This is a genomic window from Flavobacterium sp. CF136 (assembly GCF_000282055.1).
Lineage (GTDB): Bacteria > Bacteroidota > Bacteroidia > Flavobacteriales > Flavobacteriaceae > Flavobacterium.
In genome coordinates this window covers 1-57,671 of the sequence record NZ_AKJZ01000006.1, presented here as the reverse complement: position 1 = coordinate 57,671, position 57,671 = coordinate 1, and the positions used below count along the sequence as shown (strand labels likewise).

55 protein-coding genes (1 of these 55 running past the window's edge) are annotated in these 57,671 nt (G+C 33.5%); 17 read left to right on the top strand and 38 right to left on the bottom strand.

Annotation, left to right across the window (positions count from 1 at the left end; translation table 11 throughout):
- A protein-coding gene (locus tag PMI10_RS00925; RefSeq protein ID WP_007803453.1) for a metallophosphoesterase crosses the window boundary here: on the top strand, positions 1-1,943 show its 3' portion. The gene continues 1,792 nt to the left of window position 1, outside the view; 1,943 of the gene's 3,735 nt are visible here — the last part of the coding sequence; its start codon lies beyond the left edge, outside the window; its stop codon occupies positions 1,941-1,943.
- A gap of 26 nt (positions 1,944-1,969) precedes the next feature.
- Here the strand turns inward: PMI10_RS00925 and PMI10_RS00920 are convergent, their stop codons facing one another.
- Both PMI10_RS00920 and PMI10_RS00915 read right to left on the bottom strand, forming a co-directional pair.
- On the bottom strand, positions 1,970-2,830 hold the full coding sequence (locus PMI10_RS00920) for a hypothetical protein (protein ID WP_007803451.1): 861 nt from the start codon (positions 2,828-2,830) through the stop codon (positions 1,970-1,972).
- 120 nt (positions 2,831-2,950) lie between these two features.
- On the bottom strand, positions 2,951-4,003 hold the full coding sequence (locus tag PMI10_RS00915) for a hypothetical protein (RefSeq protein ID WP_007803449.1): 1,053 nt from the start codon (positions 4,001-4,003) through the stop codon (positions 2,951-2,953).
- Positions 4,004-4,099: 96 nt separating this feature from the next.
- Here PMI10_RS00915 and PMI10_RS00910 point away from each other — a divergent pair, with 96 nt between their 5' ends.
- The 3 genes from PMI10_RS00910 to PMI10_RS00900 all read left to right on the top strand — a co-directional run bounded on the left by PMI10_RS00910 (position 4,100) and on the right by PMI10_RS00900 (position 10,563).
- Positions 4,100-5,008, top strand: coding sequence for an ABC transporter ATP-binding protein (locus PMI10_RS00910; RefSeq protein ID WP_007803447.1), 909 nt, complete (start codon positions 4,100-4,102; stop codon positions 5,006-5,008).
- A 3-nt stretch (positions 5,009-5,011) separates the two neighbouring features.
- Positions 5,012-5,836: an ABC transporter permease gene (locus PMI10_RS00905; protein ID WP_007803444.1), complete on the top strand. Its 825-nt coding sequence runs from the start codon at positions 5,012-5,014 to the stop codon at positions 5,834-5,836.
- 203 nt (positions 5,837-6,039) lie between these two features.
- On the top strand, positions 6,040-10,563 hold the full coding sequence (locus PMI10_RS00900; protein ID WP_007803443.1) for a T9SS type B sorting domain-containing protein: 4,524 nt from the start codon (positions 6,040-6,042) through the stop codon (positions 10,561-10,563).
- A 124-nt stretch (positions 10,564-10,687) separates the two neighbouring features.
- Here the strand turns inward: PMI10_RS00900 and typA are convergent, their stop codons facing one another.
- Positions 10,688-12,484, bottom strand: a complete 1,797-nt coding sequence (typA, locus tag PMI10_RS00895) for a translational GTPase TypA (protein ID WP_007803441.1) — start codon at positions 12,482-12,484, stop codon at positions 10,688-10,690.
- 382 nt (positions 12,485-12,866) lie between these two features.
- On the opposite strand from typA, the gene PMI10_RS00890 reads away from it, so the two are divergent.
- Both PMI10_RS00890 and PMI10_RS00885 read left to right on the top strand, forming a co-directional pair.
- Complete coding sequence (locus PMI10_RS00890; RefSeq protein ID WP_238539436.1) at positions 12,867-14,360, top strand: PAS domain-containing sensor histidine kinase; 1,494 nt, start codon at positions 12,867-12,869, stop codon at positions 14,358-14,360.
- Between the two features lies 1 nt (position 14,361).
- Positions 14,362-14,769, top strand: a complete 408-nt coding sequence (locus PMI10_RS00885) for a response regulator (protein ID WP_007803437.1) — start codon at positions 14,362-14,364, stop codon at positions 14,767-14,769.
- A 69-nt stretch (positions 14,770-14,838) separates the two neighbouring features.
- Here PMI10_RS00885 and PMI10_RS00880 read toward each other — a convergent pair whose 3' ends face one another.
- From PMI10_RS00880 to PMI10_RS00840, 9 genes are all read right to left on the bottom strand, one after another.
- Entirely contained in the window at positions 14,839-15,897 is a 1,059-nt protein-coding gene (locus tag PMI10_RS00880; protein ID WP_007803436.1) for a nucleoid-associated protein, read from the bottom strand.
- Positions 15,898-15,941: 44 nt separating this feature from the next.
- Positions 15,942-16,301, bottom strand: coding sequence for a four helix bundle protein (locus tag PMI10_RS00875; protein ID WP_007803434.1), 360 nt, complete (start codon positions 16,299-16,301; stop codon positions 15,942-15,944).
- Positions 16,302-16,401: 100 nt separating this feature from the next.
- Entirely contained in the window at positions 16,402-16,941 is a 540-nt protein-coding gene (locus PMI10_RS00870; RefSeq protein ID WP_007803433.1) for an IS1096 element passenger TnpR family protein, read from the bottom strand.
- Positions 16,942-17,111: 170 nt separating this feature from the next.
- Entirely contained in the window at positions 17,112-17,711 is a 600-nt protein-coding gene (locus PMI10_RS00865; RefSeq protein ID WP_007803431.1) for an HPP family protein, read from the bottom strand.
- Between the two features lie 4 nt (positions 17,712-17,715).
- A complete protein-coding gene (locus tag PMI10_RS00860; protein WP_157489674.1) occupies positions 17,716-18,996 on the bottom strand; it encodes a chloride channel protein in 1,281 nt (426 codons plus the stop codon).
- Between the two features lie 227 nt (positions 18,997-19,223).
- Positions 19,224-19,613, bottom strand: a complete 390-nt coding sequence (locus tag PMI10_RS00855; protein WP_007803427.1) for an SMU1112c/YaeR family gloxylase I-like metalloprotein — start codon at positions 19,611-19,613, stop codon at positions 19,224-19,226.
- Positions 19,613-20,188: a sugar O-acetyltransferase gene (locus tag PMI10_RS00850; RefSeq protein ID WP_007803425.1), complete on the bottom strand. Its 576-nt coding sequence runs from the start codon at positions 20,186-20,188 to the stop codon at positions 19,613-19,615. Before PMI10_RS00850 ends, PMI10_RS00855 begins: the two co-directional genes overlap by 1 nt.
- 8 nt (positions 20,189-20,196) lie before the next feature.
- Positions 20,197-20,655 (bottom strand): YciI family protein, encoded by a 459-nt coding sequence (locus PMI10_RS00845; RefSeq protein ID WP_007803423.1) that lies wholly within the window; start codon positions 20,653-20,655, stop codon positions 20,197-20,199.
- Positions 20,656-20,674: 19 nt separating this feature from the next.
- A complete protein-coding gene (locus tag PMI10_RS00840; RefSeq protein WP_007803421.1) occupies positions 20,675-21,133 on the bottom strand; it encodes a DinB family protein in 459 nt (152 codons plus the stop codon).
- 139 nt (positions 21,134-21,272) lie between these two features.
- On the opposite strand from PMI10_RS00840, the gene PMI10_RS00835 reads away from it, so the two are divergent.
- The 9 genes from PMI10_RS00835 (at position 21,273) to PMI10_RS00795 (ending at position 28,244) form a co-directional block, all read left to right on the top strand.
- Positions 21,273-23,438, top strand: a complete 2,166-nt coding sequence (locus PMI10_RS00835) for a TonB-dependent receptor (RefSeq protein WP_035631188.1) — start codon at positions 21,273-21,275, stop codon at positions 23,436-23,438.
- 360 nt (positions 23,439-23,798) lie between these two features.
- Positions 23,799-24,422 carry a hypothetical protein gene (locus PMI10_RS00830; protein WP_007803417.1) on the top strand — a complete coding sequence of 208 codons (624 nt, stop codon included), beginning with the start codon at positions 23,799-23,801 and terminating at the stop codon, positions 24,420-24,422.
- A 22-nt stretch (positions 24,423-24,444) separates the two neighbouring features.
- Complete coding sequence (locus PMI10_RS00825) at positions 24,445-25,803, top strand: 2TM domain-containing protein (RefSeq protein WP_007803415.1); 1,359 nt, start codon at positions 24,445-24,447, stop codon at positions 25,801-25,803.
- Between the two features lie 2 nt (positions 25,804-25,805).
- Entirely contained in the window at positions 25,806-26,108 is a 303-nt protein-coding gene (locus PMI10_RS00820; RefSeq protein WP_007803413.1) for a 2TM domain-containing protein, read from the top strand.
- A gap of 2 nt (positions 26,109-26,110) precedes the next feature.
- Positions 26,111-26,413, top strand: coding sequence for a 2TM domain-containing protein (locus PMI10_RS00815; protein ID WP_007803411.1), 303 nt, complete (start codon positions 26,111-26,113; stop codon positions 26,411-26,413).
- A 2-nt stretch (positions 26,414-26,415) separates the two neighbouring features.
- Positions 26,416-26,745 (top strand): 2TM domain-containing protein, encoded by a 330-nt coding sequence (locus PMI10_RS00810; RefSeq protein WP_007803409.1) that lies wholly within the window; start codon positions 26,416-26,418, stop codon positions 26,743-26,745.
- Complete coding sequence (locus PMI10_RS00805) at positions 26,736-27,053, top strand: 2TM domain-containing protein (RefSeq protein WP_007803407.1); 318 nt, start codon at positions 26,736-26,738, stop codon at positions 27,051-27,053. Before PMI10_RS00810 ends, PMI10_RS00805 begins: the two co-directional genes overlap by 10 nt.
- Positions 27,054-27,072: 19 nt before the next feature.
- Entirely contained in the window at positions 27,073-27,441 is a 369-nt protein-coding gene (locus PMI10_RS00800) for a 2TM domain-containing protein (protein WP_007803404.1), read from the top strand.
- 35 nt (positions 27,442-27,476) lie between these two features.
- A complete protein-coding gene (locus PMI10_RS00795) occupies positions 27,477-28,244 on the top strand; it encodes a LytR/AlgR family response regulator transcription factor (RefSeq protein WP_007803402.1) in 768 nt (255 codons plus the stop codon).
- A gap of 2 nt (positions 28,245-28,246) precedes the next feature.
- Here the strand turns inward: PMI10_RS00795 and PMI10_RS00790 are convergent, their stop codons facing one another.
- The 3 genes from PMI10_RS00790 to PMI10_RS00780 form a co-directional block, all read right to left on the bottom strand.
- Positions 28,247-28,768: a hypothetical protein gene (locus PMI10_RS00790; protein WP_007803399.1), complete on the bottom strand. Its 522-nt coding sequence runs from the start codon at positions 28,766-28,768 to the stop codon at positions 28,247-28,249.
- Between the two features lie 113 nt (positions 28,769-28,881).
- Positions 28,882-29,907, bottom strand: coding sequence for a COX15/CtaA family protein (locus PMI10_RS00785; protein WP_007803397.1), 1,026 nt, complete (start codon positions 29,905-29,907; stop codon positions 28,882-28,884).
- An 83-nt stretch (positions 29,908-29,990) separates the two neighbouring features.
- Positions 29,991-31,439 carry a CCA tRNA nucleotidyltransferase gene (locus PMI10_RS00780; protein WP_007803396.1) on the bottom strand — a complete coding sequence of 483 codons (1,449 nt, stop codon included), beginning with the start codon at positions 31,437-31,439 and terminating at the stop codon, positions 29,991-29,993.
- Positions 31,440-31,767: 328 nt separating this feature from the next.
- Between PMI10_RS00780 and yaaA the strand changes: the two genes are divergently transcribed.
- Positions 31,768-32,526, top strand: a complete 759-nt coding sequence (gene yaaA, locus PMI10_RS00775) for a peroxide stress protein YaaA (RefSeq protein ID WP_007803394.1) — start codon at positions 31,768-31,770, stop codon at positions 32,524-32,526.
- A 181-nt stretch (positions 32,527-32,707) separates the two neighbouring features.
- Here the strand turns inward: yaaA and PMI10_RS00770 are convergent, their stop codons facing one another.
- The 23 genes from PMI10_RS00770 to PMI10_RS00660 all read right to left on the bottom strand — a co-directional run bounded on the left by PMI10_RS00770 (position 32,708) and on the right by PMI10_RS00660 (position 56,748).
- Positions 32,708-34,294: an MDR family MFS transporter gene (locus tag PMI10_RS00770; protein WP_007803392.1), complete on the bottom strand. Its 1,587-nt coding sequence runs from the start codon at positions 34,292-34,294 to the stop codon at positions 32,708-32,710.
- 1 nt (position 34,295) lies between these two features.
- Positions 34,296-35,375 (bottom strand): HlyD family secretion protein, encoded by a 1,080-nt coding sequence (locus tag PMI10_RS00765; RefSeq protein ID WP_007803390.1) that lies wholly within the window; start codon positions 35,373-35,375, stop codon positions 34,296-34,298.
- 12 nt (positions 35,376-35,387) lie between these two features.
- On the bottom strand, positions 35,388-36,713 hold the full coding sequence (locus tag PMI10_RS00760) for a TolC family protein (protein WP_007803388.1): 1,326 nt from the start codon (positions 36,711-36,713) through the stop codon (positions 35,388-35,390).
- Complete coding sequence (locus PMI10_RS00755) at positions 36,703-37,335, bottom strand: TetR/AcrR family transcriptional regulator (RefSeq protein ID WP_007803386.1); 633 nt, start codon at positions 37,333-37,335, stop codon at positions 36,703-36,705. The genes PMI10_RS00760 and PMI10_RS00755 overlap by 11 nt, the downstream gene beginning before the upstream one ends.
- A 267-nt stretch (positions 37,336-37,602) precedes the next feature.
- Positions 37,603-41,097, bottom strand: a complete 3,495-nt coding sequence (locus PMI10_RS00750) for an alpha-L-rhamnosidase (protein ID WP_007803384.1) — start codon at positions 41,095-41,097, stop codon at positions 37,603-37,605.
- Positions 41,098-41,308: 211 nt separating this feature from the next.
- Positions 41,309-42,070 carry a tryptophan synthase subunit alpha gene (gene trpA, locus PMI10_RS00745; RefSeq protein WP_007803382.1) on the bottom strand — a complete coding sequence of 254 codons (762 nt, stop codon included), beginning with the start codon at positions 42,068-42,070 and terminating at the stop codon, positions 41,309-41,311.
- Between the two features lie 68 nt (positions 42,071-42,138).
- Positions 42,139-42,876 carry a carbon-nitrogen hydrolase family protein gene (locus PMI10_RS00740; RefSeq protein ID WP_007803381.1) on the bottom strand — a complete coding sequence of 246 codons (738 nt, stop codon included), beginning with the start codon at positions 42,874-42,876 and terminating at the stop codon, positions 42,139-42,141.
- A 12-nt stretch (positions 42,877-42,888) separates the two neighbouring features.
- Entirely contained in the window at positions 42,889-43,524 is a 636-nt protein-coding gene (locus tag PMI10_RS00735; RefSeq protein ID WP_007803379.1) for a LysE family translocator, read from the bottom strand.
- 63 nt (positions 43,525-43,587) lie between these two features.
- The gene (locus PMI10_RS00730) at positions 43,588-43,905 is read right to left on the bottom strand and encodes a gamma-glutamylcyclotransferase family protein (RefSeq protein WP_007803378.1); all 318 of its coding nucleotides are present in this window, start codon (positions 43,903-43,905) and stop codon (positions 43,588-43,590) included.
- A 149-nt stretch (positions 43,906-44,054) separates the two neighbouring features.
- Entirely contained in the window at positions 44,055-45,236 is a 1,182-nt protein-coding gene (gene trpB / locus PMI10_RS00725) for a tryptophan synthase subunit beta (protein ID WP_007803377.1), read from the bottom strand.
- Positions 45,237-45,239: 3 nt separating this feature from the next.
- Entirely contained in the window at positions 45,240-45,866 is a 627-nt protein-coding gene (locus tag PMI10_RS00720; protein WP_007803376.1) for a phosphoribosylanthranilate isomerase, read from the bottom strand.
- 96 nt (positions 45,867-45,962) lie between these two features.
- The gene (trpC, locus tag PMI10_RS00715; protein ID WP_007803375.1) at positions 45,963-46,748 is read right to left on the bottom strand and encodes an indole-3-glycerol phosphate synthase TrpC; all 786 of its coding nucleotides are present in this window, start codon (positions 46,746-46,748) and stop codon (positions 45,963-45,965) included.
- A 73-nt stretch (positions 46,749-46,821) separates the two neighbouring features.
- Positions 46,822-47,814 (bottom strand): anthranilate phosphoribosyltransferase, encoded by a 993-nt coding sequence (trpD, locus tag PMI10_RS00710; protein ID WP_007803374.1) that lies wholly within the window; start codon positions 47,812-47,814, stop codon positions 46,822-46,824.
- A gap of 77 nt (positions 47,815-47,891) precedes the next feature.
- A complete protein-coding gene (locus tag PMI10_RS00705) occupies positions 47,892-48,299 on the bottom strand; it encodes a GNAT family N-acetyltransferase (RefSeq protein ID WP_007803372.1) in 408 nt (135 codons plus the stop codon).
- 74 nt (positions 48,300-48,373) lie between these two features.
- Positions 48,374-48,940 carry an anthranilate synthase component II gene (locus PMI10_RS00700; protein WP_007803370.1) on the bottom strand — a complete coding sequence of 189 codons (567 nt, stop codon included), beginning with the start codon at positions 48,938-48,940 and terminating at the stop codon, positions 48,374-48,376.
- 68 nt (positions 48,941-49,008) lie between these two features.
- Positions 49,009-50,409 carry an anthranilate synthase component I family protein gene (locus tag PMI10_RS00695; protein ID WP_007803368.1) on the bottom strand — a complete coding sequence of 467 codons (1,401 nt, stop codon included), beginning with the start codon at positions 50,407-50,409 and terminating at the stop codon, positions 49,009-49,011.
- Between the two features lie 299 nt (positions 50,410-50,708).
- Positions 50,709-51,986, bottom strand: a complete 1,278-nt coding sequence (locus tag PMI10_RS00690; protein ID WP_007803366.1) for a hypothetical protein — start codon at positions 51,984-51,986, stop codon at positions 50,709-50,711.
- A gap of 232 nt (positions 51,987-52,218) precedes the next feature.
- Entirely contained in the window at positions 52,219-52,788 is a 570-nt protein-coding gene (locus PMI10_RS00685; protein ID WP_007803364.1) for a YceI family protein, read from the bottom strand.
- Between the two features lie 29 nt (positions 52,789-52,817).
- Positions 52,818-53,450 carry an NAD(P)H-dependent oxidoreductase gene (locus PMI10_RS00680; protein ID WP_007803362.1) on the bottom strand — a complete coding sequence of 211 codons (633 nt, stop codon included), beginning with the start codon at positions 53,448-53,450 and terminating at the stop codon, positions 52,818-52,820.
- A gap of 4 nt (positions 53,451-53,454) precedes the next feature.
- Positions 53,455-53,916: a MarR family winged helix-turn-helix transcriptional regulator gene (locus PMI10_RS00675; RefSeq protein WP_007803360.1), complete on the bottom strand. Its 462-nt coding sequence runs from the start codon at positions 53,914-53,916 to the stop codon at positions 53,455-53,457.
- A gap of 262 nt (positions 53,917-54,178) precedes the next feature.
- Positions 54,179-54,658, bottom strand: a complete 480-nt coding sequence (locus PMI10_RS00670) for a DUF6691 family protein (RefSeq protein WP_007803358.1) — start codon at positions 54,656-54,658, stop codon at positions 54,179-54,181.
- A 10-nt stretch (positions 54,659-54,668) separates the two neighbouring features.
- On the bottom strand, positions 54,669-55,238 hold the full coding sequence (locus PMI10_RS00665) for a YeeE/YedE family protein (protein WP_007803356.1): 570 nt from the start codon (positions 55,236-55,238) through the stop codon (positions 54,669-54,671).
- 94 nt (positions 55,239-55,332) lie between these two features.
- Positions 55,333-56,748, bottom strand: a complete 1,416-nt coding sequence (locus PMI10_RS00660; RefSeq protein WP_007803353.1) for an MBL fold metallo-hydrolase — start codon at positions 56,746-56,748, stop codon at positions 55,333-55,335.
- A 199-nt stretch (positions 56,749-56,947) separates the two neighbouring features.
- Here PMI10_RS00660 and PMI10_RS00655 point away from each other — a divergent pair, with 199 nt between their 5' ends.
- Positions 56,948-57,541, top strand: coding sequence for an HD domain-containing protein (locus PMI10_RS00655; protein WP_007803352.1), 594 nt, complete (start codon positions 56,948-56,950; stop codon positions 57,539-57,541).
- The last annotated feature ends 130 nt before the right edge of the window (positions 57,542-57,671 follow it).

Below are 57,671 nucleotides of genomic sequence, written 5' to 3'. Positions count from 1 at the left end.
AAGATGAAAAGTATGTTGTAGATGAAAAAGAATATATGAAAGCGCGTTTATTTGATATGCTTATAGGCGATTGGGACCGACATGCTGATCAATGGCGCTGGGGAGAATATAATGAGGGGGATAAAATCGTTTACAAACCGATTCCACGTGATCGTGATCAGGCTTTTGCAAAGTATGACGGAACTTTACTTTCTTTATTAATGAATATTCCGGCATTGCGACATATGCGTACTTTTAAAAAAGAAATTGATAATGTAAAATGGTTGAATCGTGAACCTTATCCATTAGATTTGGCTTTTGTTCGAATTTCAGATAAAAATGATTGGATTACGCAAGCTAAATACATTCAGGAGCATCTTTCGGATAATGATATTGATCAGGCTTTTAAAAATCTGCCCAAAGAAGTTCAGGACGAAACTATTGAAGATATTAAACAAAAACTGAAGAGTCGAAAAAAGGAACTTCAAAAATATGCGGCTATTTATTCTGATGTATTGGCTCATACAGTTATAATAGCAGGCACGGACAAAAAGGACAAATTTGTTCTGAACCATAATTCTAAAAATAGCCTGGAATTAAAAGTGTATCGAATCAAAAAAGAAGGTGAAGAGTTGCTTTATACCAAAGTTTACAACGATAAAATAACAAAAAACCTTTGGATTTATGGTTTGGATGATGACGATATTTATGAAGTGAACGGAAAATATAAATCGAACATTTTAATTCGGTTAATTGGAGGACAGAACAATGATTTATACACGATTGACAATGGCAGAAAAGTTAAGATATATGATTTTAAATCAAAAATAAACACTTATAATCTTGATAAAAAAGCGCAAACTGTTCTTACTGATGATTATGATGTGAATTTATATAATTTTGAAAAACCAAAATATAATGTGATTTCAGGTTTGCCAACTGCAGGTTATAATCCGGATGATGGTGTAAAATTAGGAATTAATCTTAATTATACGGTGAATAATTTCAAGCAAAACCCGTATACTCAAAAACATGTTTTAAATGGGTTTTATTATTTTGCAACAAGTGGCTTTGAGCTAGATTATACAGCACATTTTCCGGGATTATTAGGGAATTGGGTAATTGATGCAGAAGCAAAATTCACCACGCCAAATTTTGCAATAAATTATTTTGGTTACGGAAATAAAACCACAAATAACGATCAGGATCTGGGAATGGATTATAATCGTGTTCGAATCCAAAAATTAAGGGTTGCGCCTGCTGTAAGACATGTTGGCCGTTATGGAAGTGAGCTAAGTTTTCAGGCTGTTTTTGAGCAAATGAAAGTTGAAGATACAAATGGCCGCTTTATTGATGTTCCCGGAATTGTAAATCCGGAAATTTTTGAAAATCAGCAATATGGCGGCGCAACAATAAAATATAGTTTCAAAAATGTCGACTTCGTTTCAAAACCTACTTTAGGAATGGGATTTATGATATCAGGAAGCTGGCTCACAAATTTGAATGATACCAAGCAAAATTTTCCAACGATAGAAAGTAATTTAAGTTTCGTGCATAAGATTGATTCGCAGGGCAAATTCATTTTTGCGACTATGTTTAAAACAAAAGCGATTCTGAATGATAATTATGAATTTTATCAAGGTGTAACTTTAGGAGGTGATAAAGATCTGCGTGGGTATAGAAATGAACGATTTTTAGGAAATACGTCCTTCTCACAAAGTACTGATTTGCGTTATAGTATTGGAAGGATACGTAAATCAATAATTCCTTTGACCTATGGAATTTTAGCCGGTTTTGATTACGGCCGTATATGGTTAAATGCTGAGGATTCAAAAAAATGGCATAACGATTTTGGTGGCGGAATATGGATAAACGGAATAAATGTAATTACTGCAAGAGTTTCTTACTTTAAATCACCTGATGAAATCGGAAGGGTTGTTATAGGTGCAGCTTACAGTTTTTAATTTATTGATTTACGGAAAAATGAATGTTACTTCAACTTAAATTCATAGACTTTTCCGCCTATTTTATTTGTTTTTTCGTCAGCAATTAATAAAGTAGTATTGTCTTTAAAAACGATAGCTTCTTTTTGGGAAAAGTGATTTAGACTAATTTCAGTCTGAGTTCCTTTATTAAATAAATCACCCGGATAATTCTTAAATAAAACTATTTTATCATGGCTTAACAAAACTACTTTTTTTCCGTCAGGGCTAATTGTAGCACTTGTTAAAACACAGTGATTATAGTTGTCGCAAGTTTTAAATTCACCTATTTTGGTTGCTTTTTGAGTTCCCGGTGCGTTTAGGATTTTGTAAATAAAAGCTGTTCCGTCAAAATTTTTACTTCTGTTTTTAGTGAAAAGGTAAAAGTAATTTTGGTATTCAAAAAAGCCTTCAACATCATAAAATAACTCTTTTTTCTTTGGAGGAAATTCTGTTTGTTCCGGGTAAGAAAATGAAACTTTATATTCGGCAACCGCATTTTCTTTATTTAATTCATTTTTGGCTACTTTATAAATACATAAATCCTGACGCTCATTGTCGTTATTGCCAAAATCACCAATATAAATATTTCCGTTTTTGTCTTTTGTGATATCTTCCCAATCTACATTTGCTGCATTTGTAACTGTAATGGTTTTATTTGTCTTTCCATCAGAATTTAAAGCGTAGATTTTGTTTGCATTTCCACTGTCTTCCAAAGTATAAATCAAATTCGTTTCCGGAAAATAAGTAATTCCCGAAACTTCTTTCAGTTTTTTTGGAAGTGAAAATATCGTTTTTAAATCACTATTTGATTGTTGTTGACAAGCCAGTAAAACTATTGATATTGCTAAAAAAAAAGGTTTTTTCATAATATTATTTTTTGCATAGATTAAATGGATTTATAAAAAGTAAGAAACAAACTTTGTGAATCTTCTGTTTACTTAAGAATTTTAATAAAACCTTTGTGTAGTTCTGTGGTAAATATATTTCTAAATTAAATTCGTGTTTTTAAAATTACGTGTGATAAACTCAAAAGCTGCAAACATAATATGGCCCATAGATTTTGCATTTTTAAACTTCGCATCATTTGTATAACGGTATAATTCCATTTTTAGTTGATTCAGATGTTCTTCTGTCGAAATGGTATCATGGCACATGATATTCAATAACTTTTTGATTCTGTTTTCAGCTGAGTGAATCCGTTTTGCGAGAATGGCCCTTTCTTCATCTTTATATTGAAAAATAGAACGTTCTTCCAGTTTTTCCTTGATCAGTTTTATCATCGGATAATTTTCTTTGAAAAATTGCGGGCGATATACTTTGAAATTACCTTCATAACATTGCTGGTCAAAATCTATAGGACGGATTTTATAGACTACCTGGTCAAAATCATGAATTGGTACAATTACATAATTATAAGCGCGCATGTCGCCTAAAAGTCTGATCATACAGCGTTCATTGAACTTAACGAACTCTTTTGCTATCTGGGATTTTTCGGTTTCCGTGCAATTATTCAGCAAAGTATCCATAAAAACATCTCCGGGAATACCAATGATGTGTTCTTCGATCAGGGTGTCTTTATAAACTAAAAAGTTGATTTTGTCAGGAGATAAGATATCTTCTAATTCCAATCCGTAAATTCTGGAAGCATCTGCCTTTTTAATATAAAAGTGGACATAATTATCGTTAAGGATATTTCGAACCTTAATTCGGAATGGCTTTGAATTTCCAAAAGTACAGTAATCAATGGCATCAATATTAAGAAACTGAATAATCTCACTATTTCCATCAGAATGTAAAAGCGAGTAGACTTTTTTTAGGTTTAGGTCGATTTCATTTCTCTCAAATTCACTGTAATAGACACGGATCCATAATGTATCATCCTCATTTTTATCATATACATTTACAGAGCCGGAAAAACGCAATAGGTCGTCATAAAACACAGACACTTTTGAGATGCGTTCGTAGCGTTCTAAATAATTTAACAGGGACTGTGTTAAAGGGTAAGAAGGTTTTTTTAATAGCATTAATGGCTCGCTCATTTTCAATATCTTTAATGCAAATTTACATTAAATTACATTTAGGAGTAACAAAAAGAAAGTTGAAACGTCTTACTAAAAACTAAAACCGAAATTAATTTGGAAACCATACTTACTATTCAGAATCTTCATAAAAGATACGGGCGTATTCAAGCCTTGAAAAATGTATCTTTTGATATACAAAAAGGCCGCGTTTATGGAATTTTAGGACCAAACGGAAGCGGAAAATCAACTACTTTAGGAATTGTTTTGAATGTTGTAAACCGAACTTCGGGTAATTACAGCTGGTTTGGAGGAAAAGTGGAAACACATGAAGCCTTGAAAAAAGTTGGTGCTATTATAGAACGCCCTAACTTTTATCCGTACATGACTGCCGAAGAAAACCTGAAATTAGTTTGCAAAATAAAAAGCATCAATTATTCTAAAATCAATGAAAAACTGGATTTAGTAGGTTTAACTGAAAGAAAAGATAGTAAGTTCAGTACTTTTTCGTTAGGGATGAAACAGCGTTTAGCTATTGCTTCGGCACTTTTAAATGATCCTGAAATTTTAATTTTAGATGAGCCTACGAATGGTTTAGATCCACAGGGAATTCATCAAATTAGAGATATTATCAGAAAAATAGCATCACAGGGAACTACTATTTTATTGGCTTCACATTTATTGGATGAGGTTGAAAAAGTTTGTTCACATGTGATTGTTTTGCGAAAAGGAGAAATTTTATATTCAGGTTCAGTTGATGGAATGTCTGCCAACGAAGGTTTTTTTGAAGTTCAGTCTGACGATAATGAAACTTTGAAAATGGTTTTAAAAGAGCACTCTGCAATCGATCATGTAAAAGAAGAAGAAGGAAAGGTTTTAGTTTATTTAAAATCAGAATTATCCGCTTCAGAATTAAACCAATTTCTGTTTTCTAAAAATATTACGTTATGTCATTTAGTAAAACGTAAAAATAGTTTAGAAGCCCAATTTTTAGAATTAACCAAAAACGCCACACCAAATAACTAAGCCATGAACAGACTTGTATCTATAGAATTGCAAAAAATCTGGAAAAACAAAGCCAGTAAAATATTGACCCTTACTTACTTCATTTTACTTTCGTTTATTGCTTTAACTGTTTCAATTAAATATGATATAGGTCCTATTCATGTTGATCCTGCTGAAATGGGAATTTTTAATTTTCCTTTTATTTGGCATTTCACTACGTATTTTGCAATTTGGTTTCAATTTTTTCTTGGTGTTGTGATAGTTTCTATGATGGCAAATGAATATAGCTACGGAACTTTAAAACAAAATCTAATAGATGGTTTAAGTAAAGAAGAATTTATCTTATCTAAATTCTTAACTGTTGTCCTTTTTGCATTTTGTTCTACAATTTTTATTTTTGTAATGAGCTTAATATTAGGATTATTTTATTCATCTTATAACGAATTTGATATCATTTTTAGTGATTTAGAATATCTATTAGCTTATTTTATTGAACTGACCGGATTTTTCTCTTTTTGCTTATTTGTAGGAATTTTGATAAAACGTTCTGCATTCGCCTTAGGATTTGTACTTGTCTGGCGTATTTTAGAATGGATAATAATATTTCATATTCTGCCAAATAATACTATAGGTAATTACATTTCGAAAGTTTTACCATTAGAATCAATGTCTAATTTAATTATTGAGCCTGTTACAAGATTGTCGCTAATAAAAACAATAGGAAATCAAATAGGAGTTGCAGGAGCGAAAGATTATAGTGTGCATTGGTTTTCAATTTTAATTGTTTCAATATGGACATTTTTATTCGTTTATTTCTCTTATAAAATATTAAAAAACAGGGATTTGTAGTAGTTTTTTGATTTTATAGTTTGTTTTAGAATTGTCTGAATAGTAGTTTTTTAAACCTAAAAACAGATAAGCAAAATATTTTAGATAGATAATGCCAAGCAGAACTGTAACTTAGGCAATATGTCCTGACAAATAGTTCTTGATCAGGGATGTAAAAATTATTTTAGTTTAAAAGGTAATATAAAAATTATTACTTTTAAAATATGCTAAAATATATACATTTATATCTTTCTCTGCTATTATTGCCGCTTTTGAGTTTTTCTCAATTTAGTAAAACTCATTATATTCCACCTGTAGTGGCTTCAAGCGGTGTGCCTGTAGGGGAACAATATATTTATATTTCTGCTCCAAGTTTAACTCCGGTAACCTTTAGCATAAATGAAATTGGAGGGGCAATTACTACCGGAACAGTTTCCAGGGATATTCCTTATATTTTTGACATTAATGCGCATAATGCAAATCAATTGGTTCTTGATCAATCTGAAGCAAGCAGTATCAAATCTAATCGAGGCTATATTATTGAAGCAGCTGATATTGTGTATGCTACAGTCAGAGTTATTGACAGATCAGGGAATCAATCAAGTGAGATAGTTTCTAAAGGTTTAGCTGCATTGGGTACTCAGTTTAGAATTAGCGGTCTTACAAATAAATTAAATACGGGTTATTCAGATAGGCATTTGACATTTGCATCAGTTTTAGCGACTGAAAACAACACAGTAATCAATTTTAAAGATATCAAAACAGGAGCAGTTTTGATAAATAATACCCTTACAGGAAATTCGATACCGAGTATTATCCTGAATAGTGGTGAGAGTTATACTATTGCAGTACAAGGTCCAACGCCAGCTAATAATGATGCACTTATTGGGGCATTAATTTCGTCAAACAAACCCATAGCTGTAAATTGTGGTTCCTTTGCAGGTTCCAATGGAGAAGTAAGAAATAATGTAGATTTAGGATTCGACCAAATTGTTTCGGCAGAAAGAACAGGGACTGATTATATTTTTATTAAAAGTACAGGTTCCCAAAATGTAGAAAAAGTCATTTTAATTGCCCATGAAGATAATACCGAAATATTTTTAAATGGTGCTGTAACTCCAAATTACACCATTAATGCAGGTGAATATGTTTCGCTTTTAGGGTCTGATTATAATTCTCAGGGAAATTTGTATGTGCGCTCAGGTAAAAATATATTTGCTTATCAGAGTGTGGGTGATAATGCAAGGGGTGATGAAGCCAATCAGGAAATGTTTTTTGTACCGCCTTTAAGTTGTCAAACGCCAAAATCAATAGACAATATTCCTTCTATTGAGTCAGTAGGGAATCGTGTTTTCACCAGCAGGGTTACGCTTACGACAAAAACCGGTTCAGGTTTAAATTTTATAATTAATAAGGTTCCTTATACTTTGGCGACACTGCCTCCGAATGTAAATGTTTTTGGACCGACTACTGTCACAGGAAATACAGAATATGAATGCTATGTTCTAACCGGACTAACCGGAAATGTATCTGTTTTTTCTACCTCTCAATTGTATTTAGCTGCATATGGCAGCGATGGCGCAGCAACATTTGGAGGGTATTATTCAGGTTTTACTTTTAAACCGGAAGTGAATTTCCAACAATTAAATGTAACCCAGTCTAGCTGTATTCCTAATGTTAGACTTAATGTGAGCTCCCTCACAGGATTTGATTTGTTTCAGTGGTATTTTAATAATGTCGAAATTTCCGGTGCTAATTCTAATACATATTCACCAACGCAATCAGGATATTATAAAGTAAAAGCAACATTGTCAGCCTGTGGTATAGAATTATTTTCTGATGAAATTCCTGTTAGTGATTGTCCAACAGATATGGATAATGACAAAGCCAATGACAATGTAGATTTGGATAATGATGGGGATGGAATAACGAATTGCACTGAATCATTTGGAAATCAGAATATAGATATTTCTAATTTAAGTTCGAAAACTATTTCCATAGGGACTTATACAAATTCATTTACTCAAACGATTACTACTTCGACAACAGCAAGCAGTGTTCCTTTTTTAGGAAATACTGACGGAAGTTTTGTTAGTGAAGTGCCTGCAGGTAAAACAAATTGGATGAAATGTACGATGACTTTTGCTCAACCCACTTCAATTGGGTTGGATTATATTTTAACAGCAAATACAACTGATTTACTGAATTCTACTGCTGAATATATTGTGAATTCAGAAACAAACAAAACTATAACCGTATTAAATCCAAATAATCAATTATTGATTGATACAAATTATGATGGGTTTTATGAAAGTGGTGTAACTGAATTTTCATCATTTGAAATTCGTTTCAGGTTAAATGGTGCAATTCCATTAGCAGCAGGAACAGGAACTTTTAAGTTTTTAACGAATCAGGCTAAAATGATTAGTTTTAAGCATCAAAATCTTTCCGACACAGTATTAAATAAAACATCCTTAAAATTTTATTTGGTTTGCGTTCCCAAAGATTATGATAATGATGGGGTTTTAGATCAGTTAGATCTCGATAGTGATAATGATGGTGTTCCGGATGCTGTTGAAGCACAAGGCGTAAACTTTAAAATTGCATCTAATATTGATGCTAATCACGATGGGGTTGATGATACTTATGGTAATGGACTAACACCTGCAGATTTCGACAATGACAATGTTCCTGATTATTTAGATTTGGATAGTGATAATGACGGAATTTACGATCTGATAGAATCAGGGAGCAATGCTGCAGATACGAATTTAAATGGTATAATTGATGGAAATGATTTTGGAGTAAACGGATTGACAAATTCAGTAGAAACTATTCCGGAAAGTGCAAAACTGAATTATAGCATCCTTGATACCGATTCAGATGGTATTCATAATTATATAGAACTTGACAGTGATAATGATTTGTGTTCTGATGTAACAGAAGCAGGATTTATCGATCCTAATAGTGATAATTTTTTGGGAGCTGTTTCACCTCCAACAGTAAATACAAACGGTATTGTTACAAGCGGAATAGGTTATACAAATCCAAACTTAAATTATACGATTGCAGCACCAATTATTATTGACAATCAGCCAGAAAACAAATCTGTTTGTGAATTACAAAATACAACTTTTACAATTGTTGCTGCTTTAATTTCGGGTTATCAATGGCAGGTTTCTGTCAACAATGGTAATACCTGGATTGATTTGGTTAATAATGTAACGTATTCGGGAGTAAATACATCATTGTTAGCAGTTTCAAACGTTTCCCAATCGATGAATACATATCAATATAGAGTGTTTTTGAGCCGAACAGGAAATTCATGCGGATTATATTCTAATGCTGTAGCATTGGCAATATTAGCATTGCCAACAATCAATTCTCCTGTGACTTTAGTGCAATGTGATGATGATACAGATGGGGTTTCTATATTCAATTTAACACAGAAGAATAATAACATTTCTGCCAATTCAGCTATAGAAAAGTTTAGTTACTACACTACTATTGCCGGGGCAGAATCACAAGATACCTCATCATTAATTGCAAATCCTCAAGCTTATACTGCTTCAGATAAAACAATTTATGTGCGTATTGAAAATGCAAATGGTTGTTTTAGTATCTCACAGTTAAATCTTGTTGTTTCCGTAACTCAAATACCTAGTAGTTTTCAAATTACAGATTATCAGGTATGTGATGATTTTTTAGACGAGTCCAATACTGACAAAGATGGTATTTCGAGTTTTGATTTCAGTAATGCAACACAGGAAATCAAAAACACACTTCCGGCTCCGGCTACAAATTATGTGATAAGCTATTATAAAAACGAAACTGATTTTCTGGCTGAAACAGATGCTTCCGGAAATTCATTAGCCATTACAAATATTTCAAATTATCGAAATATTGGATATCCAAATAATCAAAAAATATGGGCAAGAGTTGAAAATTCCTTATCTAATGATTGTTTTGGATTTACTACTTTTAATTTAATTGTAAATCCACTTCCAAATATAAATCTAAACACTGACGGGAGCGAAAATGAAATTGTCTGCAGTAATCTGCCGGAATTTTTGGTTACACTTGAAGCAGGTATTAATGATGGTACACCAATAAATGATTATACTTATCAATGGTATTTGAATGGGGATGTGATTTTAGGAGCAACCACTTTTTCTATAGAGGTTAATACACAAGGAACATATAGTGTTGATGTAAGAAACGGAAATAATTGTTTTAGAACCCGAACTGTAAAAGTCGTTGCATCAAATATTGCTGAAATTACAGCTATTGAAATTAATGATTTAAACGATAACAATTCAGTTTTAATTAATGTAACGGGTTCCGGACATTATGTTTATAGTATTACGGATTCAAATGGCCCTTATCAGGATTCCAATTTATTCGAAAATATTGCTCCAGGTTTTCATACGGTTTATGTCAAAGATTTGAATGGATGTGGAATTGCTGAAAAAACAATTGCAGTTCTGGGAGTTCCAAAATTTTTCACTCCAAATGGAGACGGTTATAATGACACTTGGAATGTAGAAGGTGTAAATGCAGATTTTTATTCCAAATCAATCATTTATATTTTTGACAGGTTTGGAAAACTTATCAAACAGATTTCTCCTTCAGGTTCAGGTTGGGATGGTACATTTTTAGGTGTTCCGCTGCCGGCAGACGATTATTGGTATACTGCAAAATTTGAGGATGGCAGGGAAGCAAAAGGACATTTTAGTTTGAAAAGATAAAGGTTTAAAAAATTCCAAACTATAAATTCCAAATTCCAAGCTTCAAACTCCAACTTCAAAAAAGAAAAAATCCCAAATTCCAGTAATTGGAATTTGGGATTTTAAAATATTGGAATTTGATATATTAGAATTTAAATCTTTTTCTATCAGTTTCTGTCAAATATATTTTTCTCAAACGAATAGATTTTGGAGTAACCTCTACATATTCATCTTTTTGAATGTATTCTAAAGCTTCCTCTAATGAGAAAATAATTGGAGGAATGATTCTTGCTTTTTCATCATTTCCAGAAGAACGAACGTTAGATTGTTTTTTCTCCTTAGTTACGTTTACACACATATCATCACCACGAGAGTTTTCTCCAATTACCTGACCTTCGTAAATTTCGGCATTTGGTTCAACAAAAAACTTACCACGATCTTGTAATTTATCGATAGAATAAGGAATAGCTTTTCCTTTTTCCATAGAGATCAATGAACCTTTGTTACGTCCGGCAATTTCTCCTTTGTAAGGTTCGTATCCTATAAAACGGTGTGCCATAATAGCCTCACCAGCAGTAGCAGTAAGCAATTGATTACGCAATCCAATAATTCCACGTGATGGAATATTAAATTTTACAATCATACGGTCACCTTTAGTTTCCATACTCAGCATTTCACCTTTACGCATTGTAACGAACTCAACCGCTCTGCCTGAAAGAGTTTCTGGTAAATCGATTGTTAATTCCTCAATTGGCTCACATTTTTTACCATCAATTTCTTTGATGATAACTTGTGGCTGACCAATTTGTAATTCGTAACCTTCTCTTCTCATTGTTTCAATAAGAACAGATAAGTGAAGTACTCCACGACCAAAAACCATAAACTTATCAGCAGAATCGGTTTCACCTAACTTCATAGCTAAGTTTTTCTCTAATTCTTTTGTCAAACGTTCTCTAATATGACGAGAAGTTACAAATTTACCCTCTTTACCGAAGAAAGGAGAGTCATTAATTGTAAACAACATACTCATAGTAGGCTCGTCGATATCAATCGTTTTTAGACCTTCCGGATTTTCAAAATCAGCAATAGTATCACCAATTTCAAAACCTTCAACTCCAATGATTGCACAAATATCTCCAGCAATAACCTGTTGTACTTTTTTACGGCCAAGTCCTTCAAAGGTATGAAGTTCTTTGATACGGGATTTAGATATAGTACCATCTCTTTTTACTAATGAGATTGGCATACCTTCGTTAAGAATTCCTCTTTCCAAACGACCAATAGCAATACGACCTGTAAAGGCTGAGAAATCTAAAGAAGTAATCAACATTTGTGGTGTTCCTTCAGAAACTTTAGGAGCAGGTACATTTTCAACAACCATATCCAATAATGCTTCAACATTATCAGTTACGTTTTCCCAATGATCAGACATCCAGTTATTTTTAGCAGAACCATAAACTGTTGGAAAATCCAACTGCCATTCTTCTGCACCTAATTCAAACATTAAGTCAAAAACTTTTTCGTGAACTTCTTCAGGAGTACAGTTTTCTTTATCAACTTTATTGATAACTACACAAGGTTTTAAACCTAAATCTATAGCTTTTTGTAATACAAAACGAGTTTGTGGCATTGGTCCTTCAAAAGCATCAACAAGCAAACATACACCATCGGCCATGTTTAATACACGTTCTACTTCACCTCCAAAATCCGCGTGGCCAGGAGTGTCAATAATATTGATTTTTGTTCCTTTATATTGAACAGATACGTTTTTTGAAGTAATAGTAATACCTCTTTCACGCTCTAAATCGTTATTATCAAGAATTAAATCACCTGTATTTTCGTTGTCACGAAATAATTGACAGTGATACATAATTTTATCAACCAAAGTGGTTTTACCGTGATCGACGTGGGCAATAATTGCAATGTTTCTAATAGATTCCATCTGTGATTTTTAATGGGTGCAAAGGTACACTTTATTTTGATATAAAAAACGTTTTGAAGATAGATTACGTAATGTCAATGAATTAGTTTAACGAAATAGTAATAATTCTATAGATTTAAAGTGTTTTCATTTGTTAAAATTTGGTATATTTACCTATATTTGAGTAATGAAAAGTAAACCAAAACAAATCACGCTGATATACATTATCATTTCGTTATTTATGGCTATCCTATGTCATAAATTTCTCGTTAACTGTGCTTTAGGTGTAGCGTTTTATCATTTTAGTTTTATAAAAGATATTTTTTTTATTCTTTTTACCGGTGCAATCTTTAATTATATTTTGTCAAAAAATGAAAGTAGGGACATCTCTATCTTAAAAAAGATGGAGCTTAATAATGAAGAAATTAAAGAATCTAATGAAAAATATGATATAGTTGCAAAAGCTACAAGTGATACGATATGGGACTGGAAAATACAGGAAGATTATCTTACATGGAATAAAGGTATCGAAAATGTTTTTGGCTATAAACATGATGAAGTAGGCATAACTTCAAAATGGTGGTTTGATAAAATTCATCCGGAAGATTCTATAAAAATGTCTGTCAAGTTATATTCTTTTATTGAGCTTAAAACAGAAAAATGGCAGGATCAGTATAGGTTCAGATGTGCTGACGGAACTTATAAGTATGTTTTGGACAGAGGCTTTCTCTTAAAAGACGAAAATGGTAAAAGTGTCAGAATGATCGGTGCCATTCAGGATATTACAAAACAAAAAGAAGAGGAACAAAGACTTAAACTTTTAGAAACAGTTATTACCCAATCAAAAGATTCTATTCTGATTACCGAAGCAAATTCTACAGATGGCAAAATTCCGCGTATAGTTTATGTAAATCCTGCATTCTCTAAAATGTCGGGTTATGAATCTGATGAAATCCTTGGGAAATCACCAAATGTTTTTAAAGGACCAAACTCCGATCCTGTAACATTGAAAAAAATATTAAAAGCAATTAAGGATGAAAAGGAATGTTTAATTGAAACGATAACATACAGTAAAACTAAAAGAGAATATTGGGTGCGTTTTTCAATGATTCCAATTTTTAATGCAGAAGGTGTAATATCACATTGGATCTCTATTCAGCAGGATATTACAGAAGAAAGGAAATTAGAAACTGAAAAAGAACATCTAATACGTGAGTTGACTCAGAATAATAAAGACTTAAAACAGTTTTCCTATATTACTTCGCATAATCTGAGAGCTCCATTATCTAATTTAATTGGTTTGTTAAACTTAATCGAAGACATACCTATTGAAAACTCTGAATTAGAAGAAATATTAAATGGCTTTAATAAGTCTACGCATCTCTTAAATGAAACGATTAATGATTTAGTAAAGGTAATCATTATAAAAGACAACCCTTCAATGCAAAAAGAAATGGTTTCCTTAAGTGAGGTTTTTGAGAATGTATTTAGCCAGTTATCCTTTCAGATAGAAGCACATAAGCCTATAATAAAGCTTAAATTGGATAAAGTTCCATTACTGAATACAAATAAAGCATATATCGAAAGCATATTATTAAATTTGTTGACGAATTCTATAAAATACAAATCTGAGAATAGAAAATTAAAAATCTCTATTACTGCAGAACAGATTGATCAAAAAGTTTTTTTAACTTTCAGCGATAACGGAATCGGAATTGATTTAGAAAGAAATCGGGATAAAGTGTTTGGATTATATCAAAGATTTCACAATTATCCGGACAGTAAAGGTCTGGGTTTATATCTTGTAAAATCCCAGGTTGAAACTATGGGTGGGACTATTAGTGTAGAAAGCGAGGTGAATAAAGGAACCTCATTTATCATAACATTTAAAAACTAATATGATGGAACAAATTTTATGTATAGATGACGATCCTATTACATTAATGCTGTCTAGAAAAGTAATTGAGAAGTCTTCTTTTTCAGATGAAATCATTACCGCTCAAAATGGTGAAGAAGCTTTATTATACTTTAATACATTGAAATATAGTAAAGCTAAAATAGTTAAAAAACCACAGCTTATTTTTCTCGATTTAAATATGCCGGTTATGGGAGGCTGGGAATTTTTGGATTATTTTACATCCCCCGCTTATGATGAATTTAATTCGGTAAATGTTATTGTTTTGTCTTCTACGATTAATCCTGAAGACTTACTCAAAGCCAAGAAATATCCAATAATTAAAGATTTTCTTTCCAAGCCCATAACAAAGGCAATGTTGGAATACCTTAAAAACAAAATGGATTTATAAATAAAAAAACCTCAATTACAATTAGTATTTGAGGTTTTTGCTTAGTAAGTAATAGAAAAAAGAATGCTTCTAGCTTTTTTCTTCTTTATTGAAATATACAAGGTAGTAATACATTTGTTTTTCTTCATCCCAGCCTTTTTCAACAAATTTTTCAGCACTTTCAGGGTTGATGAAATCCATTTTAATCTGAATGTGTGTATCCAGATTAATAACGTTCTTTATTGATTTTCTGGCGTCAGAAACTGCTGCGTTGGCAATAGGAAATGAGGTTATATCTTCAATACTGTATTTTTCTCCTTTATCAACTTTATAGTTTTTAAATTCCGGAATTAAATCCGGGTTGTCTAATACTTCGTTTAAGAAATTTTGCTCTTCAAACTGATCATTTTTTGCAAAATAATTTACAGACCTGTTCATGAACATCACTTCTTCTTTTTTATCTTCAGCCGGCAAGACAACATCTTTTGCAAAGTTTTGGCAGAATTTCAAGTATTTTTTTGTGATGAAGTTTTCGTCTTCAAAAGCATCAACAGATAAAAAGTGCTCTAACCAATAACGTGCATCATAACGATTGCTGTCTACTGTTAGAATTTTGTATCCTTCTTCTTTTTTATAATTAAAAATCAAGCAGCCTTTATCTAATTTGCTCAGGTTGATTCCCTGTTGTAAAATCATCTCCAGATTGCTGTCTTTTTCTTCAAACTGCAAAAAGTCTGATTGCAGCTCGCTTTTGAAAATTCCGATAGCATCAACAACATTATTATCAATACTTAAATTAGTTAAGTACGTCACATAAACCTCTCCGTTTTTAATGTGCGGATGATTTGACTGCTCGAATAAATGTGTTGTGATTTTTTTAGAAATCTCTTGTAAATTACCGGGATTATCAAAAATTTCGGTAGCATATTTAAACATGTCGTTATAATCCAAATCGACTTCATGTGCAAACTGATAATAGTTTTCTTCTTTTTCTCTAAAAGGCTTAAAAAAGTATTCTTTTATCAAAGGAACAATTTCGTCATTTAAGTTAAATGGCTGTTCCGATAAAAAAATGGCTTCGTTTCTGCTTTTGTTTCCTACGCGGTGTATCGCAAGCGTCTCGATGTGGGTGTTGAATAAGTTGATCATATTTAAAGTTGCTGAGGTTCTGAGTTGCTAAGTTTCTAAAGGTTTTAGTTTCTGTCTTTTATTTTTTTAATGAAAGCGACTAACATTCTTTCTACTTCACGATTGTCCTCATATAAATTATTAAATTCTTCTTGGTTAAGATAGGTTATATTTTTGGCAATTTCTAATTGAGTTTGCATTTCAAATAAAGAACCTGTTGAAATATTTAAAAAGCGTAAAAAATCTTTATCACTTTCTCTTCCGGATCCTTCAGTAATATTGCTGGGAATTGAAATAGAGCTTCGTCTGATTTGTGAAGTTAATCCGAAGATTTCTTCTTTTGGAAAATTGTTAGTTGAAAAATAAATTTTGGTAATCAAAGCCATTGATTTCTGCCAGATTAAAAGTTTTCTAAAATCACTCATTTTATATTTTTAATTTAATTAAAATTAAAAATAAGAAAAAGCTTTCAAAATAAAAAACTTAGAACCTTACCAACTTAGTATCTTAGAACCTCAAAAAAAATTAATTCCAATTCTCCTCAAAACCGAAATCTTCAAAGCTGTCATCTCCTTCAAACATATCAAGATCGTCTTCATCCAGATCATCTTCAAACTCGCCGTAGATATCGTCATGCATATCGGCTTCGAAGTTTTTCTCTCCTGAATCTTCTGGCATTTCTCCGTGAGAGAATAAAGTTTCAGGGTAAGTCGCTCCTGCGATTTGATCTTCAATAGCAGCCAATTCTACAAGAAAAGTCCACATATTGATAAAATCATATACATAAATAATTTTGGTATTTTCTTTGTTTAAGATATCAGATAATGGATAATCACTCATGATTCGTTGTTCGCCGGGAATATCTCCTGTATCAAAAAGTGGAATTTCATCTTCCTGATTCCAAGTTTCATCGCAGGTATAAAACGAAGCCACTTCCATTCCGTCAAAACCAAAAGCGTTGAAGATTGCATTGTGTAAATCCTCCAGTGTATCGTCTTCAAGAATTGCAATGTCTCTAAAAATGTCTTCTTCGGCGTCTAGAATTACTCTAAATTTATAAACCATAATCTTTGTATTTTTTGAAAAGTCAAAGGTAAAATATAAATTATGATTTACGAATTAGGAATTACGATTTGTTGAAAAGATTTTTCTTGTCAGGCTGAGCGGAGTCGAAGCCCTCATCAGTTGCCAAGCCTTCGACTTCGCTCAGGGTGACATCGTGTTAAAGAAAACTATTATTTTCCAGTCAATCTTTTTCTGATTTTGTGATAGTGTTTGTGATAAGTACTGTGGCTTGGGTAAGTTCTGCCGGAAGTCATATTATTAAAAACTAATGCAGTTAGAAACAAAATTATTACGCCAATGAGTACCGGAGAAATTACATACATATACCCTAAATCCTTTATTTTGTCGGAGCCAATGATAGCAATAAGAGCTGTGGCGCCACCGGGAGGATGTAATGTTTTAGTGATCTGCATTAAAATTATAGCCAGCGATACAGCAAGAGGAGCTGCAATCCAGATAATATCCGGAGCCAGTTTGTGTACAGTAACACCTATAAATGCTGAAACAAGATGACCGCCAATTAAGTTTCGCGGCTGCGAAAACGGACTTTGAATAATACCATAAACCAATACACTTGAAGCCCCAAATGAACCGATTAAATAAACGGCATCATTTCCTGAAAAATGTATTGACTGAATGTAAGCCAGAATTCCGATACCTACAAATGATCCTAAAAACGACCAAAATTGTTCTTTATAATCAATTAAAGTTTCCTTATAAAGAATGTAACGTGTTTTACGGTAACTTCTTTTTATTTTTTGAACAGGCATGTCTTTATTTTAATAAACTTGGAGAATACGTGTAAACTGTGTAAGGATAAATGATTTTTGCCGTGTATTTTGAAATCAGGCAAACTACCAAAATAGGAAAGAATAAAGTATAATCATTTGTTAATCCGCAAACTAAAAATATGGCAGTAAAAGGCGCATGAATACTTGCGCTTAGTACAGCTGCCATTCCAATAATCATAAAATTCACCGGAATTACCTGTGTATTGAAAAAAGTATTTAAAATTGAAGCAAGCAATAATCCTAAAAAGGCACCGATGAAAAGACTCGGGGCAAAAACACCTCCATCACCTCCGGAAGCCAGGGTTATTGAAGTTACTATTGGTTTTAAAAGTAAAATTCCAACAAATGTAAAGGCTAAAGTTATAGTTAACGGAAGTTGACCTGAATCACCGAAAATCATTTTTATAGAATGATAGCCTTCTCCGTATAACTGCGGAAATACAAATAAAGAAATGCTCAAAACAAGTGACCCTATTATGATTTTGTAATAGTGTGTCTGAATTCTGCTAAATTGAGATTTAAAAAACAAAACGCAGCGTGTAAGATAAACCGAATTTATTCCTGCCAAAATTCCTAAAAGAATAAAATACGGAATGGCTTTTAAGTGCCAGGTTGTTATTGATACGGTAAATAAAGGTTCTTCTTTTAAAATGGTAATCAAACCAAAAGCAATTGAGACAGCAATTATATTTGTGATGATAAAAGCACGGGTTACTTTTCGTGAAATAACTTCGACAGCAAATAGAATCCCGGCAATCGGACTACTGAATAAAGCCGTAATTCCGGCTGCAACACCTGCACAAATTAATTCGGTTTTGTATTGACGGAAAACATTTTCTTTTTGCTGTGCTACCGAACCTATTGTTGCTGCAGCCACAACAGTAGAAACTTCGATTCCCGTTGAGCCCCCAAAAATAACTGTTAATAATCCGTTTATAAAGTGAGATGGTATTTTGTAAGTTGGTAAATTTTTGGATTTTGATTGTGTACTTTCAAAAACCTCTTTGATTCCTTTGTTTTCTTTCTTTTTAAAAAGATATTGTCTTAGAAAATAAATTACAGATAATCCAAAAACCGGAAAAACGACATAAAATATTGGGTTTACTGAAACTTGATGAAAGAAAATTTCCTCGTAATACTCAGTAATTTTTTTTAGTGAAATCCCTAAAAAAGCAGAAAGAAAGCCAATTAACAGAGAAACAACAACTAATTTTTGAAGGACAATAAATTGATGATTTTTTTTGATTTGCGCCGTTTTGTTCATCAGAAATAAATTTGCAGACCACATTATTTTTATGCGGTTCACAAAATTAGAGAATCAAATTGGGTTTTTAGCAAAAAATACTCAGTATATTATGTTAAAACTGCGAATACAAGAAAATTCTTTCAATATGTTTTTGTTAACATGGCGATGAAATATCTTATAATAATTTGTCGCTAAAATTTATTTGATTTCAATCTTTTTATGAAATTGGAGGAATTCATAAAATACTATCTCTCATAAAATTCAATGGGCAATTCATCAGGGTCAGCAATAAAAGTAAATCTCTTTTCGGTAGTTTCATCGATTCGGATGGGTTCTGAATCGATATTTTTTGTATTCAAAAAAGCAATAGTTTCATCCAGATTGATTACTTCAAAAGCCAAATGTCTCAAACCGGCAGCTTCCGGTCTTGAGGGTCGTTTTGGAGGATCAGGGAACGAAAATAATTCGACAATATAAGTTCCGTTTAAAGCCAGATCAAGTTTGTATGACCTGCGTTCTTCGCGATAGATTTCCCTGATTATAGTCAGCCCTAAAATTTCGGTGTAAAAAGTTTTAGACTTCTCATAATCTGAACATAAAATGGCAATATGGTGAACTTTATTTAAGGTAAGCATTATGGTTTTGATTTAGGTTCCTGATTTAATTTTCGGATAACTTTCGCAGGATTTCCAACTGCCAGTGAATTATCAGGAATGTTTTTTGTAACAACAGAGCCAGCACCGATAACACAGCCTTTTCCAATCGTTACACCAGGACATATTACAGTATTACCGCCAATCCAGCAATCGTCTCCAATCGAAATTGGCAATGCATTTTCGAGTGTTTTTCGTAATTCAGCGTCAAGCGGATGTGATGCAGTATAAATTTGAACATTAGGCGCAATAAAAACATTCGACCCAATATTTACCGGTGCACAGTCTAAAACCACACAATTCACATTAAAATAAACGTTTTCGCCACAAATAATATTATAACCGTAATCGCAATGAAATGGGGGTTCAATATAAAATCCCGTTCCTGTATTGGGAACTAATTCAGCTAAAATTTCTTTTGCTTTTTTTGTTACACGATATTCTGTAACATTCAAACGATGCAATAGATTTTTAGCTTTCCGGCGTTCTTTTATTAAAATAGAATCAAAGGAATCATAGTAATCTCCGGAAATCATTTTCTCCTTTTCAGTTTTCATAAAGGTGCTTATATTTTTTTCTTAGAAATTTTTTCGTGAATTTTCAAAGTTTCCTGTAAAGCTGCGGTTGCATACCAAGGTGTTAATTCGGCTTCGAGTAATTTCGCCTGAATTGCCGGATCCGTGGCAACAAGTGTTTTTGCTTCTTCGATTGTTTCAACATTAAAAACATAAATGCCCCTGTAATTTCTGTCATTTTTCATGAAAGGTCCGGCAACAACCAGTTTACCTTCTTTTGCCAATTTATTGATGTTGGACATATGACCTTCAAATAATTTTTGGGTCTCTTCTTTTGAAGCTGTTGTATTGGTTCCCGTTTTTAAAAGACAGAAGACATATTTTTTCATTCCGCGTTCATCGGCATTCAGGGATTTTGCCAGATTTTCATCATATTTAGATTCGGTTTCCTGTGAAATTCCAATTGCAGTAATGCATAAAAATACCGCCGAAAGAATAATTTTTTTCATGAAAATGTTTTTTAAAATTTTAAAGTAATTTTTTTAGAATAACAATTTGTCCTAAATGATAAACATCGTGCTGAATGATTCCGTGTATGTGTTCGTAATAGGTATGATTATTATTCACATATATTTTTTCAAAATCCGCATCATCAAAATCTTCAAAAAAAGCATTCCATGATTCTTGTGATTTTGCCAGATTTTGAAGTGATTGCTCCCAGGCAGCTTCAGATGGATCTAAAACTGGTACAAAATAATTATGGTCAGGAGTTGTAACTGTTTCTCCCTGAACACGTCTTAAAATATTCCTTCTCCATTGTATAAGATGATTGACAATTTCCCAAATCGTATTTAAATTAGGATTTATTTTTCTGTAAGCCTGCTCTGCACTTACATCTTTTAAAGTATTTGCCAAAGTGACCTCGAGCCACGGATTTCCGTTATAAATGGATTGATATAAATTTGAAATTCTTTTACTTTCTGACATAATCATTGGTTTTAATACTTAAAAGCTAAGATACAAATAAGTATTTTACAACTCATCCCCGAAATTCTACAATTCGGTTATTAAATGTTTTTTAACTAAAACTGTTAAAATACATTTGTATCATCAAAACCAAAATGATATGAAAACCAAATTACTTTTTACAATTGCATTTTTATTTACAACGGCTTTTATTTTTGCTCAGAATACTATTTCAGGAAAAGTGGTTGACCAAAAAGGGAAACCGGTTCCGGGAGCCAATATTTACATTGACGGAACTTATGACGGGGCAACAAGCTCAGAAACAGGTGAATTTTCTTTTGAAACCACAGCAACAGGAAATCAGTTTTTAATAGTGAGTTTTTTAATTTATGAAACGTACAAACAAGAAATTGATGTTACTAATTTTAAAGGTCAAACCGTTAAATTAAGAGAAAATGTAAATGCTCTTGATGCAGTCGTAATTACCGCCGGAACATTAGAATCCGGAGATAAAGCCAGGGTTTCAGTTTTAAAACCGTTAGATATTGTAACCACTGCTGGTTCTGCCGGAAATATTATTGCAGCGTTGCAAACTTTGCCGGGAACACAGACTGTTGGCGAAGACGGACGTTTATTTGTTCGTGGAGGAGAAGCCAGCGAAACGCAGACTTTTGTTGACGGAATTCGAGTGGCACAGCCTTATGGAGCAACAACCAATAATTTGCCGACAAGAGGCCGATTTTCTCCTTTTTTGTTTAGCGGAATCGCTTTTTCTACAGGAGGATATTCTGCAGAATATGGAGAAGCTTTATCAAGCGTTTTATTGCTGAACACACAAGATGAACCTGATCAAAATAAAACTGATATTGCTTTGATGACCGTTGGTTTAGGTTTGGGAAATACTCAAAAATGGAAAAAAAGTTCGTTGAGCGTGAATACGGCTTATATCAATCTGGCGCCATATCAGGCTGTAATTCCTCAAAATGTAGATTGGAATCACCCATATCAGTCTTTATCCGGAGAAACGGTTTATCGATATCATTTCACTAATGGAATTTTTAAATTATATGCTGCTTTTGATTCTTCTAAATTTGATTTGAATCAGAAAAACATCAATTTCGAAGATAAAGTCAGAACGGATTTAAACAATAATAATTTTTATCTGAATGCCTCTTACAAAGGAACTTTTGGAACGGGTTGGCAATTAACATCAGGAATGAGTTATGGCTACAGTAAAAATAAAATCAAATTTGACATTAACAATATTGATAATGATGAAAATGCAGCTCAATTGAAATTAAAGTTGAGAAAAAATGTCTCTGATTATTTTAAATTGTCTTTTGGAGCTGATTATTTCATTACGAAATTCAATGAAAATTTTGATGATAATATCTCCGCTAAAGTTTCAAATGGTTATGATTCAAATATTGCAGCATTTTACACCGAAGGGGATATTTTGTTTTCTAAAAATTTTGCAGCAAAAGTAGGTTTGCGTCTTTCGAATAATAGTTTATTAAATGAAACCAATATTGCACCAAGGGCTTCACTTGCGTACAAAATTTCTAAAAGCAGTCAGTTTTCTTTTGCTTACGGAGATTTTTCTCAGACTCCTGTTGTTGATTACATCAAATATTCAAAATACCATCAGTTTGAGAGCGAAAAAGCAAGACATTATATTTTGAATTATCAATTTACAAAACCGGGCCAGACTTTTAGAGCTGAGGCTTATTATAAGGATTACAGCAATTTGGTTCAATATGACACAAGAGATATTCAGTATAATTCGGTTTTCAATAATAATGGTTCAGGCTATGCAAAAGGACTGGATTTATTTTGGAGAGACAGCAATTTGCATAAAAATTTAGAATACTGGATTTCTTATTCTTATATCGATTCGGAAAGACAATATAAAAACTTCCCAACAATGGCAACACCAAGTTTTATTGCCAATCATAGTTTGTCAATTGTGACTAAATATTTCATAACCGACTGGAAATCACAAATTGGTTTCACAAATAGTTATAGTTCAGGAAGACCTTATAATGATCCAAATCAGACACAATTCATGAGTGGGAAAACAAAATCGTATAATAGTTTAAGTTTTAACTGGGCGTATTTATTAACCACACAAAAAATTCTTTATTTCTCAGTTTCAAATATCTTGGGAAGCCAGAATGTTTTCGGGTACGATTATGCAAAAACACCGGATGCAAACGGAGTTTATAACAGACAAGCCGTTGTGCCAACTGCAGATAGATTCTTTTTTGTTGGTTTCTTCTGGACAATCAGTCAGAATAAAAACGAGAATCAGTTGAAGAATTTGTAGAGGAAGGTGCAAAGGTTCAAAGTGATAAAGGTTTTGACCTCTTGAGATTCTAAGAATCAAAAAGAAAACTTTGAACCTTTGCCTCTCAGAACCTCTGTCCCTCATAAAAAAAACAATTCAGTAGCAAAATTCGACAACTCAGTATTATTTAATTTTAAAACATTAAAATCCAACATACTTTTGAAGTATAAATTCAAAGGAACAAAGAAGCAAAGTGACAAAGGTTCAAAGTTTTATAAATATTAATAATAAGAAAATCAAACCTTTGTTCCTATGTTGCTTTGAACCTTAAAAAAAAGAGTTTTAATCATCAATAAAAACTTAGAACCTTAGTAACTCAAAATCTTAAAAAAAGAAATCATGACAAAAATTATTACAGCTATCACATTATTTATCTGCAGTTTATTATCTGCTCAGACACAATTTGAACAAGGAATGGGAAAAGCCTTCGGACTTTGGAAAGAAGGAAAAAATACAGAAGCTTCTGCAATGTTCGAAAGAATTGCTTCGGCTGATAAAACAAGTTATTTACCAAATTATTATGTTGCCTTAGTTAACACAACAAGTGCTTTTGCAGAAAAAGATAAATCTAAAGTTGATTTGTTATTGACAAAAGCGCAGGATGTACTTGATGTTGAATTCATAAAAGATCAAAATAACTCAGAGTTATATGTTTTGCAGGCTTTACTTTATACCGCTTGGGTTGTACAGGATCCGATGACAAATGCTCAAAAATATTCCGGTAAAATAATGGAGAATTATGCTAAGGCTAAAACATTAAATCCAAATAACCCGAGAGCAGTTTTTGGAGAAGCTGATTACCAATTAGGAGGTGCAAAATGGACTGGTGTTGATACAAAACCATTATGTGCTCAGGTTGATAAAGCTGTTGAACTTTTTGCTACTTTTAAACCGGAAACTCCTTTTTCGCCAAAATGGGGATTGGAAAGAGCTTTGGAAGCACAAAAAAATTGCAAAAAATAAAAACTAATTTAAGCTGATTATAATGAAAGATCATAGAAACACATACGCAAATTTAAAAAGTGGGACAATTGTTTCGTTTAAGATTTCTATGATCTTTACAGTAATCTTTTCAGCTTGTTTGGGAGATGATTTAAATGTTCGAAACGTTCTTATAACATTTTTTATAAGCTGTCTTTATTCTTTTGGAGTAGGTTTTGGAAACGGATATATTAATGTCCTTTTAGATAGAAAATGGGATTGGCTTCAGCAAACAAACCTGAGAGTTTACTACGGAATAATGGTTACTGTTATGTACACAGTCCCGGTAGTTTTAGGAATAAATTACTACATCTATGTTGTTTTGCAAAATATGTCTTTAGAGAAATTCTTTAGCGAAAGAATGATTTGGGTACATCTTTTTTATATTATTTTATCATTAGGAGTTTCGACTTTTATGCAGGCCAGAAGCTTTATGGTGAAATGGAAACAGGCATCAAAATTTGAAATTACACAACAAAAGATAATTGCCGGAACAGCAAATGCAAAATTCGAAAGTTTAAAAAATCAAATCGACCCACATTTTCTTTTTAACAGTTTAAATGTTTTAAGTTCATTGATTGAGGAAAATCCGGATAATGCACAGCGTTTTACAACTTCTTTATCTAAAATCTATCGCTATGTTTTAGAACAGAAAGACAAAGAACTGGTTTCGGTTGAAGATGAATTGTCGTTCGCTAAAACGTATATGAATTTGCTGAAAATGCGTTTCGAAAATAGTTTGTTTTACGAATTGCCAACAACAGATATTAATCCGGATGCAAAAGTGGTTCCGTTATCCTTGCAGCTTTTACTTGAAAATACGGTGAAACATAATGTTGTAAGCGAGCAAAAACCACTGCATATCAGAATTTTTATTGATGGAGATTATCTCGCCATTCAAAATGATTTTCAGAAGAAAGAAGTATTGCAGGACCGTCAGGGAGTTGGTTTACAAAACATCGTAAACAGATATGGAATCATAACCGACAGAAAAGTGATAATTGAACAAAATGAAGAAAATTTTACCGTTAAAATTCCAATTTTAACCAAACAAATTACAGTTATGGACACAAGTGCAGATTATAATGATGAAAATAAAGCTTATTTCAGAGCTAAAAAGAGAGTAGAAGAATTAAAAGGTTTTTACGGAAACATAATTTCATATTGTTGTGTAATTCCATTTTTAATTTTTATAAATTTGAGGTATTCTCCTGGATTTCAATGGTTTTGGTTTTCGGCTTTAGGCTGGGGATTTGGAATCGTAATGCATGCTTTTAAAGTTTTTGGTTACAGTTCAGATTGGGAAGAACGAAAAATCAGAGAGATTCTGGAAAAAGAGAACAACAAGCAAACCTGGAAATAATTATGGAACCAAATTATGCTGAAGCAGAACGCTATTACCAGGCCCAAAAAAGGGTAAAAGAAATTAAAGATTTTTATGCCCACTTGACGGTATATTTACTTTGTAATCCGATTGTAATAGTGGTAAATATTATGACTTCACCCGGTTATTTATATTTTTGGTATTCTTTGCTTGGCTGGGGAGTTGCAATTATTTTACATGGATTGAAAGTTTTTCGTTTTTCACCATTTTTTAATAAGGATTGGGAAGAACGAAAAATCAGGGAAATTTTGGAGAAAGAAAGCAACAAGCAAACTTGGAAATAGCAATGGAACCAGATTTTACTGAAGCAAAACGTTACCAGTTGGCACAGAAAAAAGTGAAAGGGATTAGAGAATTTTACGAGCATTTAACAGTTTTTATTCTCGTAAGTGTAGTTCTAATTGTTATAAATCTTATGACTTCGCCAGAATATTTATGGTTTATTTGGTGCTTGATGGGCTGGGGTATAGGTGTCGTTGTGCATGGATTGAAAGCTTTTGGAGTTTCACCATTTTTTAATAAGGATTGGGAAGAACGAAAAATCAGAGAGATTATGGAAAAAGAAAATAACAAACTAACCTGGAAATAATTATGGAAACAAATTTTAAGAATGATCTGGAAGAGTTAGAGTTACATGAAATAGCAACCAAAAAAGTAGTGAAACTAAAAGGGTTTTATACTCATATGTTTATTTACATTGTTGGTGTTATCATTTATATTTTGAAAGAATATTTTGGAGTTCCGCTTAATTTTTTTCCGTTAAAATATATCAACGGATTTGTAATGTGTATTTGGACAACTGCATTTTTAGTTTCAGCGGTAGATTTGTTTGCTTCTTTTAAAATCTTCGGGCAAGAATGGGAGGAACGCAAGCTGAAAAGCATTTTAGGAAAAAAAACAAAAACGCAAAAATGGGAGTAATCATGGAAATAAATTATAACGAAGAGGATAAATATTATCTGGCGAAAAAGAAAGTAGAAAACATTAAAGGTTTTTATGGCAATCTTACGTCTTTTATAGGTGTAAATATAGTTTTGATTTTTATCAATTTATACACAACACCTAATCATTTGTGGTTTTATTGGCCTTTAATATGGTGGGGAGTTGGAGTTGTTTTTCATGGATTGAAGGTTTTTGAAGTATTTCCGGTTTTAGGAAAAGGCTGGGAAGAAAAAAAGATCAAAGAGATCATGGATAAAGAAAAAGAGAAAAAAAATAAATGGCAATAATTTTTTAAATCAAAATAAAATGGGACGTTACAGAAGACGTATGTACGAAGAGTACGCACAGGAATTTAAGAATAATGAAAGCTTTGAAATTGCTTATAGAAAAGTAAAAAAGATTAAAGGTTTTTACTCACATCTGAAGGTTTATATTATCGTTAACGTTATTATTATCATTTCAAATCTGAATAAAGATTTTATTGGAAGCAGATTTCAAGAGGATGGCTTGCTGGATTGGCATACCTATTCTACGGCATTGTATTGGGGTATAGCTTTATTGATTCACGCGTTTACCGTGTTTGGACCGGACTTATTTTTCAGCGGGGACTGGGAGCAAAAGAAAATCCAAAAATATATGAACAAAGAGCAGGCGAATACCAATAAATGGCAGTAATTTTAAACTATTTTTAAATTTTTGCATTCTATTAAATGACCACATTAATTATCGAAGACGAAAAGCCGGCAGCGAGATTGTTGCAGCGAAAGCTTGAAAAGCTAAATATTGCAGTAGAAACCATGCTGCATTCTGTAGAAGAATCAATAGCTTGGTTTGCCAATAACCAACATCCTGATTTAATATTTTTGGATATACAATTGTCTGACGGTTTGTCATTTGAAATTTTCGAAAAAATAGATATTAAAAGCGCCATTATTTTTACAACGGCCTATGATGAATATGCCTTAAAAGCCTTTAAACTAAATAGCATTGATTATCTTTTAAAACCTATCGACGAAGATGATTTAGATGTAGCGGTTACAAAATTTAAATCACGTTTACCTAAACCGGAATCTGAAAACAGTAATCTTCAGCTTGATTTTGAGCAAATCAGAAAAATGTTGTCAAATCCTTTTGAGAAAAATTATAAAAAACGATTTACGGTTAAAATCGGGCAACATTTAAAAGTGATTACTACTGATGAAATAGAATGTTTTTTCAGTGAAAATAAAGGAACTTACATTCATACTTTCGATAACAGAAACTATTTGATTGACTCAACTTTAGAGATTCTGGAACAAGAACTGGATATGAAGGATTTCTTTCGCGTAAGCAGAAAATTTATAGTTCCGCTTCAGGCGATAAAAGAAATTCAGGTATATACCAATTCTCGTCTAAAGGTTATTTTACCAACTTACAAAGAAGATGAGGTAATAGTGAGCCGTGAAAAAGTTCAGGATTTTAAGAGTTGGCTGGGATAAAATTAAAATTCTTTTTCTGGAGTAATTTCAATAGCACCAAATTCCCATTTCGAATTTATTTTTTTTGCATCAGATGGTTTTATAAAAAATATACCTGCAATTTTTTTTACTTTTTCAGCTCTTGCATTGGTATCAATATATTTTATTAATTCATCGTAAGGCTGATTTTTACTATCAGGATTGCCAGTAACAACACCAATTTTTAACAAATCATCGGGTGTTTTGATGTTTGACTTCAAATTTGAATTTGATATGAAGTTTTTATAGAAACTATCTAAAATAAACGCTTTTGTTGTAATAACAATTACTCCACTGTTAGAATTGTATTTATTTTTAGATATTGAATCTTTATAAACTATAAGTGTTGAAATAGTGTCTGGATTTAAAGGTTCTAATATTTTTCCAGCATCACCACTCATGTAGCCAATATTTTTTGCATCTAAAATAACAAGAGGATTGGCATTTTTTTGTGTATAAGCAAGACATGTACAAAATAGAAAAAATGAAAATATAATTTTTTTCATAAAATATGTTTTTTAATTTATTTTTAAAAAGTAATCCAAAGATAAAATAATAACTCAATTACCTATTTTTATTGGTTCTAAACCTTTTCTGTAATATATAAGTAATAAAAGAATTAAGAGTTGGCTGGGATAGGTTTCTTAGCTTCTAAAATCATATAAAACTGAATTCCGAACAGGATAGAAGCTAAAACCAAATGTATCGCCTGACTTCCTATTGGGAAATCAAAATACGCCATTGCTATTCCGGTTATAATTTCAATTGTAATTATGGAAAGCACCCATTTTTGTTTTGAAAAACCTAAACCTAATTTGGTATTTCTGACATATAAATACAAATTCACAAACAATACTAAAATTGAAAACGAGCGGTGAACATAAAATGTAATTGAAGGATCCTGAAGCCAAAGAATACTGGCAGCCAGACCGTTTTTCACCTGTTCATCTACAAACTGACGTACTTGTGTTCCAATTGCAACCTGAATCAAAGTCAGTAAAAGGGAAAATAAAAGTACATTCTTGAATGTTGAATTGTATCTAACTGCAGCTAATTTTGGCCTTGCCAATTGAATAATATATAAAATTACAGCCACAATAATCAAAGCCATTACCATGTGGACCGTTATTTTTATTGGGTTTAATACCGAATAAACCACTTTAGCTCCTAACCAGGCCTGGAAACCCATCATAAAAACTACTAACCAGGAAAGTAGTGTGATTTTTTTGCTTTGTTTCCAAAATCTGAATGAGGCAATTGCCATAAAAAAACATGCCATTCCTGCTAAAGCACCACAAAGCCTGTTTATATATTCAATCCAGGTATGCAGCGGATTAAAAATCGCATAATCGTGTTTAGTGTATTTTTCCCAATGTGAAGGATCAAAAGCTGTTTGAGTGGTAAAATTGTCTTTAGCGACTAAAAGTGTTTCATCTTTAATAATTACCTGCCCTTTTTCAAAAACGCGATTTGGTGCCCAGGTCAATTCTTTTAAATCTGTTGGCGGAATATAATATCCAAAACATTTCGGCCAGTCCGGGCAGCCCATTCCGGAACCTGTCATACGAACCAAAGCTCCAGCGACAATTACTAAATAAACTAAAACTAATGCTGTTTTTGCGATTGTAGGGAAATGTTTTTTCATTTTTTTTGAGTAGCAAAGTTTCAAAGTTTAGAAAACTTGTCTTTTGAAACTTTATATATTTTAATATTCAATAAAAACCTTTATTACTTTGTGCCTTTGTTGCTTTGAACCTTTTTTAAACCCAATTTCTCAGCTCGTTTCATTATAAAATCATAAGCAGCCTGATATTCATTAGGGATTTCGCCTTCCAAAATGGCTTCTTTAACGGCTTCTTTTAAAACTCCAATTTCTCGGGAAGGTTTCAAATTGAATATTTCCATGATTTCTTCTCCGGAAATTGGCGGTTGAAAATTACGGACATGATCACGCTCTTCGACTTCGACAATTTTCTTGCGGACGATTTCAAAGTTCTTATGGTATTTTTTAAACTTCGATGGGTTTTTGGTTGTAATATCGGCTTCACACAAAGTCATTAAATTTTCAACATCTTCGCCGGCATCAAATACCAAACGACGAACAGCACTGTCGGTTACAAGATCCTGCGCCAAAACAATCGGACGGGAACTCATGATGACCATTTTTTGCACAAACTTCATTTTGTGATTTAATGGCATGTGCAGACGTTCGAATATTTTTTTAGCCATTTTTCCGCCTAAAAACTCATGACCGTGAAAAGTCCAGCCTTGTTTTTTATTAAAACGTTTTGTTGGTGCTTTTCCGATATCGTGCAATAAAGCCGACCAGCGTAACCACACATCATCCGTATTCGGACAAATATTATCGACAACTTCCAGCGTGTGATAGAAGTTGTTTTTATGTGTATGGCCTTCAATTTCTTCAACCTGATTTAAAGCGGTTAATTCAGGAAGAATAATATCTAAAAGCCCTGTTTGATATAAAAGTAGAAATCCGATGGAAGGCTTATCAGTTGAAAGGATTTTGTTTAATTCATCAACAATTCTTTCTCCGGAAATAATATTTATTCTGTCGGCATTTTTGGTAATGGCGTCAAGCGAATTTTTCTCGATTTCAAAACCTAGTTGTGTCGCAAAACGTATGGCACGCAACATTCGCAATGGATCATCAGAATATGTTATACTTGGATCTAAAGGTGTTTTGATAATTTTATTTTCTAAATCTGCCAAACCATCAAAAGGATCAGAAAGATCTCCAAAAGTTTTTTCGTTTAATGATAAAGCCAGAGCATTTATGGTAAAATCACGACGGTTCTGATCATCTTCAAGAGTTCCGTTTTCAACAAGAGGATTTCTGCTGTCGAAATTATAAGATTCTTTTCTGGCGCCAACAAATTCAATATCAGTGTCTTCAAAACGTAGCATTGCAGTTCCGTAGGTTTTAAAAACCTGTACTTTTGGATTTTTAGGAAGTAACTGAGAAACTTTTAAAGCCAATTCGATACCGCTGCCAACTGCCACAACATCAATGTCTTTTTTAGAGCCACGGTTTAAAAGCAAGTCCCGGACGAAACCGCCAATAACGTAACTGTCAACGTTTAGTTCCTGAGATGCCTGCGAAATAATTCCGAAGATTGTATGTTGTAAAGCTGTTTTATAGTTTGTCTGTATAGCCACGAATTCACTAATTTTAAATAATACATCTCAATTCAAGGAAATGAAATGCGTGCAAATTTACAACATAGAAAATGCCTTTTATAATCTATCGCTCACTTTTTTGAATAAATTCATCGTTTGAAGTGTGGAATTTTATCAAATATAAAAAAGACTGCCACGAATTACACGAATGTTCACGAATCAAATTGAATTTTATAAAAATAAAAATTAGTGATAATTAGTGAAATTTGTGGCAAAAAAACATTTATAACACTATCAAACAAATCAATTCAGATCGCTTATTTTTATAAATTCAATTTGTATTTTTGAATCACATAAAAATGTACAAATGAAAATTGTTATATCACCTGCGAAGTCATTAAATTTTGAAAAAGAATTACCAACTGCCCAATATACTGAACCGTCTTTTTTGAAAGAAGCACGTCAGGTTCATAAAACTTTAAAACCTAAAAAACCTGCGGATTTAGCTGAATTAATGTCGATTTCTGAAAAATTAGCTGATTTAAACTGGAAAAGAAATCAGGAATGGAAAACACCTTTTACTCCTGAAAATGCCCGTCCGGCAGTTTATACTTTTGACGGTGATGTTTATACTGGTTTAGATGCCTATACAATTCCGTTAGAAAAATTAGATGTTTTGCAGGATAAGCTTCGAATTTTATCAGGACTTTACGGAGTTTTAAAACCGTTGGATCTAATGCAGGCGTATCGTTTGGAAATGGGAACAAAACTGCCAATTGGAGATCATAAAAACTTACATGATTTTTGGAAAGCACCCGTTACAAAAGCTTTAAATAAAGAACTGTCAAAAGGGGAGTTGTTTGTGAACTTAGCCAGTAATGAATATTTCTCGGCTGTTGATGTAAAAACATTAAAGGTTCCTGTAATTACTCCTGATTTTAAAGATTACAAGGACGGTAAACTTAAAATGATCAGTTTCTTTGCTAAAAAGGCGAGAGGCATGATGGTGCGTTATATTATCGATACCAATGCTGAAACTATTGATGACCTGAAAGGTTTTGATTATGAAGGTTATCAGTTTGATGCAAATCTGTCTAAGGGGAATCATTTGGTTTTTACGAGATAGTTTTTTTGAGAGGCAAAGGTTTAAAGAGGTAAAGGTTCAGAGGTTTTGAAGAGTCGTAGACTCGGTCAATATTGTAGGGAGGGATTTTAATCCCTTCGAGGCAAGCGAGATAAAATCTAAAATAAACGCCGAATTCAATTTAGAATTCGGCGTTTCTGCGTATTATAAAATTATCAATTATCTAATGCATCGCATCAGCAGGATTAACCTTGTTTTTTCCTTTTTTGATGAAAAAGATAATCGGAATACAACATAAAAACATAATTCCTAAATACATAAAAATATCTATGTACGACATTACGGTACTTTGTTTTAAAATGGAATAATCAATCGCCTGATATGCTTTTTTAAGCGCAACATCTTCACTATATCCTTTAGACATAAAGGCGTGCTGTATTCCTGAAATACGTTGTTGAACATCATATTTTGCAGGATCTAAATTGGTTAACAGGTTCACTCTGTGTTCCTGACTTAAACGAGTAATAAAAGTGGTAATAATCGCAATACCAAATGATCCTCCCAATTGGCGCATCATTCCGGTAAAAGCTGCTCCTTCACCAATATGTTTTCCTTTTAAAGTAGAAAGCGAAAGTGTGGTAATAGGTACAAAAAGTAATCCAAGACCAATTCCTCTTAAAATTAATGGCCAATACATATGTTCTACTCCGGTATCGGGTGTCATACGGGTTTGCATCATAAAAGTAAAGAAGAAGAAAACTAAAAATCCTACTCCAACCATATAACCCTGAGGTACGCCTTTTTGAATCATATTTCCAACAAAAGGCATCATGATCGCCGTTGTGATAGAACCCGGAATCAATAATAATCCGGCATCAGTCGCTGTCCATCCTAAAATCGACTGCGTATAAATCGGGATAATCAATGTTGATCCGTATAAACCAAAACCAAGAATAAAACACATTATGGTTCCAATTCTTAAGTTTCCATCTTTTAAAACGCTTAAATTTACGATTGGATATTTATAAGTAAGCTCTCTCCAAATGAATAATAATAATCCAAAAATAGTGATTACACTTAGGGTGGTAATTAATGGATCATTAAACCAGTCGTCTTGTTGTCCGTGTTCTAAAACGAATTGTAACGATCCGATAAAAGTTGTTAATAATATAATACCCAACCAATCTACTTGGTTTGCTTTTAATTTTTCGCCATATTTAGGACTTCTTACAAAAGTAATTGCCAAAATAGTAGCGATAATTCCTAACGGGATATTGATATAAAATATATATGGCCAGGAATAATTATCTACTAAATATCCTCCCAAAGGCGGGCCTAATGTTGGACCAACAATTACACCCATTCCATAGATAGCTTGTGCCATACCACGTTTTGCGACCGGATAACTTTCGGTTATAATGGTTTGAGCCGTTACAAGCAATGCACCACCGCCCATTCCCTGCACAAATCTGAAAGCAACCAATTCCCAAATATTACTGGCGTTACCGCATAAAAAAGAACAAACCGTAAATATTATGATAGAAGCCACAAAATAATTACGTCTTCCAAATTGCTGTGATAGCCAGCTCGTCATCGGTATTACAATAACATTCGCAATCGCGTATGCTGTAATAACCCAGGCTACATCTGTCAAAGTAGCACCAAGACTGCCTCGCATGTCTGTCAGCGCTACGTTTACAATTGTGGTATCTACAATTTCCAGCAATGCACAAAGTACTGCTGTAATTGTAATTATGACACGTCTGTAACCGTATTCTACTAAATCATCGTCTGCTTGTACTGCTGTCATTTTATTTCAAATGTACGTCTACATCAACATTCATTCCCGGGCGTAATAATTTTACTTTCTCAGGATCGTTTGATTTATCTAAACTAATTTTTACTGGTAATCTCTGAATTGTTTTTACGAAGTTTCCTGTTGCATTATCAGGGGGCAACAATGAAAAACGTGATCCTGTAGCCGGTGAGAATGAAGTTACAATTCCTTTAAATTCATAGTTAGGATATGCGTCAACTTTTAAACTCACTTTTTGCCCGACAATCATTTTGTTTAATTGTGTTTCTTTAAAGTTAGCAACAACCCAGGCTTCGTTATTATTAATGATATAAAATAAAGATTGTCCCGGCTGAACCAATTGCCCCGGCTGGATATCAACTTTAGAAACCTGCCCATCGATAGCTGCAGTTACAACTGTGTAAGTAAGATTTAATTTTGCCACATCCAACATTGTTTTAGCTTTTTTTATGTTGGCAGCAGCAACTTCAGTTTGTTTGTCAGAAGCTTTTGATTTAGACTCAATAACCGATTTTTGGTAAGAACTTGCTCTTTGTTGTTGCTCTAAAACACGTACCTGACTTTCTGCTTCATCTTTTGCAGCCAAAGCCTGTTCGTACTGTTGTTTGGTAATAGTATGTGTTTTATACAAATTATTATAACGGTTGTAATCACTTGTTATTTGTCTCAGTCTGATTTTAGCAGTTTCGATAGAACCGCTGGCAGATCTCATATTTGCATCAGAAACAGAAATATTTGCGTAAGCACTTCCAATATCAGCTTTTGCAGCTTCGTATTGACCTTCCGCACCTAACAAAGCAGCATTTGCCTCATCAATTTTTAATTGATAATCTCTCTTGTCAATTGTAAACAAAGTATCTCCTTTTTTTACAAAATCATTATCTTTCACATACACTTTACTAATATATCCGGATACTCTTGGGATAATCGGATTCATTTTTTTCTCGATTTGAGCATCATCCGTTTCTTCGTGAGATAAAGAGTGCATGTATTTTGTTATTCCGTAAGTTCCGCCCACTAAAACCAAAACGGTTAGTATAATGATGAATTTAGTATTTGTTTTTTTCTTTTCCATGAGAGCTATCGATTATATTTTAGAAAGATTGAATGATTGTGATAATTGTCCTGACACCGAAAGTAATTCGTAGTATTTTTGAATAATAGTTGCTTTTGATAAAGCTGTATTTATTTTAGCACCTAAATTTTCTACATCAGCTTCTACTAAATCATTAGTGTCTGCCAATCCGTTATCAAATTTATCTTTTACAAGTCGGTAGTTTTCTGTAGCCTGATCAACTGCTTCAGCATAAACTACACTTTGATTAATAGATAAGTGATAATCTTCAATTGCTTGCTGTACTTCAATTTTTATGCGGTCTGTTAGTATTGCTTCAGACGTTTTTGCCTCTAATGACCTGCTCTCGGCAGCTTTAACCGAAGCACTGTTTTTAAGGATTCCTGATAAATCATATGATAAACCAATACCGAAATTCATAGCATTTGTGACTGTTACAATGTCTTTTAGGTCTAAAGCAGTATAGCCACCCAGTAAAACAACTGAAGGATAATATCCTGCTCGTGCTATTTTTATATTAGCTTCACTTGCTTTTCCCTGAAAACGAATAGCTTCTAAATCTTTTCTGTTCTCTAATGCTGCCTGATCTGACATTGGAGCCTGATCTGTTTTTAAAGCAAAGAAATCATTTTCATTAACTTGTAATTTTGTACCTGCAGGAAGTTTTAAAAGCGTAATTAAATAGTAATTTAAAATACTCTCATTCTTTTTTGCCTCATCAATAGAAACCTGGGTTCTTGAAACCAGCAGTTGTGATTTCAATAAGTCATTTCTTGGAATAATGCCGTTTTTTTCTAATTCAGTAAAATCGGTAACACGCTGTTGTGCCTGTTTTTGATTTTCATTAAGCAGTTCAATTGTTTTTTGTGCTTTATATAATTCAGCATAATAATTGATAACGCGCATTGCAATATCTTCTTTTGTTTTAGAAGCATTTGCAGTTTCGGCCTGATATAAATTATCGTATAATTTGATATTGTTTTGTATTTTGAAACCAGCAAAAAGAGGAAGACTTGCCGTAGCCTGACCTAATAGTAAGCGATCTGGAGAAACCGGAGTTCCGGAACCATCACCTAAAGCTACTTTTAAATCGAGATTAGGCTCCGTTATGCGTTGGTATTGGCCTGATAATTTAAAATCAGGATATTGACTGTTTTTAACTGTTTGTAATTCGTACTTTTTTGAGTTTACCTTAGTGTTGGCAAGTGTAACTTCGTTACTTTTTTCCCAGGCCATTTTTACGGCTTCACCTAAGGTTAAACTTGTTTTTTCTTGTGCTTCTGCTGATGAAATTCCGATAAAGAAAATTCCAAAGAGCATTAATTGACTAATTTTCATAAACAAGTAGCGCTTTTATAGTTTGTTGAATGTGCTTTGTAAGACTGTTTTTAATATAATCGTTATATAACGTTTCAGTATTTAAATTTAGAAGTTCTTCAAAAAAGGGTTTATTCATGTGAAAATGAAAAAAAGTTCCCATTATTGTTGGTGTTATCAACGGAATAATCACATCTTTTCTAAAAATACCTTTTGACTGACCTTCCTGAATAATAGTTTCAAGCAATTTTAAGTTTCCTTTTTTTAGTTCTGTGAAAGCCTCCAGGCTCTGTTCTCTCTTTTTTGAAGTAAGTTCAAAGTGTAAAACCCTATAAATGCCTCTGTTGCAATTAATTCTGTGAATGTAAATTTCGATTAATTTATTGACTTTATCAAGAGGCTCAAGGTTTTCCGCTGATAAATTTTCGAGCAGTACTTTTAAGTCAGAAGTTTTGTAGAGAATTAAAGACTCAAGCAATCTTTCTTTCGACCCAAAATAATACGAAACCATGGCAATATTAATTTTTGCCTCTTTTGAGATATCCCGTATTGATGTGCCTTCAAACCCTTTTTCTGAAAAAAGCTTTTCAGCTACTTCCAAAATCTGAATTTTTTTATCGTTTAATTCAACGTTTTTTGACATAATAATATTTACTTATCGAAGGCAAAATTAAACAAGTGTTTAATTTAAACGCTTGTTTAATTTTATTTTAACGTAATATTAACATAAAATAGATGTGATAAAATGACTTAAATTTTTTTGCATCTGTTTTATGACGTGTTATCGTATATGTCAGTCAAAGTAGTTACATCAGCACTAATAATAACAGTAATAGTAACAGAAATATTGTAACCCCCATTAATTTATAGAAGTATGTGAAGGTTTAGGACAAAATGCAGATTGTATGAGTTATTTTTTAACAGTAATTTCATAGATTCCGGACTGTAATTCAAAAATATATTTTTTGTTCTCTGTACCCGTATATTTAACTCCAGATATTGAAGATAATGCTTTTTCTTTGGTTTGTATATAAGTAACAGACGGGGCATTCAGCATAAGTGTCACAGTTGTATTTGCCGGAATTGCAAAATGATATACATATTTGTTATCCTCTGTTTTCCAACTACTTTCAATACGTCCGTACATTGAATCATAATATCCTTTTGCGAAGGTCATTTTATCAGTTGGGTCGGGTTCAGGCTGTAAAATAAAATGCTTAAAACCCGGAGAGTTCTCATCCCGGGCTATTCCAAGCGAATGCGTATACATCCATGCTCCAATTGCCCCAAATGAATAATGATTGAAAGAGTTCATATTGTTATTGCTTCCAAATCCGGCAATGTGGGTAAATGAATTTAAGCGCTCCCAAATTGTAGTTGCACCCTGATCAATAGGATACAACCATGATGGATAAGAGGTTTGTTGAAGTAAGTTATAGGACAGATCAGAATATCCATTGTCAGACAATGCTTTGCTGATCCATGCTGTGCCAATGAAACCGGTCATGAGTGAATATGGCGGACATTCCACTTTCTGGTCGGTTATATTACTGCGTGTAATGGTATTTGCAAAATTTTTCAGTGCAATGGTTTTGTTTGTTTCATTAAACATATTGAATGCCAATGGCAATACATAGGATGTTTGAGTGTCAATAATTTTTCCGCGGAATACTGTTTTCCCTGTTTGGCTGTCGATGTATGTTTTGTTAAAGAATTCTTTTCTTTTCTTACTTAACTCTGAAAATTGTTTGGCATCATCTTTTTTATCGAGAACTAATGCTATTTTAGTCATAATATCTAAATCGAAAATAAAATAGGATTCCCAAAACAGTGACTTTTCATTTTTGGAATCTTCGAGGCTTAACCAATCGCCAAGGCTGGACCACATATCCCTTTCTTTTTCTTTAAAGACACCTGTTTTGGTATCAATATCACGAATGAGATACTCCATATAGTTTTTCATAGCATCATAATGTTCAGACAGTAAATCTGTATCATTATATTGTTGATAGCTTTCCCATGCAACTGTTATACCGGCGCTGCCCCACATGGTTTCACCAAAACCGACTCCCAGCGGAGCTACGTCCGGAAAACGTCCGTCTTCACGCTGAACATCCCTCATCGCACGCATGTGTCTTCTTAAAAACTGAGGCAGATTTGCTAAATAAGTTGCCGTCCGGGAAAAAACGGAGATATCTCCGCTCCAGCCTAAGCGCTCGTTTCGTTGTGGACAATCGGTAGGAATAGACATAAAATTAGCGTAGGATGACCACACTATATTTTCCCACAATTTATTTACTTTAGGGTTTGATGTTTCATATTTTGATGAGAGATCGTGAATTGAACTTAAAACATCGCCTTTAACCGCATCCAAAGGCAAAGGTTTTTCTATTCCGGTTATTTCAACATATCTGAAGCCATGATAGGTAAACCGTGGATTTATTATTTCGTCTCCGCCTTTGGTAATATAAATATCCTGAGCCATGGCTGCACGGATATTTTCGAGCATAATCATGCCGGTATTGTCTTTATATTCGGGTAAATCGGAGTATTTTACTTCGGCAAACCGAAGGATTATCCTTTTGCCGGATTCCATATCTTTCAGGCTGATTTTTGGAACACCGGCCATGTTTTGTCCCATGTCATAAACAAATACTCCCGGACGAATTTCTTCAACGGAAAGTGCTTTTAGTTCTTTTATCTTCTTTACTGTCGTACCGAATTGTCCAATGAGCTGCATGCTGCTAAAATCGCTTACATCGAGTATTTTGTCCGATGGCTTGTCAGTGTTTATATGTCCTTCAAGTGGAATTTCTTTGCATTCTTTCCATGTAGTATCATTATAAGAGGCAGTGTTCCAGTTTTTTATAAGTGTATCTTTAGCAGCATTATATACTTCTCCCTGAAAAAAACTACTGTAAACCAATGGACCATCATTAAAATATTTCCATGTTGAAGGATTGGTAGAGATTATTTCTTTTTCACCATTTGTATATGTGATTACCAGTTTAGCAAGAATAGATTGTTTGTCGCCAAAAAAGTTCCAGTAATCCCCCATAAATGTACTCCCGCCGCTCCACCAGCCTTCACCTAATAGGGCGCCAATTACATTATTTCCATTGGTTAAATAGTCTGAAACATCATATGTCTGATATAGTAGTGTTTTGTTGTACTGCGTTGAACCCGGATTAAAATAATCGTTGCCAACACGTTGCCCGTTTATGTACATCTCATATATTCCTCGTGACGTTACATACAGGCGGGCTTTGGCAATTTTAGAACCTTTTGTTGAGAAAGCAGAACGCAGCATTGGCATCGAGTTTCTGGTTGGGTTTGTTAAAACCTGCAAACCAGATTCTTTTCCTTCTATCTTATATGGATTTGCATATTCTGAATATAGTACATTTGAAGGATTACGGAAATTTCGAATCTGGACATCTGAGAAATAGGCAATTTGTTTCTTATCCACACTAAAACCAATACTTGCAACGACCGGATATGCAATGTGGTCACCTCCCTTACCTAATGGATTAAGATTCAGATCTCCAATAAAATTATCTTTTCCTTCGCCATCTATATAAATTTTGGTATCTCCTAATACAGTTGAGATATAAAACTTATGATTTTCGTATTGGTTTTGTTTATTTATTATGGAGTTGGGAACAGTGAAACTTTTAAAAGCAATATTTCTTTTATCTTCTGGTGCATAACCACTTCGGTAAACATTCAGTTTAGCTGTTTTATCTGTAGCAAGCGGAGCAATATCCAATTCAATTAAAATATAGGAACTGTCCTTGGGATTATTGAGCTTAAAAAGGTTTTTATTTTTATCCATTAAACGGTTATCGTTTGCTCCGAATATAAAACCAGCTTTTGTACTGCCCGAAGTTTTATCTAACCGTAGCGTATAGTTTATTTTAAATACAGGCAGATAGTCAGAATAAAGTATCATGTCATTATCTTCAGTACCAATCCATTTGGCTCCATCCCAAGCTGATAATGCAGGGTCGGAATTCATTAAGCCTGTTTCAAAAAATGATTGTGCCTCGTGCTTTTTGTGATCCTGATCCCAGACGAAAACTTGCCAGTTGTAACGCAAAGAAGGTTTTAACGGAGTCCCGGCATATTTTATATTAAGTGAAATGTCACTTTGTTTTTTGCCACTGTCCCATACTTTCTGGCGGTTTTCATCAACTACAATAATCTGATAGGCTGTTTGGTAACAACCGGCTTTTTCAGAAGTCATCTGCCAGCTAAAGCGTGGGTTTGTAACATCTATTCCCAGAGGAGTTTCAGTGTACTCTGATCGAAGATTAATAATCTCTATTCCGGATGCTTTCGAGAACGAAGTTGTAAAGAGACTAATTAAAAGTATTGTAGCAAACAAATAATTTATTCGTGTCATTATTTAAAATATTACTTAATTATTTTGGTTTTTATTCTTTGCGAAATTTTAAACTTTTTATTCGATCATTTACAAAGTAAAATATTCCAACAAATATTAAAAATATACAAAATTTCATTAGTATTGAAAGAATGAATTTTTATTTGAAATAAACATAAAAAAACGGCATCTAAAATTTTAAATGCCGTTTGATTTTATACTAAAGAAGTATTTATCGAATTCCTCCAACAAATTCCTTTATTTTTCCGCTTCCGCTTTCAGATAAATGTTTGATAAAAGCGCTTCCGATAATAGCTCCTTTTGCAAATTTGGTTGCCTGGCTGAAAGTTTCCCTATTTGAAATTCCGAAACCTATAATTTGAGGGTTTTTAAGATTCATGTTTGAAATTCTTTCGAAATAATCTTCCTGAATGTTTCCGAATCCTGCCTGAGAACCTGTAACACTTGCCGAGCTTACCATATAAATAAATCCATTTGAAACGCTGTCAATAAAACGAATGCGTTCGTCTGAAGTTTGTGGTGTAATTAAAAATACATTGATTAAGCCATATTTTTCGAAAATAGCTTTGTATTGCTCAGCATAAACATCAACAGGAAGATCCGGAATGATTAATCCGTCGATACCAATTTCAGCACATTTTTTACAGAATTCTTCAACCCCGTATTGCAGCATCGGATTGAAATATCCCATGATAATCAACGGAATTTTTACGCTTTCGCGGATGTTTTTCAGCTGATCAAAAAGAATCTGTGTTGTCATTCCGTTATGCAAAGCCTTTGTTGAACTTGCCTGAATTGTTGGTCCATCGGCCAAAGGATCGCTGAAAGGCAAACCAATTTCGATTAGGTCAACACCATTTTTTTCTAAATCCTGAATAATCTGTACGGTATCATTTAAATTAGGATATCCAGCCGAAAAATAAATAGAAAGTATCTTTTTATCTTCTTGTAATTTTTGGGTTATTCTGTTCATTTTAATGTCTTTTTATTTATTCCCGCGAGGTTTCCAAAAACCTGCAGATGTTTATGTTTGATTTATATTTAATTAATGATAATCTGACTTGTCCAATTATCATTTTGATTTTCGATTAATAAAAGCCCTGAATCTGAATCATTCATTTGTGCTACAAGTTCTCCTTTGTTATTCCAGAAAGCACTTTTTCCTCCCGAAGGATATCCCCAGGATTCACCGCTGAAATTTGACATTAAGACATTCATTTTATGCTTCTGAGCGTAATTTTGTAAATCCCTGTATGCATTTGGAATTCCATTTGGAGAAAAGAAAATACTGGCAATATAAATCGAAGTTTCTTTTTTAGAAGCATTTTCAGGATGCAAAGGATTGTCGATATCAGCGCAAATGGCAAACGAAATTTTCTGATTTTCGATTGTAATCATCGGATTATAATCAAATGAAGATTGATAAAACTCATCTTCGCCTTCATGTAAAAATTGCTTGGTATAAATAGAAACCGAATTATCAGGAAAAATAATAAACTCACCAATAAACAATTCTGATTCGGTTTGAATTGGAGCACCGGCAATAATGATAATATTATTCTCAACGGATAGTTGTTGCAACTGATCCAATCTCGAATCGTCTTTTTTAAAAGCCAATTTTTGCGCATTTTCTCTTTCGTAACCTGTAATCGATAACTCAGGAAATGCAATTAGTTGTACTCCATTTTGCACAGCTATTTCTATAAGGCGATAGTGATCTAATAAATTAGCTTCAATATTTCCTCGAACTGGTTTAGTTTGCGCTGCTGCTAAAATCATTTAATTCTATTTTTACTTATTACTTGTCAATGCTATCTTTATTCCTAAAGCAATTAAAACCCCGCCACAAGTTTTGTTGACGTAATTTGAAAGCTTTTTATTGTGTTTTAATTTTGAAAAAATTATTGAAGCAAAGTTTGCCAAAATTAGGCACCATATTGTCCCGGTAATTGTGAATGTTACACCAAGTTTAATGAATGGTATGATTGTATTTGTTGTGTGTGGATCAATAAATTGTGGAAGAAAAGAAATAAAAAACAAAGCAACTTTCGGATTCAGAACATTTGTTATGACTCCATCTAAGTATATTTTCCTTAGATTAATCAAATTTTCTGAAAGTGATGTGTCAGTATTAAGTCGGGTTTTGTCTGTTAACATTTTGTATCCAATATATAGTAAATAAACTGCACCAGCATATTTTATAATATTGAAAGCCAATATTGATTTGGCAATAATAATGGAAAGGCCAAAAGCAGCTAAAGTTGTATGAATTAAAGTTCCAGTTGCAATACCTAATACAGACATAATTCCAGCTTTTTTTCCTTGTGCCATACTTCTGCTCAGTATAAAAATAGTATCATTACCAGGAGTTATATTTAGCAAAAGCCCAGTTAAAATAAAAGTTTCATAATTAATTATTCCGCTCATTTTTTTTGTTTTTTATCGTAAAAAGTTTTCAAAATTCTTCAGCTATTTGATTTTATCCGGTTATTAGCTTTCAATATAAATCCATGCAGTTGTTCCGGATTTCAGTGTTATCTGAATTCTTTTATACGCATTAGATTCGAATTGATCTGCTTTGGTCAGGTCTTCGTCGGAAATAGTAAAAAGGATACCATTTACTTCATCCGAAGGATTTTCGCTTGGTGTTGCTACAAAATAATCTGCCATTCCAAATTCTTCTTCTATTTTCAGATCTTTTAGCTTGTAGCCCGGGAGCTGGTCTGGTGTCCCGGTTAATAGCTTATTAAAAACCTGCATCTGAATTTCTTTTGACTGTAATGTGCCGTAAGAGAATATCTGTTCCATAAATGTTGTTTTTCTCGTTATCTGTCTGCGTTAGGGATGGAAGCGGTATCTCCCGATTTAGAAAAACAAGGCTTTTTAGCCGTAGTTTTTGTTAATCGGGAATTTAGCGAACAGCCCGACCCTTGGGTAACGCCCAAATTATACTTCTGTTATAATTTAAAATATTCAATATAATTGTCCAAATCTTTGTCGCCACGGCCCGAAAGGCTGATTACCACAACATCGGTTGGTTTGAATTTTTTCTGGTCTAAAACCGCAAAGGCATGCGCACTTTCGATCGCCGGAATAATTCCTTCTAATTTAGTAAGCTGTAAACCTGCGTTCATCGCATCATCATCTGTAACTGAAAAGAATTCGCCGCGTCCGGTTTGCGCCAAATGAGCATGCATAGGACCAACTCCAGGGTAATCCAAACCGGCAGAAATAGAATATGGCTCTGTAATTTGTCCGTCCGGGGTTTGCATCAAAAGTGTTTTGCAGCCGTGAATAACACCTACTTTTCCTAATTTGCTGGTTGCGGCACTATGACCGCTGTCGACACCTTTTCCGGCTGCTTCAACAGCAATGATGCCTACTTCAGGCTCATGTAAAAAGTGATAATATGTTCCTGCAGCGTTGCTTCCACCACCGATACAAGCCACAACATAATCAGGGTTTTCGCGGCCTTCTTTTTCTTTTAACTGCCATTTTATTTCTTCTGAAATAATACTTTGAAAACGGGTAACCATATCCGGGTAAGGATGAGGTCCGATGGCAGACCCGATGATGTAATGGGTGTCAACCGGATTATTGATCCAGTCACGAATGGCTTCGTTTGTAGCATCTTTTAAGGTTCTTGAACCCGAAAGTGCCGGACGAACTTCGGCGCCTAACATTTTCATACGGGCTACGTTTGGAGCTTGGCGCGCTATGTCAATTTCGCCCATATACACGATGCATTCCAAGCCCATTAAAGCACAAACTGTTGCTGTTGCCACACCATGCTGACCTGCGCCGGTTTCGGCAATAATTCGTTTTTTGCCTAAACGCTTTGCAACCAATATCTGCCCAATAGTGTTGTTGACTTTATGTGCCCCTGTATGGTTTAAGTCTTCTCTTTTTAAGTAGATTTTGGTATTGTATTTTTCAGATAAACGTTTGGCAAAATAAAGTGGACTCGGGCGCCCTACGTAATCTTTTAGTAATTGATCAAATTCTTTTTTAAAATCAGGTTCAGCAATGATTTTTAAATAATTTTGACGTAATTCTTCCACATTTGGATATAACATTTCGGGAATGAAAGCACCTCCAAATTCTCCGTAATATCCTTTTTCGTTAACGTTGTATGACATAATTTATTTATTTTCTATCGTGGAGACGCACACCAGTGCGTCTCTGCATAATTGTACATTTTTTAATCCGGGTTCAATTTCAAATCGGCTGTTTACGTCGATGGCGTAAATAGGTAATTTGAGATTTTTAATCATTGGTATTTCTTCAATTCCGATACCGCCGCTTAAGAAAAACGGTTTTTCAGATTTGTAATTTTCTAATATATTCCAGTCGAAAGTGGTTCCGTTTCCGCCTGGCAGTTTTCCTTTTGTATCGAATAAAAAATAGTCACATACATTTTCAAAAGGTCTTAAGACATCAAAATTAAAATCTTCTCCGACAGAAAACACTTTTATGATTTCGATTTCAGCATCAATCTTATTTTTTAATTCCTGACAGAATTCAACTGATTCCTTTCCGTGCAATTGAACGGCCTGTAAATCATATTGATTAATTTTTGCTATAATATTTTCAACCGTTTCATTTACAAAAACACCGGTTTTTTTGATTGTTTTGATCAATTCCGGAATCGTTCCGTCAAAATAACGAGCGGATTTTTCCCAGAAAATAAATCCCATATAATCGGGTAGGAGCGATCCCACTTCGAGTATATTATCGGGATATTTCATACCGCAGATTTTGATTTTCATTTTTTTGTGTTTTTTAACCGCAAAGGTTTTTCGCCACGAATTACACCAATTTTCCCTAATTTTATTCGTGCTAATTTGTGAAATTCGTGGCAACTTTTAAATATTTAATTTATTTATAAATTCTTTGGCAGCTTGACCGGCGTCATCGGTTTTCATGAAATTTTCTCCAATCAAAAAGCCGTTGTAGCCATAAGGTCTTAATTCTGCAATTGCTTCGATTGATGAGATTCCGCTTTCAGAAACTTTTACAAAATCATTCGGAATTTGTGCTGCCAGTTGTTTACTGAAATCTAAACTCACTTCGAAGGTTTTCAGGTTTCTGTTATTTACGCCAATCATATCAAGTGTCGGCATAATTGATTTTTCTAATTCTTCCTGATTATGAACTTCAAGCAAAACTTCCAAACCTAATTTTTTGGCAAATTCAGATAATGATTTGATTTCTTCTCGTGTTAAAACTGCTGCAATCAGTAAAATTAAATCGGCACCAAAAGCTTTGGCTTCTAAAATCTGGTATTCATCGACAATAAATTCTTTTCGCAAAAGCGGAATATTTACTGAAGCCCTTGCCAAAAGTAAATCGTCCAGTGAACCGCCGAAATATTTTCCGTCAGTTAAAACGGAAATTCCGCAAGCGCCCGCATTTTCATAACCTTTAACGACTTCTTCAACCGTAAAATTATGATTTATTACTGATTTTGAAGGCGAACGGCGTTTATGTTCCGCTATAATTCCGGTTGAACTTGTTTTTAGTTTCTGACTTAAAGAAATCGTTTGTCTTTCAAAAAACACTGAATTTTCCAATTGCGAAACCGGAATGATTGATTTTTTGAGAATGACTTCTCTTTTTTTGTCTAAGATTATTTTATCTAAAATATTCATGGTTATTGTTTTGTCACAAAGTCACAAGACCCAAAATTAATTAGTGCTAATTCGTGAAATTTGTGTTTATTTTTTATTTACTTAAATCTTTCAATTTATTCAAAGCTACTAATCCTTTTCCGGAAAATAAACTTTCTTTAGCTAATTCAAATCCTTCCAGCGGAGAACATTTTGTTACTGTTGCAATTGCCATTGCAGAATTTGCACAAACCACATTGTTTTGTGCTTCATTCCCTTTTCCGGAGATTATATTGGTAAACATTTCTGCCGATTCTTCGATTGTTTTTCCGCCTTCGATTTCGCTTTGTGATAAAAGGCGAACACCAAAATCTTCCGGTTTCAGCATTCCTTCCATATGACTGGTAATAATTTTGGTTGGTCCCGTTAAGGATATTTCATCATAACCGTCAAGTGAATGTAAAATCGTAAAATTCACATCGGTACTTTGATATAAATAAGCATACATTCTGGCTAATTCTAAATTGAAAACGCCAACCAATTGGTTTTTAGGAAATGACGGATTTACCATTGGTCCTAACATATTGAAGAATGTTTTTACGGCCAGTTCTTTTCTGATTGGACCAACATTTTTCATCGCAGGGTGAAATAACGGTGCATGTAAAACACAAATTCCGGCCTGATCAATACATTTTTCTAAAAACTCTGGATCATTACTAAATTTGATTCCCATTTTTTCCATTACATTGCTTGATCCGGAAATAGATGAAACTCCGTAATTACCGTGTTTTGCTACTTTTATTCCGGCTCCGGCTGCAATAAATGATGCTAAAGTCGAAATGTTGAACGTGTCTTTTCCATCACCGCCCGTTCCGCATAAATCGATGGTATTGTAGGCTGATAAATCTACACGAATGCATAACTCTAATAAAGCTTCACGGAAACCTGAAAGTTCTTCGATCGTGATACTTCTCATCATAAACACGGTTAAAAAAGCCGAAATCTGACTTGGATTGTATTCACCGCTTGAAATATTAATCAATACATTTTTGGCTTCTTCTTTTGAAAGCACTTCGTGATTGATTAATTTATTTAATATATTTTTCATTTTTTTTAAGTTGCTAAGGTTCTAAGTTACTGAGGCTCTAAGTTTTTTGAAAATTGAGACTGAGACTGAAAACTGCTTTAATGTTCATTTCCCTGATAAATCCACATTGGCTCTGTTTTTCCGGCACGTTCAAATCCGTTTTTCTTGTAAAAATCAACTGCTCTTCCATCTGCGGTTAACATTTGCATATGAAAGTGACCGTATTTCTCTTGCATTTTATCCATAATCAATTTTCCGATTCCTTTTCCCTGATATTCAGGAAGCACCAATAAATGTGGATAATAAACCGTTAAATATCCATCTGAAATTGCATTTCCTAATCCAACCAATTTTTCCTCTTCCCAGGCTGTTATCAGAGTTTCAGAATTCAGAAGCCCGTTATACAACTCAGTTGGTTTACTGGCTGAACTCCATTCATTTGCTTTGTATAAAATCAAAATATCTTCAATATTGATTTCTTTAGTTTCTAAAATTGTTATTTTCATTTGTTGAAAGATTCTAAGTTGCTGAGAAACTAAGGTTCTAAGCTTTTATTGTAAACTGACACTGTGACTGTAAACTAACCCTTAATCCAGTTCTCTAAAATTCTTTTTCCGTTTGGTGTCAGTACACTTTCGGGATGAAACTGAACTCCGCGTACATCATATGTTCTATGTCGCAAAGACATTACCTGTCCATGTTCTTCAAACGAAGTAGCTTCTAAAACATCCGGTAAATCGGCATCAACAACCCATGAATGGTAGCGTCCTACTTCAAATTCATCTTCAAGACCTTCAAATAATGATTCGTCAGTAACTGCTTTTTTTACGTAGGTAGCTACACCGTGGTATACTTTATCCAAATTTGAAAGTGTTCCTCCAAAAACTTCTCCAATCGCCTGCTGTCCTAAACAAACGCCTAATATGCTTTTTGTTGGGGCATATTTTCGAATTACGTCTTTTAGCAAACCTGCTTCATCAGGAATTCCAGGCCCTGGCGAAAGTAGAATTTTATCGAAAGAAGCGATTTCGTCAATATCAAATTCGTCGTTTCTGTATACGGTTACTTCGCAGTTTAAATCTTCCAGATAGTGTACTAAGTTGTAAGTGAAACTATCGTAATTGTCTATAACTAATATTTTTTTCATGATGTTTTATTTTTGCTTCAGGTTTCAGGTTCTGCAACTGAGAACTGTGACTGAAAACTGAATACTATTTATATTTTCTCAGCCATTTCCAAAGCTGTATTCAATGCTCTTAGTTTATTGTATACTTCCTGCATTTCACTTTCTTCATCCGAGCTGGCGACAATTCCTGCTCCGGCCTGACAATGTAATTGATGGTTTTTACTCAGGAAGGTTCGAATCATAATCGCATGATTAAAATTGCCTTCGAAATCCATAAAACCAATTGCGCCGCCATAAAAATTACGATTCGTTTTTTCGTAATCTTCAATTAACTGCATTGCTCTGTGTTTTGGTGCACCGCTTAAAGTTCCGGCTGGGAAAGTATCGGCAACAACCTGCATTGTAGTTGCTTTTTCATGTAAATGCCCGGTAACTTTTGAAACCAAGTGAATCACATGTGAGAAAAACTGAACTTCTCTATATCTCTCTACGTTTACGTTATGACCGTTTCGGCTTAAATCATTTCTGGCCAAATCAACCAACATCACATGTTCGCTGTTTTCTTTTTTATCTTCTGAAAGCTGTTTGGCTAAAACGGCATCGTGTTCATCATTTCCGGTTCTTTTGAATGTTCCGGCGATTGGATGAATTTCGGCTTTTCTGTCTTTTACGATAATTTGCGCTTCAGGCGAAGACCCAAATATTTTGAAATCCCCATAATCAAAAAAGAATAAATAAGGAGACGGGTTAATACTTCTTAAAGCTCTATAAACATTGAATTCATCACCTTTGAAACCCTGAGTGAAACGACGCGATAAAACTAACTGGAATACATCACCACGGAAGCAATGCTTTTTGGCCAAAGCTACATTGTGTTTGAATTCTTCATCGGTTAAGTTCGAGAAACCTTCGCCTTCTTTAGTAAATTTGTACGAAGCAATATTTCTGGATTGTAGTAATTGCTCGATTTCAGATATATTATTTCTTCCGTCCAGGCTGTGACAAAAAATATAAGCTTCATTTTTAAAGTGATTAATAGCAATGATGTTTTGGTATACTGCATAAAAAACATCAGGAATTAGAGTTGCTGTATCTTTTTTGGCTATCGAAACTTTTTCAAAATAGCGGACTGCATCATAAGAGATGTAACCGAACAAACCATTATTAATGAATTTAAAATCATTTTTCTCCGACTTAAACTGACTTGAAAATTCCTGAATTACTTCCGGAATATTCGTTGAAGAATCAATGTTGATTTGTTCTGATGTTCCGTCAGGGAAAGTTTTTGAGATAACTTCGTTTTCGATTTTAATCGTTGCAATCGGATTGCAGCAGATGTAAGAGAAACTATTGTCATTTCCATGATAATCACTACTTTCCAGTAATAGGCTATTAGGGAATTTATCTCTTATTTTAAAATAAACACTAACCGGCGTAATTGTATCTGCCAGAATTTGTTTGTAATGTGTGTTGAGTATAAAAGGTTTCAATGTATTTAGATTTATAGTTTTTAATATTTTTTCACTTTCGATTTTGACCAAAAAAAAAGACTTGTCGTGATGACAAGCCTTTTATATTTATAGTTTTACAATACTACAGGAAGCTTTGTTCACGACGTCTGACGTAAATTCTTCCACCACCAAGTATTGTTCATTGTTGTTTTCATATCTTATTTTGATGTCACAAATATATAAATGTAATTTGGATTACGAGATATAAAAACTCAAAAAAATCTTTTCTTAATTTATAAATTTGTTAAATTTCAAAAAAATAGGGTGTTTTTAAATCCTTAATTTCCAATTGCAATTGTATTGTTAACTTTCATTCTAAAGTCTGGACTTCCTTTTATATTAGGCATTGCAAACAATTCACTGTTTTTGGTTTTTGTAAATTCTAATCCAAATTCGGCTTTGCTGTACCAATTTTGAATTACGGTATCATTGCTTGAAGATTCGCTTAAAATTCCGCCATTACAGTTATTAATAATGATATTATTTAATGAAATTTTAGATAAATTAACTTCGCCATTTCCTATATTTTCTTCCAAAATAATGAAAGGAGTGAATCCTGAAACAATACTGTTGGTTAAATTAAAATAAGTATTTTCTCTAATATGAACAGATTCACGAACCAATCCCTGATTGTTTTCTTCCATATTTACCAGGGTAATATTGTTGGCATTTATTTTCGTCATTTTCTTGGTCATATCCGTATTTTCGATTTTATCATACGAATCTGCTTCAAAACATCTTGATCCTGAAATGTCTGATGAGAAAGGATGGCGAATCGCAATGCTGTTGCTAATATTAATTTGTGCTCCCTGCGTAAAATCAAAATCATCATCTGTAGTTCGATATGAAACTAAGTTGTTCATATTCAAATTACCACCATAACATTCGAAAGAATCGTCATTTGAATAACTGATTTGAATATTGCTTAAAACTGTTTTATGACCAACACCTGCCAGCGAAAGTCCGTTTAGTTCTTTTAGGGCGCTTAATTTTCTGCCTGAATATTCAATTCTTACATATTTTAGAATCCCTGAATTATCTTCTGCATCTTGACCGCCATAATGATTTAGTGTTGGGTCTAAGTCAAAAGGCAAAGTAGAAATACCCCCTAATTTATTGATAGGAGCTTTTCCAAGAATAATAATTCCGCCCCAATCGCCCGGTTTTCTTTCCGTAGTTCCTTTATCAGAGGTAAAAACTATAGGATCGGTTTCTAAACCTTCGGCCATGATTTTTGCACCATTTGTAATTACCAGGGTACCACAGGTTTTATCATCACCTCGAATGACTGTTCCGGGTTCGATAGTCAATACTGCATTGTTGGTTACATATACAACACCGACAAGTTGATAAGTATTACGTTTATATAGTTTGGTATCTTTATCTATGGTTCCGGCAATAATGTTCGAAGCTTCGTTGTATTCGATACTGGCTGGTTTAAAAGTTGTCCAGTTGTTCATCCAGTTAGATGTTCCTATAATGCCTTTTGCTTGTTGTGCCTGAAGAGAAAAACCGCTGAGAATTGTTATAATTGCAATTCGTATTTTTGTTTTCATAACTATAATTTTGATTTCCAGTTTTTGATTATTATTGTTTTTTAATAAGCCAAAATTAGAAGCCGAATGTTAATCAAAACATTCTGTTATATTATGAAAGTGTTAGTACAACTTTAAGAATGTTACTATTTTGTGTTTTATCAGAATTATAGCATCTTTAGTTGATGCATCATTAAAAAAAGAAACCCCAACAATTTAAATTGTTGGGGTTTCCTGAATCAGTAAGTGAAATTTAGAATTTTAAAGCAACTGCTAATTCAAATTCGTCATTGATAGTTTTGTCTCCTAAACCTTCAAAGAAATTTCCTGAACCATATTTAATATCATATTTAGTTCTGTCAACTTTGAATGCAGTTGTAGCTGTACCTTTATTTACAGTAAGGTCAAAAGTTACCGGTTTAGTGATTCCTTTAATAGTTAAATCAGCAGTTACTGCATAAACATTAGCTGTTTTAGTAGTACCAATTTTTTTGAAAACTAATTTTGAAGTTGGGAATTTATCAGTTCCGAAGAAATCATCAGCTTTTAAGTGACCGTTCAATTTTCCTTGGTATTCTCCCGTTAAATCAGTTGAAGTTAAAGAAGTCATATCAACTGTGAAACTTCCACCAGCTAATTTTTTCCCTTTGAAAATTACAGCTCCGTCTTTAAAGTTTACAGTTCCTGAGTGTTCTCCGGTTACTTTTTTACCTACCCATTTGATAGTACTTGACTTTACGTCGATTGTTTTAGTCTGTGCGTTTACCGAAATACCAGCTGCTGCTACGAATAATGCTATTGCAATTGTTTTTAAATTTTTCATGTTGTAAAATTGATTTTGATTATTATTAATTATAATGTGATAAATAATTCTTCCTGAGATTTTCTGACTTTTTTGTAATGTTGCGTGTCATCTTCATTATGTCTGTAACCTATAGCTGCAACTACCGAAGCATTCAAACCTAGTTTGTCGAAACCTAAAATTTCATTGAATGCAGCAGGATTAAAACCTTCCATTGGAGTTGCATCGATTTTTAGTTCGGCAGCAGCACTTAATAAGTTTCCTAAAGCAATATAAGTTTGTTTTGCAGTCCAGTTATTTTTAGCATCGCCTGATAAACTATTAATTACACCGTTCATCATGTCGCTGTATCCGCCTAACGCATCAACAGGAACACCTCTTGTTTCGCTGATGTTGTTGATGTAAGTCTCAACAGATTTTGCATCAAGATTAAGATCGTTTGCAAAAATAAATAAGTGAGAAGCATCTGTAATTGGAGTTTGTCCGTAGGCAGCTCCTTTTAATTGTTCTCTCAATTCAGGATTTTCAACAATAACAATTTTGTATGGTTGCAATCCGTATGAAGAGGCACTAAGTCTAACTGCTTCTTTTAAAGTGTTTAAATCTGTTGTAGAGACTTTTTTTGCTGCATCATATTTTTTAGTTGCATATCTCCAATTTAGATTATCTAATAATGTACTCATAATGTTAATTTTGTTGGGTTCTGTATTTTTCTAATAATTCATTTAATAATTCTAATTCTTCAGGGCTTATATTGGCAGCAAATGAACGCTCATGCTCATCTACCTTCGGGTCTAATTCTTTTAAAACATCTAATCCTTTTTGGGTTATCAAAACCTCTATTTTTCGTCGATTACCCGGACAAACATTTCTGGTAACATAATCTTTCAACAATAGTTTGTCAACTAATCGGGTGGTGTTGCTAGTTTTGGCCAGCATACGCTCCTGTATCACACACATATTGGCAGGATTTCCTTTTTGTCCTCTCAATATACGCAGCACATTATATTGCTCTCCGGATAAATCATACGGTTTTATCAACTCGTTGAAATGATCCTGAATCACATTTTGCGTGTACATGATATTCAGAATAACTTTTTTTGCATTATCCATCTTAACAGTACTTTTTATAACTTCCTCAATTGTCATAATCGTAAGTGTATAATTTGTATATACAAATGTATAACTTTTAATATTTGTATATACAAATGTATCGTTAATTTTTTGTTAATTCAATTAAAGTAAATTTTAAATTATACAAACCCTATGTAATTAGTATAAAAGTAAATATAATTTCTTAATTTAAAATATTGTTTTAATGATATTTAACGATTGTTTAAAAAATGTACCAAAAGTAAACCTAACAGGTTTTTAAAAACTGTTAGGTTTGAGAGGAATATAGGAATATATATTAATGAGGAAGTTTATCTTTAAAGAACCCATAAACCCAGGTTCCTAATATAGCACTGATTAAAGTTACCACAATTACAGTAACTCCTGTACCAATTTGTGCAAAAAGAGGACCAGGGCAAGCCCCGGTAATAGCCCAGCCAAAACCAAATAATAATCCGCCGTAAATTTGTCCTTTATTAAAAGTCTTTGGCTGAATTTCTATTTTTTCGCCCTGAATGGTTTTAATATCGAATTTTTTAATCAGCCAGATTGATATAATGCCAACAACAACCGCGCTTCCGATTACGCCATACATAAAGAAGGATTGTAATTGAAACATTTCCTGAATACGGAACCAACTAATGATTTCTGCTTTTACGAATACAATTCCAAAAAAGATTCCTACTATAAGGAACTTTAAGTTTGCAAATCCTGAATCTTTCAATTGACTTCCGTTGATTCCTTCAGTGTCTGTATTTTTATTTTCTAAATTATTCATTTTTGAAATTTTAAAGTGAAAGAATATAAGGTAAAATCAAATTAGCCATAATAAAACCGCCAATCATAAAACAGATTGTTGCTACCAAAGAAGGCCATTGCAAGTTTGAAATTCCCATAATGGCATGTCCGCTCGTACATCCACCCGCATAACGGGTTCCGAAACCAACTAAAAATCCACCAACCACAATCATGATAAATCCACGAAGTGTAAAAAGACTTTCCCACGAAAAAAGTTCTTTTGGTAATAATCCCGAATGATCGGTGATTCCGTAAGTCGCTAATTGCTCTGAAAGTTTAGCAGTAATTTCTACCGGATTTGGATTCGCTAAAAAATAAGTAGCAATGATTCCGCCAAGGAAAATTCCGAAAACAAAGAATAAATTCCAGCTTTCTTTTTTCCAGTCATATTTAAAGAAAGAAATATTCGCAGGAATGCAGGCGGCACAAATATGTCGCAAAGACGAACTGATTCCGAATGATTTATTTCCTATAATTAATAATATAGGAACAGTTAATCCAATTAAAGGGCCTGAAACGTACCAAGGCCATGGTTCTTTTATAATTTCCAGTAGACTCATAATTTTTATTTTTTAGGTTCTAAGTTGCAAAGTATCAAAGATTCAAAGGCTAAAACCTTTGTTGCTTTGTAACTCTGTAACTTTGTTACTTCTTTTATTTTAAAACCTTACTCTGGCAAACAAAATCAGATTTTGGAATATCTGTTTTAGAAATAGCTCCAAAACCGCCTTCAATTTCCGTAAAATTTCTAAAACCACGTGCCTGCAAAATAGAAGCTGCGATCATACTGCGATATCCTCCTGCGCAATGCAGATAAAAATGCTCATTCGGATTAATATCTTTTACCCAGTCATTAATATAAGCAAGGGGTTTGCTGTAAGCGTCTTCAATATGTTCTGCAGCGTATTCTGTTTCTTTGCGAATATCGATTATTTTATCTTCTGCAATTTTAAATTCATTTGCAAATTGTTCAGCAGTAATTCGGTTAACACTATCAACTTCGAAACCTGCTTTTTGCCAGGCTTCAAAACCGCCGTCAAGATGACCTATGATTGTATCAAAACCCACACGGCTTAAGCGCGTAACGGTTTCTTCTTCCATGCCAATTTCAGTAATCAATATAATAGGCTGTTTTACATTTGCAATTAAAGTTCCAACCCAAGGTGCAAAATCACCGTTGATTCCGATATTAATTGACTGCGGAATAAATCCTTTGCTGAAATCAGCAGCATTGCGTGTATCGAGAACCAGGGCACCGGTTTCTTCGGCTACAGCTTCAAAATCTTCCGCTTTTATGGCTTTCATTCCGTTATGCAAAACCGATTCGAAACTTTCGTATCCGCCTTTATTCATGGCTACATTCATGCTGAAATAGGCTGGGGGAGGTAATAATCCGTCGGTTACTTCAGTGATAAATTCGGCTTCTGTCATATTTGCACGCAAAGCATAATTCGTTGCTTTTTGGTTCCCAATTGTGGAAACGGTTTCTTTGCTCATGTTTTTTCCGCAGGCACTTCCGGCTCCATGTGCAGGATAAACAATTACATCATCAGCCAAAGTCATGATTTTGTCTCTTAACGAATGAAATAAAATCCCTGCTAATTGGTCTTGGGTCATCGAAGCTGCTTTTTGTGCCAAATCCGGTCGGCCGACATCGCCAATAAACAAAGTGTCTCCGGAAAAAATAGCATGATCTTTTCCGTTTTCGTCTATCAATAAATAAGTGGTGCTTTCCATGGTATGTCCAGGAGTATGCAAAGCTTTTATCGAAATATTCCCAACTTTAAACACTTGTCCGTCTTTGGCAACAATACAATCAAATTCCGGAGCTGCATTAGGTCCATAGACAATTGGGGCTAGTGTTTCTTTGCTCAGATCGATATGACCTGAAACAAAATCAGCGTGAAAATGAGTTTCAAAAATATATTTCAATTGTACTCCGTCGCGTTCCAAACGATCTAAATAAGGCTGAATTTCCCTCAACGGATCAATAATCGCAGCTTCGCCATTTGAAGTAATATAGTAGGCACCCTGGGCTAAACATCCGGTGTAAATTTGTTCAATTTTCATGATTTGGAATCTAAAATAATGTTTCACAAAGGTAAACTTGTTTTTTGGGAATGTAAGTGACTAATGTTACAGAAATTTGACTTTTTTGGAAAAAACAATTAAAAAATAAAATGGTTTAAAATAATAAATCAAAGGAAACACAATTTGATTACCGATAAAGCATTTTGTAATTTTACAGGATTACGACTAATACACTTATATGAACACAGAAGATTTATTGAATCAGATTGCTTTTATTAAAGAGATTGATAAAGTAAAATACATTCAGCGAAAAACAAAACTGTTTAATAGCGACCGAAATGAAAATGATGCTGAACACAGCTGGCATTTAGCATTGATGGCGATTGTCCTTGCAGAACATTCAGATGAACCGATTGATATTTTGAAAGTAGTAAAAATGGTTCTAATACATGATATTGTAGAAATCGACGCAGGAGATGTTTTTATTTATGATACAGCAAAAAGTCATTCAAATACCGATGAAGAACGATTAGCAGCGAATCGTATTTTTGGCTTGCTTCCGAAAAAGCAGGCAGAAAACATGATTTCAATTTGGGAAGAATTTGAAGCGGGTGAAACCAACGAAGCGAAATTCGCAAGATCGATGGACAGGCTAGAACCATTATTGCAAAACACATCCAACGAAGGAGGTACCTGGAAGGAGTTTGGTGTCAACTACAAAAAGGTTTACGAAAAAAAGAGCGTTATAAAAGAAGGCTCAACAACTCTATGGAATTACGCTGAAGGTTTAATAAATGAAAGTGTCACAAAAGGAATTTTAAAGGATGAATAATACTTGCTGTCTGGCTGGCGGAGTCGAAGCCTTTTGTAATATAGAAGCCTTCGACTCCGCTCAGCCTGACACCTGTTTTGAATTCCAACGAATTAATATATACTTAAATATTAACCCGTTGGGTGTAATT

Bases quoted from the DNA above. Each gene is read 5' to 3' on its own strand.
- PMI10_RS00920 (WP_007803451.1), bottom strand. From the start codon at position 2,830: ATGAAAAAACCTTTTTTTTTAGCAATATCAATAGTTTTACTGGCTTGT.
- PMI10_RS00915 (WP_007803449.1), bottom strand. From the start codon at position 4,003: ATGAGCGAGCCATTAATGCTATTAAAAAAACCTTCTTACCCTTTAACA.
- PMI10_RS00905 (WP_007803444.1), top strand. From the start codon at position 5,012: ATGAACAGACTTGTATCTATAGAATTGCAAAAAATCTGGAAAAACAAA.
- PMI10_RS00900 (WP_007803443.1), top strand. From the start codon at position 6,040: ATGCTAAAATATATACATTTATATCTTTCTCTGCTATTATTGCCGCTT.
- typA (WP_007803441.1), bottom strand. From the start codon at position 12,484: ATGGAATCTATTAGAAACATTGCAATTATTGCCCACGTCGATCACGGT.
- PMI10_RS00890 (WP_238539436.1), top strand. From the start codon at position 12,867: ATGGAGCTTAATAATGAAGAAATTAAAGAATCTAATGAAAAATATGAT.
- PMI10_RS00885 (WP_007803437.1), top strand. From the start codon at position 14,362: ATGATGGAACAAATTTTATGTATAGATGACGATCCTATTACATTAATG.
- PMI10_RS00880 (WP_007803436.1), bottom strand. From the start codon at position 15,897: ATGATCAACTTATTCAACACCCACATCGAGACGCTTGCGATACACCGC.
- PMI10_RS00875 (WP_007803434.1), bottom strand. From the start codon at position 16,301: ATGAGTGATTTTAGAAAACTTTTAATCTGGCAGAAATCAATGGCTTTG.
- PMI10_RS00870 (WP_007803433.1), bottom strand. From the start codon at position 16,941: ATGGTTTATAAATTTAGAGTAATTCTAGACGCCGAAGAAGACATTTTT.
- PMI10_RS00865 (WP_007803431.1), bottom strand. From the start codon at position 17,711: ATGCCTGTTCAAAAAATAAAAAGAAGTTACCGTAAAACACGTTACATT.
- PMI10_RS00860 (WP_157489674.1), bottom strand. From the start codon at position 18,996: ATGAACAAAACGGCGCAAATCAAAAAAAATCATCAATTTATTGTCCTT.
- PMI10_RS00855 (WP_007803427.1), bottom strand. From the start codon at position 19,613: ATGCTTACCTTAAATAAAGTTCACCATATTGCCATTTTATGTTCAGAT.
- PMI10_RS00850 (WP_007803425.1), bottom strand. From the start codon at position 20,188: ATGAAAACTGAAAAGGAGAAAATGATTTCCGGAGATTACTATGATTCC.
- PMI10_RS00845 (WP_007803423.1), bottom strand. From the start codon at position 20,655: ATGAAAAAAATTATTCTTTCGGCGGTATTTTTATGCATTACTGCAATT.
- PMI10_RS00840 (WP_007803421.1), bottom strand. From the start codon at position 21,133: ATGTCAGAAAGTAAAAGAATTTCAAATTTATATCAATCCATTTATAAC.
- PMI10_RS00835 (WP_035631188.1), top strand. From the start codon at position 21,273: ATGAAAACCAAATTACTTTTTACAATTGCATTTTTATTTACAACGGCT.
- PMI10_RS00830 (WP_007803417.1), top strand. From the start codon at position 23,799: ATGACAAAAATTATTACAGCTATCACATTATTTATCTGCAGTTTATTA.
- PMI10_RS00825 (WP_007803415.1), top strand. From the start codon at position 24,445: ATGAAAGATCATAGAAACACATACGCAAATTTAAAAAGTGGGACAATT.
- PMI10_RS00820 (WP_007803413.1), top strand. From the start codon at position 25,806: ATGGAACCAAATTATGCTGAAGCAGAACGCTATTACCAGGCCCAAAAA.
- PMI10_RS00815 (WP_007803411.1), top strand. From the start codon at position 26,111: ATGGAACCAGATTTTACTGAAGCAAAACGTTACCAGTTGGCACAGAAA.
- PMI10_RS00810 (WP_007803409.1), top strand. From the start codon at position 26,416: ATGGAAACAAATTTTAAGAATGATCTGGAAGAGTTAGAGTTACATGAA.
- PMI10_RS00805 (WP_007803407.1), top strand. From the start codon at position 26,736: ATGGGAGTAATCATGGAAATAAATTATAACGAAGAGGATAAATATTAT.
- PMI10_RS00800 (WP_007803404.1), top strand. From the start codon at position 27,073: ATGGGACGTTACAGAAGACGTATGTACGAAGAGTACGCACAGGAATTT.
- PMI10_RS00795 (WP_007803402.1), top strand. From the start codon at position 27,477: ATGACCACATTAATTATCGAAGACGAAAAGCCGGCAGCGAGATTGTTG.
- PMI10_RS00790 (WP_007803399.1), bottom strand. From the start codon at position 28,768: ATGAAAAAAATTATATTTTCATTTTTTCTATTTTGTACATGTCTTGCT.
- PMI10_RS00785 (WP_007803397.1), bottom strand. From the start codon at position 29,907: ATGAAAAAACATTTCCCTACAATCGCAAAAACAGCATTAGTTTTAGTT.
- yaaA (WP_007803394.1), top strand. From the start codon at position 31,768: ATGAAAATTGTTATATCACCTGCGAAGTCATTAAATTTTGAAAAAGAA.
- PMI10_RS00770 (WP_007803392.1), bottom strand. From the start codon at position 34,294: ATGACAGCAGTACAAGCAGACGATGATTTAGTAGAATACGGTTACAGA.
- PMI10_RS00765 (WP_007803390.1), bottom strand. From the start codon at position 35,375: ATGGAAAAGAAAAAAACAAATACTAAATTCATCATTATACTAACCGTT.
- PMI10_RS00760 (WP_007803388.1), bottom strand. From the start codon at position 36,713: ATGAAAATTAGTCAATTAATGCTCTTTGGAATTTTCTTTATCGGAATT.
- PMI10_RS00755 (WP_007803386.1), bottom strand. From the start codon at position 37,335: ATGTCAAAAAACGTTGAATTAAACGATAAAAAAATTCAGATTTTGGAA.
- PMI10_RS00750 (WP_007803384.1), bottom strand. From the start codon at position 41,097: ATGACACGAATAAATTATTTGTTTGCTACAATACTTTTAATTAGTCTC.
- trpA (WP_007803382.1), bottom strand. From the start codon at position 42,070: ATGAACAGAATAACCCAAAAATTACAAGAAGATAAAAAGATACTTTCT.
- PMI10_RS00740 (WP_007803381.1), bottom strand. From the start codon at position 42,876: ATGATTTTAGCAGCAGCGCAAACTAAACCAGTTCGAGGAAATATTGAA.
- PMI10_RS00735 (WP_007803379.1), bottom strand. From the start codon at position 43,524: ATGAGCGGAATAATTAATTATGAAACTTTTATTTTAACTGGGCTTTTG.
- PMI10_RS00730 (WP_007803378.1), bottom strand. From the start codon at position 43,905: ATGGAACAGATATTCTCTTACGGCACATTACAGTCAAAAGAAATTCAG.
- trpB (WP_007803377.1), bottom strand. From the start codon at position 45,236: ATGTCATACAACGTTAACGAAAAAGGATATTACGGAGAATTTGGAGGT.
- PMI10_RS00720 (WP_007803376.1), bottom strand. From the start codon at position 45,866: ATGAAAATCAAAATCTGCGGTATGAAATATCCCGATAATATACTCGAA.
- trpC (WP_007803375.1), bottom strand. From the start codon at position 46,748: ATGAATATTTTAGATAAAATAATCTTAGACAAAAAAAGAGAAGTCATT.
- trpD (WP_007803374.1), bottom strand. From the start codon at position 47,814: ATGAAAAATATATTAAATAAATTAATCAATCACGAAGTGCTTTCAAAA.
- PMI10_RS00705 (WP_007803372.1), bottom strand. From the start codon at position 48,299: ATGAAAATAACAATTTTAGAAACTAAAGAAATCAATATTGAAGATATT.
- PMI10_RS00700 (WP_007803370.1), bottom strand. From the start codon at position 48,940: ATGAAAAAAATATTAGTTATAGACAATTACGATAGTTTCACTTACAAC.
- PMI10_RS00690 (WP_007803366.1), bottom strand. From the start codon at position 51,986: ATGAAAACAAAAATACGAATTGCAATTATAACAATTCTCAGCGGTTTT.
- PMI10_RS00685 (WP_007803364.1), bottom strand. From the start codon at position 52,788: ATGAAAAATTTAAAAACAATTGCAATAGCATTATTCGTAGCAGCAGCT.
- PMI10_RS00680 (WP_007803362.1), bottom strand. From the start codon at position 53,450: ATGAGTACATTATTAGATAATCTAAATTGGAGATATGCAACTAAAAAA.
- PMI10_RS00675 (WP_007803360.1), bottom strand. From the start codon at position 53,916: ATGACAATTGAGGAAGTTATAAAAAGTACTGTTAAGATGGATAATGCA.
- PMI10_RS00670 (WP_007803358.1), bottom strand. From the start codon at position 54,658: ATGAATAATTTAGAAAATAAAAATACAGACACTGAAGGAATCAACGGA.
- PMI10_RS00665 (WP_007803356.1), bottom strand. From the start codon at position 55,238: ATGAGTCTACTGGAAATTATAAAAGAACCATGGCCTTGGTACGTTTCA.
- PMI10_RS00660 (WP_007803353.1), bottom strand. From the start codon at position 56,748: ATGAAAATTGAACAAATTTACACCGGATGTTTAGCCCAGGGTGCCTAC.
- PMI10_RS00655 (WP_007803352.1), top strand. From the start codon at position 56,948: ATGAACACAGAAGATTTATTGAATCAGATTGCTTTTATTAAAGAGATT.